The following is a 57,671-nucleotide window of genomic DNA, read 5'->3' as shown; positions in this document are numbered from 1 at the left end:
TGATTTAGATGAAATGGTATTTACGCTCTGCCCTATTGTTCAAGAAAAGCTACAAACAGAACTGATACATGTCTCTGAGCAGTTAAACAAACTACAAACTTCTCAAAGTTTATTACAATCTTTCTTGGCAAAAGGCAAAGCTGAAAGCACCAATACATAGTAGTTGATGCTCATGCTGCAACTATTCTTCTAGCTCATTTTCTAAAGCAGCCACGTTCTTTTTCTTAATACTTTCAATTTTTGCATTAAGCTTTAAAACATGTTGGTAAAGCTCGTTAAATTTTTTAACCTGAGCATTTTCATGAAAAAGGATCATATGATCTTTCTTTTGCCACGAATAGTTTTTTAGAAGTTTAAACATTTCCTCTGCATCATCTAAAATTTGTAGCTCAATCATAAAAATCGTATGGTCTTGATCAGCCTTTTGCTGAGTTCCCAATTTCATTTCAAGAAGTTGTCTCGTATCTGCATCAACAGATAATTCCTGAATTTTAGCGAGAAAGGTCTTATGTATTGATTCATATTCAGACTGATACTTATCTGAAGCTTGCCGAACATCAGCCAACATCTTTTCTGTTTCAGCATATTTTTGTTTTTTATCAAGGTCCAAACGGTCAACATTTAAAAAAGTATCCCACTTTGCAGCTTTTAGTTCTCTTAAATATTCATTGCGGGCATTTACGTTTTGAACCCAATAACTTAAAAGAAACTCTGAGACTTGCTTATAGTGTCCTCCAAGCCGTTTATCATGAATATCGAGTTGTACAGGTTTAGACCAATCTTGAGCCTGTTCATAAAGTTCACTCATTTTTTCATTCATCACGACATCGAACATTTCGCTACTGTCTTTAGCTTGTTGCTGTTTGATATGTTGATAGGAAAAAAAGACAATACCTGCAATCACCACCAGACCTGCAATTGCAATCAAAATTCGGCGCATACACACCTCCTATTTCCATTCTTATAGTTTTGCTCTTTATAGTTATAAAATAGAGCTCTTCCTTCTTTATATGTCATTTATTTCATAATACGCAACACTCTATTCGCTATTCAATGCTTTAAATCCTTGCACATCATCCCTATTATGATGGGTAATTAAAATTTATGAGATTCTCCCATGCGTGTTGATGTCTGGTCTGATGTAGTTTGTCCTTTCTGTTACATCGGCAAAAAACGCCTTGAACATGTCGCGGCTGAAGCTGGTATTGAACTTGATATTCATTGGCATAGTTTCGAATTAGATCCGAATGCACCAGCAACACATGACACTTCAAATACTGAGCGTTTAGCGAAAAAATATGGCCGTACCTATGAAGAGATGGAAGAAATGGAGCGCAACATTGCGGCCATGGCTGCCTCTGAAGGTATCGACTTCCAATGGCAAAAAGCCAACTCGGGCAATAGCTTTAACGCTCACCGTATTATTCATCTTGCCCAAAGTAAAGGTTTAGGTAACCAAGCAAAAGAAGCCTTTTTCCATGCTTATATGACTGAAGGTTTAGCGATTGGTGAACGTGAAGTCGTAGAGGAAATTGCTTCTCGTATTGGCCTTGATAATGCCGAAGTTGAATATGTACTCGATACGAATGAATTGGCTGACTTCGTTCGTCATGACGAAAAAATTGCACACGAGCAGCTCAATGTAACTGGCGTACCATTCTTTGTATTTGATCAAAGAATTGCGCTTGCAGGTGCACAGCCTCGTGAAGTGTTTTTACAAGTGTTAGAACAAGCACAGCTCAAAGCAAATGCTGAAGAAATCGAGCAAGATGACGCAGCTGTTTGTAATGATGAAACATGTGATATTCCACAAAATAAACAGTCTTAATTGTAAAGTGTGAACAAATCGTATGTTTTATCACCGTTTTAGCAATAGAGCGTTCTAAAAAAAGAACTATTCAATTGTTTAAAATGTGTTTATGATTGCGACTTAGAATATTCGCGCTGTAATGTTCTGTTTTTTATGTGTTTAATGATCGGAATTTGAAGTTTCCTTGATCTAAAATCCCCCTAGTTTGGGGGATTTTTTTTGCTTAAAAATTCTCGCTAATAGCTTAAACTTTTTAAGTTATTTCAAATATGTAAGAAAAGTTAAATTTACTTAACTTTTGTGTCGTCCTCTTGATTTTATTAGAAAAATCAACAAAAGTGACAATAACAACAAAACATAAAAGATAGATATGAAAACATTTCACGTTATTACGTATCGGCAGCTTTTCGCACTTGTAACTTTAGGATTTGGCTCAGTATGCATGGCTCATGCAGAAGTAAACTCTTCTTCAACTCAGCAAGTCAAAGGTTCGTCATCTGGAGTACAAACCGAAGAAAATAAAGATGAAAATCTTTTAGATCAAATCCCAAGGTGGATTGATGCTACCCCAACGATTTTTCCGGAGCAGTCCAATCAACCTATTGTTCCACCCACCGAGCAAACCGAAGATCAGACTTGGTTTGACCGTAAGCAAAAGAAAATTCGAAATTGGGCTGATCATACATCTGAAAAAATTGATAACTGGTTTGGTGAAGTCGACCCTCAAAAACCAGCTACTGCAACCATCCGTGTAATGGTTGATAACTATTGGAATGAATACGATAACTTTGAAATCAAACCCAGAATACGCGGGAAGATTAAACTCCCTACGCTAGAGAAACGCTTAAGCGTGGTGTTTGGTGATGACTCTTTAGATAACGAATTTAATAATAGTCCAGCCAATATTAACCAAAACCCAAATCAAGATTCAAATAAGAAACTTGATACTAAACGAACACGAGATGACAACAGCTCAATCGCATTACGTTGGTCAAATTTCTCTAAAAAACTGCCATTTGAAACAGATGCCGACTTAGGTATCCGTTCTGGAGACGACGTGTATGTTCGCTTAAAAGCATCGAGAAATTGGCAACTCCGTAATGACTTTAAGTTTTATGCCGAAGAAATTTATCGCTATGGCATTCATAGTGAAAATTATTTACGTACTAACCTAGAGCTTACCCATGCTCGTCCAAATCAACCGATTTTATCGAACCAGTTCAGCTTAACGTATGCCGATGATCAAGATGATGATTTAACATGGGAAAACCGAGTTTTCCGCGAACATAGTTTCTTTGCAAATAACCGTTTTAATTATGGTATTTATACAGGTGGCTATTACAACGACAACGATTTACGCTTAAACAGTTGGGGTCCATTTGTATCATGGCGTCAGCCGCTCTTTCGTGAATGGTTCTTTGTACAAGGCGACGTCAATTACTTTAATGACCACCGTGAAGACCGTAACCATTTTGTCAGCACATTCTTACGTTTAGAAGCACTGTTCTAATTGCTAAGAACCACCTTGGAGGCTGTCTCCAAGGTGGTGAAAAATAAAATACTTTTAAATAAAAATTTAAGCTTTTTCCCTTACAATACTGAGCTAACTTTTGATTCCTGATTTTCAGAAAAATGAATCAATTCTCTTCTTCTTCATTCGAATATAAATCTAAAGCCTTACTTTGTATTTATAGTTTAGGTATGTTGGTTTTAATTCCTCATACGCAAATTTTCTCTACTTCTTTCAAACATCAACGCTCTACAAGACGATCTCTACATTCATCCACCCTATTCATAAAAAGTAACAGTCACTCTCTATCTTTTTCACCTTCACCCTGTGAAGCAGAAACAAATAATGATTCAGATGCCGCACTTATTCAGGACCTGATGGCGGTGTTTGGAAATGATACGTTATGGAGCCGTGCAACACAGCCCAAGCACCCTTATAAAACCTTAGGTAAGAAAAAGAAGAAAGCTTCAACACCTCATATTTCAGTTAGTAATCCACTTACCGCAAGCTGGGATACAATTTCAACATGGATGCCTTTCGAAAATAATCTTGATTTAGGCTCAAATTCAGACAGTGATGTTTACGTACAATTTCTTGCCAAGAAAAAATGGAATTTAAGACATAACATAAGCATAGATACCGAACAGGTATTTCGCTACGGTTCAACCAGCCGAAACTATACTGAAACAACGCTAAACTTAACGCAGAAAATGCAAGACAACACCCTGTTCGCTAACAAATTTAATGTGAATAAGAGCGAAAATGAAGAATACAACTGGGGCAATTGGACTTTTCAACAATTTGAGTTTGTAAAAGATAATAGTCTGACTTACGGTATTTATAGTGGTGGCGTATATACCAAAAATGACATGCGGGTAAATAGTTGGGGCCCCTATCTGTCATGGCGTCAGCCTATATGGCGAGATTGGATTTTTATGCAAAATGATCTTAATTTTTTTAATCATATTGATGATGATCCTAAGCATCAATTGAGTGTCCAAATGAATCTAGAAGCTAATTTTTAACCAAAAATCATTAAGTTGTGGATAACTCTTTCTTTATCCACAAAAAAGCCCCTGACAGTTCAGAGGCTTTTTTTATATCAAAAAATTATTTCAACAATAGGCTATTAATACGCTTCACATAAGCTGCTGGGTCTTCTGGTAAACCACCTTCTGCAATCACAGCCTGATCAAAAATCACGTTTGCCAAATCATCAAATTGTTCTGAACCTTCAAGTTTTTTCACTAAGGGATGCTCAGGGTTAATTTCTAAAATTGGCTTGATTTCAGGTACAGCTTGCCCCGCTTGTTTCAGCATACGAATAAGTTGTGGTGATAATTCACCTTCACTTGTTACTAAGCACGCTGGAGAGTCTACCAAACGGGTGGTTACACGTACTTCTTTAGTTTTAGCCTTCAACGAGTCACTTAATTTCTCAACCACAGGCTTAAATTGTTCAGCTGCTTGCTCTAGTGCCTTTTTCTCTTCTGCATCTTGCAAGTCACCTAAATCAACAGCGCCTTTAGATACATTCTTTAATGGCGTACCGTCAAACTCATGAACAAAGTTCATTGCCCACTCATCAACACGCTCTGCCATTAATAATACTTCAATGCCTTTTTTCTTAAACAACTCTAGCTGTGGAGAGTTTTTAGCAGCAGCTAAGCTGTCAGCAGTAACGTAATAAATGGCTTTTTGGCCTTCTTTCATGCGCGCTTTATAGTCTGCAAAAGAAGTTACCACTTCATCATTTGTTGAAGTTGCATAACGTAATAATTTTAAAATACGTTCGCGGTTACCAAAGTCTTCACCCAAGCCTTCTTTAAGCACTGAACCAAACTCAGTGTAGAACGTCTTGAATTTTTCTTGGTCTTTTTCATCTTCTGATTTAGCCAAGCCATCAAGCAAAGTGAGTACACGGCGTGCGTTACCTTCACGAATTGTCTTAACGTCACGGCTTTCTTGCAACAACTCACGGCTCACATTAAGCGGTAAATCGGCGCTGTCCACGACACCTTGTACAAAGCGTAAATAGTTTGGAATTAAATTATCCGCATCATCCATAATGAATACGCGTTTTACATACAGCTTAATTCCCGCTTTTGCTTCACGTGTAAAAATGTCATGAGGTGCTTTACTTGGAATATAAAGTAACTGGGTATATTCCGTACTACCTTCTACACGGTTATGCGCCCAAGCCAGTGGTGCTTCGAAGTCATGCGTTAAGTTTTTATAGAACTCAACATATTGCTCTTCAGTCACTTCACTTTTGTTACGTGTCCATAAAGCGCTTGCAGAGTTAATTGCTTCCCATTCGTCAGTTTTGACCATTTGGCCACCTTTAGGCTCCTCACCTTCAGCGACTTCCTCTTCCTGCCAAACTTCTTTTTGCATTTCAATTGGCAAGCTAATGTGGTCAGAGTATTTATTAACGATCTGCTTAACTTTATAAGACTCTAAATAATCGAGCGCCTCATCACGTAAGTGAAGAATAATGTCAGTACCACGTGAAGCTTTATCAATTTGCTGAACTTCAAACTCGCCTGTACCGCCACTGATCCAACGCACCCCTTCAGAAGCATCTAAACCTGCGCGGCGTGATTCCACCGTAATTTTATCGGCAACAATAAAACCTGAGTAAAAACCAACACCAAACTGACCAATCAACTGAGCATCTGCTTTCTGGTCACCCGTCAATTTTGACATGAAGTCTTTAGTACCAGATTTTGCAATGGTACCTAAGTTATCAATTGCTTCTTGTTGGCTTAAACCAATACCGTTATCAGAAATCGTTAAGGTTTTATCTTCTTTATTTAAGCTGATTCGTACATGTAAGTCCGGATCATTTTCATAATATTCAGGATGATTAATTCCTTCAAAACGCAACTTATCACATGCATCAGATGCATTCGAAATAAGCTCACGCAAGAAAATTTCAGGGTTCGAATAGAGAGAATGCGTCACTAAATGTAAAAGCTGTGCTACTTCTGCTTGGAAACTATAATTTTGTGATGCTTGTTCACTCATAAATCACTCCTTAAATTTTGAAGTTTGTTTGTTCTCGAATGCTTTATGAATGGAGTACTTCTAGAATTTTTCAATCCTGAATATTAAAAAATTTTTCTTTAATTAAAATGGACCGTGACTTAATACTCTATCTTGTAAGATAGAATCCAACTGTTGTTGTCTCTGTTGATAAGCTTTGGAAATACAACTTACATTAGCTGCGCAAGCATTTCTTTTTTTCAACCACTGCTGCTGCGTATCTTTTTGATTATCACGACCACCCATTGGCAAAGCATGTAAAACAATTTGATAAGTCGTTGCCATTTTGACATCTGCATCATTTAAAGAACGGTTTTTACAGATACTGACTTCCGTCTTGGTTTTTGCTGCATCACAAGAGAAACTAGCTGCCTGCGCACTATGAGTAAAAGCCATACCACTTAAAAGTGCTAAGCCTATGGCGAATTTTCTATTCATGACGTTATTCCTTTAAAGATATATAAAAAATAGTTTAAAAATAAAGGTTGAACGAATATGTAGAAAACTGTCTGTTTTATGCTTTTTTTAGTGAGAACAATAAAATAAAAAACCTCACATAAAATCTATGTGAGGTGCCTGAGTCTAGGTTTGTTATTATATTTTTTCTATTTATTATTATGCTTAAAATTTATAGCTATAACCTAAAGTGTAAACAAACGGGTTAATATCCAAGTCGAATTTAGCACCATTTGTTAAAGTAACTTCTGGGCTAATATCCGCATAGCGAACATCTACAAATACACCCCAATTTTTCGCATCAGCAGGTTGGAAATTAAAACCAACTTGCCCAGCTACACCAAAATCTTCTTTTACTTTGTCAGCAACACCTTGTTCATCCCAAGGAATAAATGCTGTCGCCCCGATACCAATATACGGTGTAAAACGAGTCGAGTTTTTAAAATGATATTTCGCGGTAATTGTCGGTGGTAATTGTTTAATACGCGCTACTTTCTGACCATCTAATAAAACATCATGATTAACTGGCGTTGCTAATAATAATTCTGCCGAAAAAGGAGATTCGCCAAAAAAGTATTCAACTGATGGTGTAAATGCATATTCATTATCAGCCTTTACTACACCTAAAGCAGTTGTTGTATCTTCTGATGGAGCAATAACACTACCACCAAATTTTACTTGCCAATTACCAGCAAAAGTAAATGAAGACATCCCCATTAATGCAATAACCAACGCTTTTTTGAACACTTTAATATCTCCAACCTTATTTATATTTATAATAAACATTTATTTTAAATTGATGCAACACCCATTATAAAATTATTTTTATATTTATTTTTAAATAACTGTTTTAAATAAAATTATATATTAACCAACCATTTTAATTGGTTTTCATCCCAACCTAATTAATCAGAATTATTTTATATAACCAACCTTTTTAATATACTTTAAATTCCGAGTATTTTAATATAATTTATTTTAAATGCATGTTTTATTTATAACATAAAAAAACCTCCTTAATGCTTATCTTTAGATAATTATTAAGGAGGTTTTAATTCAATATATTATAAAAACTTATAAAACCATGGCTGCAATCCAACCAAAAACGAGTAGAGGAATATTAAAGTGGATAAATGTTGGAATCACAGTATCCCAAATATGGTCATGCTGCCCATCTACTCCTAAGCCAGCTGTAGGTCCTAAAGTTGAATCGGAAGCTGGAGAACCTGCATCACCTAAAGCCGCTGCTGTTCCAATCAGTGCAATCGTTGCTAATGGCGAGAAACCAAACTGTACACATAAAGGCACATAAATAACTGCTAAAACAGGAACACTTGAGAAAGATGAACCAATACCAATCGTGACAAATAAACCAATACAAAGCATTAAGAAAGCTGCAAGCGCACGATTATCCCCAATGATTTCAACCACACCTTTTACCAGTTGATTGATATCCCCAGTATGCGTCATGACTGAAGCGAAACCCGCAGCGGAAATCATAATAAAACCGACTAGAGCCATCATTCGCATGCCTTGTACAAAGACATCATCTGCATCTTGCCACTTAAAAATGCCAGCTGTAGACAAAACTGCAAAGCCTACTAAACCACCCAAAATCATTGAGCCAGAATAAAGCTGTGCAACTAAAGTGAGGCCTATCGCCAGTAAAGCCATGAAAATTGTTTTCTTAGCAATTACAGGGCCTTGCTCTGCTTCATGTTTAAGTTCTTCTGCATCGGCTTTTAGATCTGCTGTTTCATCTTGCGCTGTTGCACGCAGAGGTTTATCTAAATCAATGGTGGTTACAGGGGTAATGGTACGATCAGCATAAATTCTTGGCCTACGGTAACTAATAAACACCGCAACCAAAGTACCTAAAACCATTCCTAGAACTGGAATTGCCATGCCAATTGGCATCATACCTCGTTCTACATGTAAGCCATAAGCAGCACCAATTTTGTTGATATTTCCCATTAAGATTTGTTCAAGGAAAATCGCACCAAAGCCGACAGGTAGAAAAATATAGGTACCCACTAAACCTAAAGTCAAAACACAAGCTGCTGCGCGGCGATCTAGTTTTAAATGGTTCATGACTCGTAATAACGGCGGTACAAGTACAGGAATAAATGCAATATGAACAGGTATCAGGTTTTGAGAGAAAATGGCAGCAATCAGTAAAATACCTAAGAGTAAATATTTTACTTTGGTTTCACGGCTTTTCCCCGCTTCCATCCCCAAGAGACCAATAAGCTTATGAGCAAGCAGATCGGGTAAACCCGATTTAGAAAGGGCAAGTGCAAATGCGCCTAATACGGCATAAGCAAGTGCAACTTCGGCACCATCACCTAGACCTGCATTAAAAGCTTCAACCGTTTGAGAAAGGCTTAAACCCGCGACAAGACCACCAACAATGGCAGAGACCACTAATGTCAATACGACAGAAACGCGTGCTAGTGAGAGTAAAAACATCACAGCAATCGCCACAACAACAGCATTCATGAACAAATTCAGAACAAAACAAAAGGCGATATTCTATCAGATTCGCATCTACGAAGCCGAAAATATCGCCAAATTATCAGTTTTGTAAATTAAACAGGCACTTATTAACTTTGTGATTCGATGAACTGACGAATATGTCCTGCCACTTTTTCAGCCTGACTCAGAATCGCCCAATGGTTTGCTTCAAGCTCAACATACTCAAAGTTTTCAACCCATTTTGGCATTGCTTCCGTAATATATTCAGGACTCACAAAAGTATCGTATTTTAAAATTATTGCTTTGACTGGACATTGTGCATAACGCTGGCGAGGAGCTGTTAAGCGAGGAATAAAATTCGCACGGTATAAATTAATCCCATATTTACCGTCAGCAGAAATATTACTATTTAACGGTAAATTATCTTTTCGCTCTAAGTCTTTTAATATTTTGCCCCATTTTTCTGGACTAAAAAGAGACCATACTGTTGGAGCAATTAATGGTAAATGGAACGCACCGATATACCATGATTTCGTTAATATTTTTAAGATCTTTGCAGGATCTGTTTTAAACTTATCTCTTAAGAACAGTGCAGCATGATCTAAACAAGGACCAGAGATGGTCGTGTACGATAACAAGCGACCTTTAAATTTAGGTTCAGTTGCAGACTCCCAAGACTGAATTGAACCCCAATCATGTGCGGCCATATGGAACTGTCGGTTTGGGAGTACTTCATCGACGACTTCTTGTAAATCTAAAGATAAACGCTCTAAACGATAATCTCGTATTCGTTTAGGAATAGATGACAAGCCCGCTCCACGGACATCATAAGTAACAATATAAAAATCATTGATTAAATGCTCAATGACCGATTCCCATACTTCCTGATTATCAGGATAACCATGTACTAAAACTAATGGAGTATTTTTCTCATCGCCCCAAGCCTTGGCACAAAGCGTTTGTTGGTCACTTGTTGTTACTGTATAAATCTTTGGCTGCATAATCATTTCCTATTTTGTTTTTCAATCGATCATGTCGTTAATCGGATAAAGCATTGCCATCAATATAAAAAAGATGATACTTATCTAGTATGACCAGTGTTGCAATAAAAAAAATTGACTATTATGGCTATTTTAAAAAAACTTCAGAACATTCCTTCAATTTCTAAATTCTTATTTAACCACTACCCACCTTATCGTGGGGCAGGGATTTATATTGAAGTCATGAACTTAGAACTTTGTCATGTTCGGGTAAAAATGCCACTGACCTGGAAAAACCAAAATCTGGTAGGTACTCATTTTGGTGGAAGTCTTTATTCGATGGTTGATCCATTTTATATGCTGATTCTTATACATCACTTAGGGTCAAAATACATTGTCTGGGATAAAGCGGCTGAAATTAATTTTTTATCGCCTGGCCGAAGTACTGTTTATGCCGACATCCGAGTTGATTTAGCAGAAATTGAACAGATTCGAGAACTCGCCGAGAACTATACTCCGGTACTCAGAACATATCATTTAAATATTTTTGATGAATCGGGCGTGAGAATTGCTGAAGTACAAAAGACTCTCTACATTCGCCGTAAAAAAGCAAAAGCTTTTCAACAATAAAATAAGCGCTCTAAGGCGCTTATTTTATTTCAGTAAACTTTATTTCTTTTCTTCAATCGCAGCGCCAGCACCACCACCAATTGCGCCACCAATTGCAGCACCAGAGTCACCACCCAATATTGCTTTACCTACCACAGAACCGATACCAGCTCCGATCGCACTCTTGGTCGTGGTTTGCTTACTGCCGCCTTGGCTATTTGAACCTACACCAGCACCTGCTGCTGCACCGACACCCGCACCTATACCACCACCTACATGGTTACCAACTCCACCACCAACAGCACCGCCTAATGCAGCTGCGCCAATACGCTGGTCAGATGGACTCATATTCTGACAACCAGTGAACATAAATGCAGATAACATTAAAGTAGAAATTAAACCAATTGTTTTTTTCATGACCGTACTCACTCCTTTGTGCTTTTATCAAAGCATAATCTTCTTTTATGAGTAATTTGATCAGTTTGTGTTATCGCACTGTGGCAATCGATTGATATTTTGTAAAAGCCTTCTATGTAAAGTTAATTATTTAAATTTCAATCTACTAAGGAGACAAAAAAGAAGCTCTTATTTAATGAAGAGCTTCTTTTTTTTAAATATCTTAAAGGGTAATTTTAGTATTTCCCTTTTTTCTCTTCATAAGCCGCGCCTGCACTACCACCAAGCGCCCCTCCTGCAGCAGCGCCTGAATCACCACCAATGATTGCACCACCTAATACAGCACCCACACCGGCACCAATCGCACTATTACGTACAGTTTTACTACTAGACCCTTTTGCATTGGCTGCCACACCTGCGCCAAGCGCCGCGCCTAAGCCTGCACCAATATTACCGCCCACATGTTTACCTACAGCACCACCTGCACCACCGCCAATAGCGGCTGAACCAATACGTTTGCTTTCTGGACTTGCATTTTGGCAACCGACAAATAGAGTGGTTGACATCAAACCCACACCTGCAATCATCATCATTTTTTTCATTCGATTTACTCCAGTCTTCATAAGCAGGTAGCCTAATGGGTTTTTGTGGAGTCTTTATCCCGCTTAAGTAATAAAATAATGGCTCTTTAATGTGTTTATGTAATTACAACTTTTAATTGTTAAAAATGAATATAAATAAAAAAGGCACCCTGAGGTGCCTTTTTTTATTGCCAGTCTAAACTTAGAATTGCTCTGAGTTTAATGCTTGGCTGAATGCTTGGTCTACTTCGCTGAAGTCATTATGAAGTTCATGTTCTGCAGCTTCTGCTTCTTGACGACGACGCTCTAAGTGGTATGCAAGACCAGTACCAGCTGGAATCAAGCGACCCACAACAACGTTTTCTTTCAAGCCACGTAAATCATCTTCTTTACCTGTTACAGCAGCTTCAGTTAACACACGAGTTGTTTCCTGGAACGATGCAGCAGAGATGAACGAGTCAGTAGAAAGCGATGCTTTCGTAATACCCATCAATTGACGTTCAAACTTCGCAGGGAACTTGTTCTGAGCCAAGACAGCTTGGTTCTCTTGAACAACACGGATGTAATCCACTTGTTCGCCTTTAATGAAGCTTGTATCACCACCATCGATGATATCAACTTTACGCAACATTTGACGTACGATAACTTCAATGTGCTTGTCGTTGATTTTTACACCTTGGAGACGGTAAACGTCTTGAACTTCGTTCACGATGTAGTTAGTTAAAGCAACTTCACCTTTCAAGCGTAAGATGTCATGTGGGTTTTGTGGACCATCAGAAATGGTTTCACCACGGTTCACATGCTCACCTTCAAACACGTTGATTTGACGCCATTTTGGAATCAACTCTTCGTAAATTTCAGAACCGTCATCTGGAGTAATTACTAAACGGTTCTTACCTTTAGTCTCTTTACCAAAGCTTACGATACCAGACACTTCTGCCAAGATCGCATGTTCTTTCGGCTTACGTGCTTCGAACAAGTCAGCAACACGTGGAAGACCACCGGTAATATCACGAGTACGTGAAGATTCTTGTGGTACACGACCAATAACGTCACCCACACCAATTGTTTCGCCATCACGAACGGTAACAATCGTGTTTTGTGGTAAGAAGTAGAACTGTTCACCACCATCAGCCGTATCCAATACGATTGCTGGACGTAAATCTTTACCAGAAGCAGGACGTGCTGTTACAGGCAAGATTTCAACAGTTGTCATACCAGTTGCATCATCAGTTTTCGATGTTGCAGTTACACCATCAGCGATTTGGCTGAAACGTGCTTTACCAGCAACTTCTGTTACTAATGGATGTGTATGCGGATCCCAAGTTGCAACGATACCACCTGCCTCAACGACTTCACCATCTTTCAACAAGATGCTTGCACCGTAAGGAAGTTTATAACGCTCACGCTCACGGCCTAACTCATCGGCAATACCAATTTCACCTGAACGTGAAACTGAAACCAAGTGACCTTTCGCGTGTTGTACAGTTTTCACGTTGTGGAAACGTACAGTACCTTTGTTACGTACTTGAACACTGTTTGCAGCAGAAGTTCGGCTCGCAGCACCACCTACGTGGAACGTACGCATCGTTAACTGTGTACCTGGCTCACCAATTGATTGTGCAGCCATTACACCTACTGATTCACCTGGGTTCACCAAGTGACCACGTGCAAGGTCACGACCATAACAACGAGCACATACACCGAATGTAGATTCACACGCAATTACTGAACGTACTTTAACTTCATCGACACCAGCTTCTTCAAGCTGAGCTGCGATTTTCTCGTCAATTAACGTACCACGAGGTAATACAACTTCATCATCAGATGCACGACGTACATCTTCAGCAGTTACACGACCTAATACGCGGTCACGTAATGGCTCAATGACATCACCACCTTGAATGAATGGAGTCATTACCAAACCACCCGCTGTACCACAGTCAGGCTCGGTAATTACTAAATCTTGCGCTACATCTACAAGACGACGAGTCAAGTAACCAGAGTTCGCAGTTTTTAATGCTGTATCGGCCAAACCTTTACGCGCACCGTGTGTAGAAATAAAGTACTGAAGTACTGTCAAACCTTCACGGAAGTTCGCTTTAATCGGTGTCTCAATAATCGAGCCATCCGGTTTTGCCATCAAACCACGCATACCAGCAAGCTGACGAATCTGTGCCGCACTACCACGGGCACCAGAGTCAGACATCATATAGATGCTGTTGAATGATTTTTGCTTCTCGTCTTCACCTTGTTTGTTTTTAACAACAGTGTAAGACAAGTTATCCATCATCGCTTTCGCAACTTGGTCGTTTGTACGCGCCCAGATATCGACAACTTTGTTATAACGTTCACCAGCAGTTACGAAACCTTGTTCGAACTGTTGTTCGATTTCACGAACTTCTGTTTCCGCTTTATCAATAATTGTATGTTTCGTAGGTGGAATTAACATGTCTTCCATACCTACAGATACACCTGAACGAGTCGCTTGACGGAAGCCCAAGTACATTAACTGGTCAGCGAAGATAACAGTATCTTTCAAACCAAGTTTACGGTAGCAAGAGTTGATTAACTTAGAGATGTTCTTTTTAGTCATCTCAAGGTTGATCATGTCAAAACTTAAACCTTGTGGAACAACTTCCCAAAGTAAGCAACGACCTGGTGTTGTATCAACAATAATAGTTTGGTGTTCACGTTCACCATTTTCATTGATAACAGTTTGATGCACACGCACTTTAACACGCGCATGAATCGCAACTTGACCAGTTGCAAGTGCACGGTTTACTTCGTGAGTATCCGCAAACACCATGCCTTCACCTTTCGCATTTACTGCATCACGAGTGATGTAGTAAAGACCCAAGACAACGTCTTGAGAAGGAACGATGATTGGCTCACCGTTTGCTGGTGACAAGATGTTGTTCGTTGACATCATCAATGCACGAGCTTCTAACTGTGCTTCAAGTGTCAATGGAACGTGTACCGCCATTTGGTCACCGTCGAAGTCGGCGTTGAACGCAGCACAAACGAGTGGGTGAAGACGGATTGCCTTACCTTCAATAAGAATAGGTTCAAATGCTTGAAGACCTAAACGGTGAAGTGTTGGCGCACGGTTCAACATCACTGGATGTTGACGAATTACAGATGCAAGAACGTCCCAAACTTCCGGAGTCTCGCGCTCAACCATTTTCTTCGCAGCTTTAATGGTTGTTGCCTGACCTGAAGCTTGTAGTTTCGCGAAAATAAATGGTTTGAATAATTCAAGCGCCATTTTCTTCGGAAGACCACATTGGTGAAGACGTAAAGTAGGACCTACAGTAATTACCGAACGACCAGAGTAGTCAACACGCTTACCTAACAAGTTCTGACGGAAACGACCTTGTTTACCTTTGATCATGTCTGCCAAAGATTTTAATGGACGTTTGTTAGAACCAGTGATTGCGCGACCACGACGACCGTTATCAAGCAATGCATCTACAGACTCTTGTAACATACGTTTTTCGTTACGTACGATAATGTCTGGCGCTGCAAGGTCAAGAAGACGCTTCAAACGGTTGTTACGGTTAATCACACGACGATATAAATCGTTCAAGTCAGAAGTCGCGAAACGACCACCTTCAAGTGGAACTAATGGACGTAAATCTGGTGGAAGCACCGGAAGTACATTCATTACCATCCATTCTGGCTTGTTGTTCGAGTCTTTGAATGCTTCCATCAATTTCAAGCGTTTAGATGCTTTTTTCAACTTCGTTTCAGAAGTTGTTTGAGGAATTTCTTCACGTAAACGAGCAATTTCAGCTTCAAGGTCAATGTCTTTCAACAAGTCTTGAACTGCTTCCGCACCCATTTTCGCAACGAACTCGTCACCGTGCTCTTCTAAAGCTGTAAAGTATTCTTCATCGTTAAGAAGTTGATACTTTTCAAATGGTGTCATACCAGGATCAGTAACAACGTATGATTCGAAATACAATACACGTTCGATATCACGAAGTGTCATATCAAGTAATAAACCGATACGGCTAGGTAACGATTTTAAGAACCAGATATGCGCAACTGGAGAAGCAAGTTCAATGTGACCCATACGTTCACGACGAACTTTCGCTGTAGTTACTTCAACGCCACACTTTTCACAAATGACGCCTTTGTATTTCATACGCTTGTATTTACCACACAAGCATTCGTAATCTTTTACTGGACCAAAGATTTTGGCACAGAATAAACCGTCACGTTCTGGCTTGAACGTACGATAGTTGATTGTCTCAGGCTTTTTAACTTCACCATGAGACCATGACTTAATCATTTCTGGTGACGCAAGACCAATACGGATACGGTCGAACTCAACTGGCGCATGACCATCTGAATCCGTTTTCTTACGCATGATATCGAGCAAGTCTTTCAATTTTTTTCTCCGTGTGTCGGGAAGCCTCGCTTACCCGACTGGGTCACAAATATTGTTTTTTCCTAAAAAATCGTGAGTCTTACGACTTAGTCACCATTTTTCAGTTCAATGTTGATACCTAAAGAACGGATCTCTTTGGTCAATACGTTGAACGATTCAGGCATACCCGGATCCATATAATGGTTACCATCTACAATATTCTTATAGATGCGAGTACGTCCTTCAACGTCATCCGACTTCACTGTGAGCATTTCTTGAAGTGTATATGCTGCACCGTATGCTTCAAGTGCCCATACTTCCATCTCACCGAAACGCTGACCACCGAATTGTGCTTTACCACCAAGCGGCTGTTGTGTAACTAATGAGTAAGAACCAGTTGAACGTGCGTGCATCTTGTCATCAACCAAGTGGTTCAACTTCAACATGTACATGTAACCAACAGTTACTGGACGGTCAAACTGTTCACCTGTACGTCCGTCAAACAATACTGTTTGACCTGTACGTGAAATGTCAGCCAATTCAAGTAAATCTTTAATTTGACTTTCTTCAGCACCATCAAATACAGGAGTAGCTAAAGGAACACCAGCACGTAAGTTGCCTGAAAGTGCTAGGATTTCATCATCAGTCAAGCTATCAAGATCTTCTTGCTCGCCACCGACTTTGTTATAAATCTTGTCTAAGAATTCGCGTAGCTCTAAAACTGTACGCTGTTCTTTCAACATTTTTTCGATTTTGTCACCAAGCCCTTTAGCCGCCATACCCAAGTGAGTCTCAAGAATCTGACCCACGTTCATACGAGATGGTACGCCCAACGGGTTCAATACGATATCTACCGGTACACCGTTCGCATCGTGTGGCATGTCTTCAACAGGTAAGATGTTAGATACAACACCCTTGTTACCGTGACGACCAGCCATCTTATCACCAGGCTGAATACGACGTTTAACAGCTAAGTAAACCTTAACAACTTTCAATACGCCAGTTGTTAACTCATCACCTGTTGCAAGCTTACGTTTCTTCTCAGCGAATTTCTCATCGATTTCTGCGCTCTTCTCTTTCAAGAACACTTGAATTTGAGTTAAACGCTCAGCGATTGCTTCATCTGTCGGTTGAATTTCAAGTAAATCAACAAGCTCTAAACCAGACAATAAATCTTCAGAAAGTTTATCACCACGTTTAGTTGAACCACCGCCATTAGACTCTTGACCTTTAAGTAAACGAATTACACGCTCACGAGCCGCTTCTTCGAAGATTTTATATTCTTCTTTCAAGTCTTTACGGTAAGAATCAAGCTGTGCTTTTTCAATCGCTAATGCACGGTCATCTTTCTCTAAGCCATCACGAGTGAAGACTTGAACGTCGATAACAGTACCTTTAGTACCAGATGGAACACGTAAAGATGAATCTTTAACGTCAGCAGCTTTTTCACCAAAGATTGCGCGAAGCAATTTTTCTTCAGGAGTTAACTGAGTTTCGCCTTTAGGCGTTACTTTACCAACTAAGATGTCACCAGCAGTAACTTCAGCACCGATATAAACGATACCTGATTCATCAAGTTTAGAAAGCGCAGCTTCACCTACGTTAGGAATATCGGCAGTAATTTCTTCTGCACCTAACTTAGTATCACGTGCTACACATGACAATTCTTGAATATGAATAGAAGTTAAACGGTCTTCTTGAAGAACACGCTCAGATAATAAGATCGAGTCTTCGTAGTTGTAACCATTCCATGTCATGAACGCTACACGCATGTTTTGACCAAGCGCAAGTTCACCCATGTCTGTTGATGGACCGTCTGCCAAGATGTCACCACGAGCAACTTTGTCACCCAAATTCACGATAACATTTTGGTTAATACAAGTATTTTGGTTCGAACGTGTATATTTGATGAGGTTATAGATATCTACACCTGCCTCACCTGCAACCATTTCATCTTCGTTTACACGAATAACGATACGAGAAGCATCTACATATTCAATTGCACCACCACGGTTTGCGATTACACACACACCTGAGTCACGTGCTACGTTCGCTTCCATACCTGTACCGACAAGTGGCTTGTCAGCACGTAAAGTAGGAACAGCCTGACGTTGCATGTTCGAACCCATCAATGCACGGTTCGCGTCATCGTGTTCAAGGAATGGAATAAGTGATGCAGCAACAGATACAACCTGTTGTGCAGAAACGTCCATATGCGTCACTTTTTCAGGTGGCATACGTACGAATTCACCTTGATGACGAACAGAAACGAATTCTTCTGTTAAGTTGCCATCTTTATCTACAGCAGAGTCGGCCTGTGCAATAACAGTACCTACTTCTTCAATAGCAGATAAATATTCAACTGCATCAGTTACACGACCATCTACTACTCTACGGTATGGTGTTTCCAAGAAACCGAAGTCATTCGCTTTTGCATATACAGAAAGCGAGTTGATCAAACCAATGTTTGGACCTTCAGGAGTTTCAATTGGACAAACACGGCCATAGTGAGTTTGATGTACGTCACGTACTTCGAAGCCTGCACGCTCACGTGTTAAACCACCAGGACCAAGCGCAGATACACGACGCTTATGTGTAATCTCAGATAATGGGTTGTTTTGGTCCATGAACTGAGATAACTGGCTTGAACCAAAGAATTCTTTGATTGCAGCAGCAACTGGTTTAGCGTTAATCAAGTCTTGTGGAGACAAGTTATCTGTTTCTGCTTGGCTTAAACGTTCTTTAACAGCACGCTCAACACGAACCAAACCAACACGGAATTGGTTTTCTGTCATTTCACCAACAGAACGTACACGACGGTTACCCAAGTGGTCGATATCGTCCACTTCACCTTTACCATTACGGATTTCAACCAATGTACGTAATACATCGATAATATCTTCGTGCGATAAAATACCTTCAACTTCACGTGACTTCTGGTCAGTACCAACTTCGTAAGGACGACCTAAACGACGGTTGAACTTCATACGACCTACTGGAGATAAGTCATAACGCTCAGAAGAGAAGAACAAGTTGTTGAATAAGTTTTCAGCAGCTTCTTTTGTTGGCGGCTCGCCCGGACGCATTACTTTGTAGATTTCTACTAATGCTTCTTCACGTCCCGCTGTTGTGTCTGCACGTAATGTATCAGCAACAAAAGAACCACGGTCGATGTCGTTCGTGAACAGGATGTTAAATTGCTTAACACCGCCTTCTGCCAACTTCACCATTACTTCATGGCTTAACAACGTATTCGCAGCAATCACTTCACCATCACGTAAAGTAATGTCTTCAGCAGTAATACGCTCATATAAGTATTCGTCAGGAACTGAAAGTTTAGTTAAACCTGCAGCTTCCATTTGACGTACGTGACGCGCATTAATACGTTTACCTTGCTCAACAATGACTTTACCTTCATTGTCAGCAATATCAAATTGAGCCATTTCACCACGTAAGCGTTCAGGAACAAGGTCAATTTGATAACTGCCCATGTCAAGATACACAGGTACTTTTTCGTAGAACAAATTCAAGATTTGTTCATTGTTATAACCTAGTGCACGTAACACAACAGTAGCAAGTAATTTACGACGACGGTCAATACGTACGTAAACAAGGTCTTTTGCATCAAATTCAAAGTCTAACCATGAACCACGGTAAGGAATGATACGTGCTGAATACAACACTTTACCACTTGAGTGAGTCTTACCTTTGTCATGGTCAAAGAACACGCCTGGTGAACGGTGTAATTGAGATACGATTACACGCTCAGTACCATTGATAACAAAGGTACCATTTTCAGTCATCAGTGGGATTTCACCCATATAGACTTCTTGTTCACGTACGTCTTTAATTGATTTAGTTTCGCGATCTTTAATAATCAAACGAATTTTAACGCGCATTGGTGCCGCATAAGTCGAACCACGAAGAATACATTCGCGTACATCGAACTCAGGTTTACCAAGGCTATACTCAACAAATTCTAAAGCAGCATTGCCAGAATAACTTTCGATAGGAAAAACTGAACGAAATGCGGCTTGGAGACCGATATCTTCGCGGTTTTTTGGAGTTTTGCCATCTTGCAAGAATGTTCTGTACGAATCGACCTGGATCGATAATAAGTACGGTGCATCCATTACTTGGGGCAATTTACCAAAATTCTTACGGATCCGTTTCTTTTCGGTATATGAGTATGCCATCTGGAGTCCTCGGAAAGTAAACTAAGCCCGCCTGCAGAACGGGCTCAGAAGGAATTACGCAGGCCGATATGGCCACCACTGTTTACAAATGCTGCAATTTTTAGTGGTATAAAAACGCTTAACAATATTTTTAAAAATGAAAAATATTGGTAAACATTTGAAATTTCTTGTTTTATTTAGATTTTTCTAAAAATCAAACAAAACTAACAAAAATCGAGCCGATTATTGTAACGCAAAAAGGCTGATGACCCAAGAGCCATCAGCCATTTTATGGAGCCGATTTAAAAACCGACTCCTTTTACAATTACTTAAGTGTAACTGTAGCACCAGCTTCTTCAAGTTTCTTCTTAAGTTCTTCGCCTTCTTCTTTAGAAACGCCTTCTTTAAGAACTTGAGGAGCACCTTCAACTAGGTCTTTAGCTTCTTTAAGACCAAGGCCAGTTGCTTCACGAACTGCTTTAATTACAGCTACTTTGTTAGCACCGAAAGAAGTCAACTCAACGTTGAATTCAGTTTGTTCTTCAGCAGCAGCAGCAGCGCCACCAGCTGGAGCAGCAACAGCAACAGCTGCAGCTGAAACGTTGAATTTCTCTTCGAAAGCAGAAATTAATTCAACAAGTTCAAGAACAGTTTTTTCAGCAACTGCGTTTAAGATTTCTTCGTTAGTTAAAGCCATGAGAATAACTCCAAATGGATATTGAATGGTGTGTAAAATTGATTAAGCAGCTTCTGACTCGTTTTTCTCTTTGAGCGCTGTAATGAGGCGACCCAATTTCGAAATAGGAGCTTGAAGAACAGAGGCAAGCATAGTAAGCGCTTTCTCTTGGTTTGGAAGATTAGCAATAACACTAACATCAGCACCTTGATAAACTTTGCCGTCAAATGCAGCAGCTTTTAATTCAAATGCTTTGTTAGTTTTTGCAAATTCTTCAAACAAGCGTGCAGCTGCACCCATGTCATCTTCAGAAGTTGAAAAACCTAGAATTGTTGGACCAACAAGGTTGTCGTTCAAGATATCAAATTGAGTACCTTGGAATGCGCGCTTAGCCAAAGTGTTACGTACGATACGTGTAGTTACACCTAACTTACGAGCTTCAACACGAAGTGTTGTTAATTGCTCTACGCTTAAACCTTGATAGTCAGCAACAACGGCTGCAAACGCTTTAGAAGCAACTTCACTTACTTCTGAAACGATCTGTTTTTTGTCTTCGATAAGAAGAGCCATTGTAAAACCTCCTAAGGTGATTTATGCACCCAATGGGCACACTCCCAATTCGTAAGCCTTTCGACTTACACGCGGAGGAGGAACAAATCACACCACCGCGTCTACGCAGGCTGGGTTATTAAGAAAAGCCGCTATTCGAAAATAACGCCTTCTCGCCTGAGGTCTTTGACGCTGATAAATTCTCATTCATCAATTCAAAGTCCGCCTGATAAGCAAGAGTCAAAGCGTTGCTTTGACTGCGCAAAAATAGAAACTTATTTCTATTTTTGCTACCTGCTCAATCAGGACTTTAAAATTCTGTACAGAACTAAGTTAAAACTTAGTTAGAAACGTTGTTTACATCAACAGTAAGACCAGGACCCATAGTTGAGCTCAAAGTGATCTTTTTGATGTATACACCTTTAGAAGTTGCAGGTTTTAACTTTTTCAAGTCAGCAACTAAAGTTTCAACGTTTTGACGGATTGCAGCAGCATCAAAGCCAACTTGACCAATCGCAGCATGGATAATACCCGCTTTGTCTACACGGTAACGAGCCTGACCAGATTTTGCGTTTTTAACAGCATTCGCAACATCAGGAGTTACAGTACCTACTTTAGGGTTTGGCATTAAACCACGTGGACCAAGAATTGTACCGAGCTTACCAACAACACGCATAGCGTCTGGAGCAGCGATTACAACATCAAAGTCAAGGTTTCCACCTTGGATGCTTTCAGCAAGGTCATCAAAACCTACAACATCAGCACCAGCTTCTTTAGCAGCTTCTGCTTGAGCACCTTGAGCAAATACAGCTACACGTACAGTTTTACCAGTACCTGCAGGTAATGTAGTAGCACCACGAACAACCTGATCAGATTTACGTGGATCTACGCCAAGGTTTACAGAGATGTCTAAAGATTCTTTGAACTTTGCAGCAGGTAAGCTGTTAAGAACCTGTACTGCTTCTTCCAAAGTGTAAACTTTGTTTGCTTCTACAGCAGCAGCAATGGCTTTTTGACGTTTAGTTAACTTTGCCATGTCTTATAGCTCCACTTCCAAGCCCATAGAACGTGCAGAACCAGCGATGGTACGAACACGCGCGTCTAAATCAGCACCAGTTAAGTCTGGTTCTTTAGTAGTCGCGATTTCTTCTAATTGAGCACGAGTCAACTTACCAACTTTAGTTTTGTTAGGTACAGATGAACCCTTTTGGATACCAGCAGCTTTCTTAAGAAGAATAGAAGCTGGAGGAGTTTTCATGATGAATGTGAACGACTTGTCGTTGTACACAGTAATCACTACAGGAATTGGAAGACCTGGTTCAACTTTTTGTGTAGCAGCATTGAATTCTTTACAGAATGCCATGATGTTTACACCGCGTTGACCTAGTGCAGGACCAATTGGTGGAGATGGATTTGCTTTACCAGCTGGAACTTGCAGCTTGATATAGCCGTCAATCTTCTTAGCCATTTTAAAATACCTCTGGGTACAGGCGCCGTTAGGCTCCCCAATTTCTACGTAACAATACTGTTACAACAACAATGCCCGATAAAATCGGGCGCTTTTCAACCAATTAAGATTAAATCGTTTTTTCGACTTGGCGAAATTCGAGTTCAACCTGAGTTGGTCGATTAAACACGTTAATCGTCAACGTTAAACGTGACTTGTCGTATTGAACCTCTTCCACCACACCTTTAAAGTCTGTGAATGGACCGTCAATAACGAGTAATTCTTCACCTGGTTCAAACATCGTCTTAGGACGTGGAGCTTCACCAGTATTACGTACACGCGCAAGAATCGCATCTGCTTCACGTTGAGTGATTGGCGCTGGTTTTTCAGGTGTACCACCGATAAAACCTAATACTTTTGGACATTCTTTAACAATGTGCCAAGTATCATCATTCATTTCCATTTCAACTAACACATAGCCAGGAAAGAATTTACGCTCAGATTTACGTTTCTTACCATCCTTCATTTCTACCACTTCTTCGGTAGGAACTAGGACATCACCAAAGCTATCGGCAACAGCGCTACGCTGGATTCGTTCTGTAAGTGAACGCATCACTTGTTTTTCATAACCAGAGTAGGCATGAATAATGTACCAACGTTTCATAGCTCTTTTACCCGATAATCAACTTAATTAACCAACCCAAACCATAGTCAAAGCACCATAATACTAACGATGCAACAACTACAACCAATAGAACCTGCCACGATGTAGTGACTGTTTCTTGTTTTGTTGGCCAAGTTACTCGACGCAATTCGACTCGTGCATCTTTCAGCAAACGAACGAAGCCTTTACCTTGATGGGTGGCGTATAATAAACCTAATGCCACAACGATACAAGCAAAAATTACCCCAACGCGCACCCATACATTATTTGCAGGGGCCCAATACGCTGGTAAATGCTGATTCACCATGGTAGCCGAGAGCAATAATGCAATTGCTATCACCCATAGAACGATATCTAAAGGCGAACCAGTACGAACAACTTCAGCAGAATTATTTCTTTGAGGAATTGGCGCGTCGCTCAATGCGTCACGCGATTTATCATTCGACATTTTTGTACTCGTCGTAGAACTCGCGACTTATTATATGAACAACTAAGCCAGCATCAAGCTTTTTATTTCAAAATATGGCAGGTCAGGAGGGACTCGAACCCCCAACATTCGGTTTTGGAGACCGACGCTCTACCAATTGAACTACTGACCTATAAAGCAAGTTGAGAGCCAAAGCTCTCAACTTGAGACGTAATTCGTCACTATATTATGCTTATGCAGTTACTTTCGCAACAACACCAGCACCTACAGTACGACCACCTTCACGGATCGCAAAACGTAGACCTGGGTCCATTGCGATTGGGTGGATTAATTCTACTGACATTTCAACGTTGTCACCAGGCATTACCATTTCAACGCCTTCTTTCAACTGGATCGCACCAGTTACGTCAGTTGTACGGAAATAGAACTGTGGACGGTAACCATTTAAGAATGGAGTGTGACGACCACCTTCTTCTTTAGAAAGTACGTATACTTCTGCGTCGAATTTAGTGTGCGGCTTGATTGTACCTGGTTTAGCAAGTACTTGACCACGTTGTACGTCTTCACGCTTAGTACCACGAAGTAATACACCACAGTTCTCGCCTGCACGGCCTTCGTCAAGAAGTTTACGGAACATTTCTACGCCAGTTACAGTTGTTTTAACTGTATCTTTAATACCAACGATCTCTACTTCTTCACCAACTTTAACGATACCAGATTCTACACGGCCTGTTACTACTGTACCACGACCAGAGATTGAGAATACGTCTTCGATTGGCATTAAGAATGCTTTGTCGATAGCACGTTCTGGTTCTGGGATGTAAGAGTCAAGAGCTGCTACAAGAGCAAGAACTGATTCTTCACCGTAAGGACCTGCTTCACCGTTAAGAGCAGCAAGAGCTGAACCACGGATTACTGGAGTGTCATCACCTGGGAAGTCGTAAGTAGAAAGAAGTTCACGAACTTCCATTTCTACTAATTCAAGTAATTCTTCGTCGTCAACAAGGTCGCATTTGTTTAAGAATACGATGATGTAAGGTACACCAACCTGACGAGAAAGAAGGATGTGTTCACGAGTTTGCGGCATTGGACCGTCAGTCGCAGCACATACAAGGATCGCGCCGTCCATCTGAGCAGCACCAGTGATCATGTTTTTAACGTAATCGGCGTGGCCCGGGCAGTCAACGTGTGCGTAGTGACGAATTGGAGAATCGTATTCTACGTGTGAAGTATTAATTGTAATACCACGTGCTTTTTCTTCAGGTGCTGAGTCGATTTGTGAGTAATCTTTCGCTTCACCGCCGTAAGTTTTTGCACAAATAGTTGCAATCGCAGCAGTTAAAGTTGTTTTACCATGGTCAACGTGACCGATTGTACCCACGTTTACGTGTGGTTTATTACGTTCAAACTTGGCTTTAGCCATGATGATCTTCCTCGTTTACGTCGAACCAACTACAAATGGCACTGAGCTAACTCAGCTTATCGACATATCGCCTAAAAAACAGACACCCAATACTTGAAAAGCAGACTATATAGCCTGCTTTTTGAAAACTTTGTGGAAATCCACTCAAACTTTAATATCTGGAGCTCTTATCGAGATTTGAACTCGAGACCTCTCCCTTACCAAGGGAGTGCTCTACCACTGAGCTATAAGAGCGACTATCCTTCGATGGAGCGGGAGACGAGGATCGAACTCGCGACATGCAGCTTGGAAGGCTGCCGCTCTACCAACTGAGCTACTCCCGCAACGTTGGTAATAACCACTTCATTCGAAGTTTAGGATGGTGGTGAGAGAAGGATTCGAACCTTCGAAGCTTTCGCAACAGAGTTACAGTCTGCCCCCTTTGGCCGCTCGGGAATCTCACCAATATCGCACTTATCTACAGTGCTGTTCTTTACTCATTCAACTTAACACTTTAAAATGGTGCCGGCACACGGATTCGAACTGTGGACCTACTGATTACAAGTCAGTTGCTCTACCAACTGAGCTATGCCGGCGTTTCTTAGTGTTTCGTACGTTTCGTATCGGAACGGTGTGCAGTTTAGCAAAACTTCCAAACGATGCAAGCGGTTTTTTTAAAAAAACCGCTAAAAACTCATAAAATCAATCCGTTTGATGATAATTCAACCGCTTTGATCACTGCGCGAGCTTTTATTTGGGTTTCATTCCACTCAGATTCTGGATTTGAGTCGGCAACGAGCCCTGCTCCAGCTTGCACATACACTTTTTTATCACGGATAACGCAAGTACGGATTGCAATCGACATATCCATTTCACCATGCCAACCTAAATATCCTACTGCTCCACCAAAGACACCTCGTTTCACAGGCTCTACTTCATCAATAATTTCCATTGCACGAATTTTTGGGGCGCCCGATAACGTTCCTGCTGGAAATGTCGCTTTAAACACGTCAAGCGCGTCGATATCATCACGCACTTCGCCTTGTACATTTGAAACAATATGCATGACATGTGAATAGCGCTCAATCACCATTTGATCCGTTACTTGGACCTTACCTATTTTTGATACGCGTCCCACATCATTTCGACCAAGATCAATCAACATTAAATGTTCAGCAATCTCTTTTTCGTCAGAAAGCAAATCTTTTTCCAGAGCAATATCTTCTTCTTTAGTTTTACCGCGTGGTCTGGTTCCCGCTAAAGGCCGAACTGTAGCAATGCCATTTTCTAAACGAGATAAAATTTCTGGTGAAGAACCAACAATATGAAATGGTTTCTTATCAGTAATCGTTTGCCCTTGAACTAAAAATAGATAAGGCGAAGGATTTAAATGACGTAATGCACGGTAAACCTGTAAAGCTTCACCATCAAAATCAGAAACCATGCGCTGCCCTGGAACAACTTGCATCACATCACCAGCACGGATGTATTCTTTAACTTTTTCTACTGTCTCTAAGAATTTTGCTTTACCAGTAATAGATTCAAAATGAGGAGGTGTATGTGGCTTCGCTTGTAAACTGACTGGTGTAGCCAACAGTTGTTCTAATTGATCTAATTTTTGCTGTGCATCAGCATAGGCGTTACTCTGCTCTGCATCCGCATGAACAATTAAAAACAAGGTATCTTTAAGATTATCAAAAACGATAACTGTTTTTGAAAGCATCAACCATAAATCTGGAAGTGTAATTGGATCGGCTGTAGGAACATTCTTTAAACGTGGTTCGATATAGCGAACTGCGTCATAGCCCAAATATCCTACCAATCCGCCAGTAAAGGTTGGCAAATCCGGTAAGAGCTCGGCTGGAGGTACTTTAAATTGTTTTTGGAATTCACGAATGTATTGAAACGGGTCTAGACAATCTTGTTGTGTAATTGACCCATCAGCATGCTGTATAGATAAGACACCAGCATTGCAGGAAAAAACTGTCGATTCACCCAATCCGATCATAGAGTAGCGCGCCCAATTCTCTCCACCCTCAACCGACTCAAATAAATAAGCTTGTGTTTGGTCTTTAAAGCGGGCAAAAACTGATAATGGGGTTTCTGTATCTGCCAAGCGTTGGCGATAAACTGGAATAGTGTTGTAGCCAGCAGCCTTAAGTTGCTCGAATTGCGCTAATGTTGTCATGAATCTTCTCTAATATGGTTTCGATTTAAAAGTGTGTTTTTCTAGATTCGGTTTAGACACGCCATCGAAAAACCATACGCTTATTCATTCTTATCTCCATTTTCTTCATTAAACAATTAACTCAGCAAGACTATCAACAACTTGCTGAGGTTGGCAATCATAGATATTTTCTCCATGATTATAGCCATAGCTAACCACAATACAATCAATTCCGGCACGGCGTGCAGCTTCAATATCATTACTTGAATCACCAATCATTAACGATTGTGAAGCCGATGTTTTTAGGCTTTCCATGCAATGTAATAATGGCAGTGGGTGTGGTTTTCTTTCAGGTAAGCTATCTCCCCCAAGTACAACTTGGAAATAAGGAGAAAGCTCTAATGCATCTAGTAACCCTTGAGCAAGTTTGACAGGCTTATTGGTCACACATGCCATTTTTATATTCAAAGTTTGGCAATGTTTTAAAAATTCAGGTACGCCAGGGTAAATTTGAGTATTCACACAAAGCTCTGCACCATATATGTCTAGAAACTTTTGCAATAAAACTTTATGTTGTTCGGCATCTAGTTTCCCAAACAAATGAAGCAAGACACTTTCACATAGTTTTGAGGCGCCCTTGCCTACCCATTCACGTATTTGTGCTTCTGTTACTAATGGCCAACCGAGTGTTTGCAGACTTAAATTCATAGACCGATATAAATCGGCAGCGGAATCCACCAAGGTTCCATCCAGATCAAATAAAATTAAATCGCGCTTACTTAGTTGTGCAACAGACATTTTCTTCTACTCAAAATTAAAAAGGCATGCGTTTAGCATGCCTTGATTGTAAAAGCACCAACAAATTATTTAAAGAATAACCATGCCAATACAGCCAAAATCACTAAAATAATAATAGTGATTAAACCAACTGAAGCATTCTTCTGCTGCTCTTTTTCTTCAGCAACACGAGAAACAGGCTCATCAAAAGTAACAGGTGATGGTTGTTTTACATTGACATCCACACCCTCTGGAATAGGTGCAGGCTTTGGTATAGAAACATTCTGCGGCATACCATCGCGGCGAACTTCTGTTTCTGCAGCACGCTCTGCAAGGCTTGGCATTCCTAGATCACTTAAGTCTTGTGTTGGTGCAGCAGTTTGTACTGGCTCTGCTTCGATTTCAGGTAAATCAATATTTTCTTGAGCAGGTGCTAAAACTGAGAATTTGAAACTCGCAAATTGAACAATATCGCCATCATGTAGCTGCTTTTCTTGCTCAATACGAATATCGTTTACAAACGTACCATTCGATGAATTAAGGTCTTGCACCCATAGCAATTGGTCCTTTAAAAGCAATGCTGCATGGCGACGAGAAATTTCAGCGGCCTGTAATAGCAAATCGGCATCTTGGTGACGTCCCACCAACATATCACGATCAACACTAATTTCTTGACCAGTAAATTCACCAGTAATTGCTTGTAGTTTCCAAGTCATGCCTATGTCCTATTCATTTTTTATCAATCATAACATGCTACTACGGCGCTGTGCTTGGACGCAGTGTCGTTGTTGTTACTGTATTTTTAGTTCGATTCACTTCTGGATCAGGTAATTGCAAGGTTTGCTTTTGAACTGCTGGCTCTACTGCTACGGGGGTTATTACTGTCGTACTTTTCCCACCTGAAGGAACCTGTTGATAATTTTTTGATTGAGGAGCAATACCTGGAGGTGTCATTTTTTGATTGTAAACATCATCGACCTGCTCAGGTAGTTTTGCAAAATTACCGTTCTTATCCATAGCTAATTGCAGGCTATACAGCTGGTTATAGCGCTGCTGAGTCAAACGACGTACATCATTTGCGTCACCAACAATCGTCGGGTGAATAAAGACGAGAAGATTACGTTTTACATTACTTCTGCTATCTGATCGGAACAATCGTCCAACATAAGGGATACTGCTTAATCCAGGTATGCCTTGTCTTGAAAGTGATGTGTCATCTGATACCAAACCACCAAGCACTACAGTTTGTCCATGTTCAGCTAAAACAGCCGTTTTAATAGCACGCTTACTCGTCACCAAGTCAGCTGCTTGTCCACGACTATCTTGAACAGCAGAGACTTCTTGCTCTACCTCCAGACGAACCGTACCGCCTTCACCGATATGTGGAACAACTTTTAATGTCACACCAACATCTTTGCGTTCAACAGTTGTATAGGGATTGATACCTGTACTATTGGTAGTGACCGACCCAGTGACAAATGGAACGTTCTGACCTACAACAATATAAGCCTCTTCATTATCCATCGTCACGATAGATGGTGTAGAAAGTAAGTTTGATTTTGTATTGGCTTTGAGAGCCTGAATTAATGCACCATAGGCCTTACGAGAGTTATCAAAATTACCCAATCCTAAAGTTGCACCATTACCTTTATTAGCTCCATTAGCGATAGCAGATGCAGCTCCAGCCGAACCACCCGATAAATAACCAGCAGCGATAGAAGATAAACTCGCCCCTACATTACTAAAGCTAAGTAAACCAATCCCACTAGATAAATCACCGAGTGCCCATTGAATTCCAAGTTGATCTGCATCATCTCCAGATACTTCAATAATTGCGGCCTCAATAAGCACTTGTTGACGACGAACGTCTAGTTGTTGAATCGCTGATTCAATTTCACGCATTAATTGTGGATCAGCCTTAACAACCAATGAGTTTTGAGCACTATCTGCAATGATGCTTACACCATTTTGGCTAAAGCTAGAGATATTGTTCTGATTATTATTGTTTGAATTACCATTTAGGTTAATTGATGGAGTAGATATTGAACTGCCATTTGAACCTGATGTGTTTGAACCAGAGTTCTGGTTATTCCCAATCAAATTATTCATCGAATTCGATGAGTTAGATGAATTCTTATTGTTACTGGATGAAGATACTGCCTGACCAGTAACTAAACCTTGCAAAATTTCTGACAGGCTTTTAGCACTTGCGTATTTCAAACGGAAAACTTTTAATCCACCTAAACGGTCAGCAGAAGGTACATCCAGCATTTCAATCATGTGGCGAATGCGCTTACGTGTTCCTGGATCGCCTTTGACTAAAATACGATTCGTTCGATTATCGGCAATAATACGAATACGAGCACCACTGAAATCTTTCGATGCTCCTGTTGCACTCATCGCTTCAAGTTGAGTGATAATTTCTTCTGCTTGGCTCGACTGAAGGTTGATGGCTTCAATATCGTTCTGCCCAGTTCCGTCTAAGTTACGGATAATATTTTCAAGCTGATAGATATTTGCCGCGCGGTCCGAAACAATTAGTGCATTAGTCCCTGCAATCGCAGCCATATGCGCAAATTGAGGCATTAAAGGGCGCAGTGCTGGAATTAAGTCATTTGGATTGGTATTTTCAAGCCAAATCACTCGTGTAACGATTTGATCACCGCGAACCTTATTTCGAGAATCGTAAGGAATTCCTGAGTTTTTAACATTGCTATCTGGCACAAGCTTAATCGTATTACCAGAAGGAATCGCAACAACCCCATTTACATTTAAAACCCCAAGAAATAGGTCATAAACCTCATCTTTATTTAATGGTTTATTCGAAATGACTGTGACATTACCACGCACTCTTGGATCTACAGCGAAGTTCTTTCCTGTAATGTCTGCAACTTCATTAATAAAGGCAGTTAAGTCAGCATCACGTAAATTGATCTTCCATGTTTGGGCATAGGCACTGCTACTCACTGTCGCAATCAATGGGGCTGCTGCAAGTAATGCCCAAAGTGGACGTTGATGATTCAATAAAGCCATAACTCGCGATATTTCCTAACTCTTATGGTGACGTGTTATCACTAAAAATTTTGTTGTATGGTCATCACTTGATCACCACGTTTTATTTCTATTTTTACTTGCCCTGCTCGACGAGCTTGTTCAAGTAATTGCACATCCGTTTGCCCTTGCCCAACCGTTTGACCATTTAAAGAGACAATTCGATCGCCAGGCCTTAAACCTAACTTATTTCTAAGCGCAGTCGGTGTACGTTCTGTAACTTCATAACCTTCACTTGAGTTGCCACTGACCCCCATATCTTTGAGGTACTGCTCTCGGTTACCTTGCATCTGCTGAATCGCTTGCCCCAGGGCCTGTTGAGTCGTATTTACAGGTGCCGTAGGTTGAGACGGTGTAGCAGCAGGTTGTTGTTGTGAAGCATCTGGCGTCATAGGTTGATATAAACCATTTGGCAAACCTTTAAACTCAAGTTCGCGAGTACTGCCATTTCCTTGACGTAATACCACATGATCCCAATAAACTTCTGCCAGTTGGTAAGAAGTAGAACCAATAGTTTCACCAACTCGATAACGCTCAGCAGTATTATCAATTTTAATAACAGCTGAAGAAAAGCGGTTTGGATAACCCACCATCACGCCTTGTAATTCTAGATTCACATTTTCCTGAGCCGCATTGGCAGAAGGTTCATTAAAAAGTGAAAAAGTACTAATGTTTGGTATTTGTGGCTGCTGGGAACCGAGTTCTACCCGATCAAACTGCATCATTTGTGGAGGAACAATCACCAACCAAAAAAATGAAGCCAATTTCCAACACAACCATAAAATTAAAATGGCTAAGACGACTACACTGAGTCGATCTAATTTTTGCCATTGTAATTGCTGTAATTTATCAAGCCATGCTTTCATTAGTTACCACCTTGTAATAATGGTTGGCGAGAACTAATGACAAAAGTATCTAAACCAGCTTTTCCGTCATAAGATGGAACATTAAGCAATAAACGCTGTGTGAGTTGAACATCCAGCATCATATTGGCATCAAGTAAAAGATTCGCCATTTTTTGATTTCGCTGATCACGGATGTCAACTTGTAGCTGTCCCTTGTGATCAGCCAACTGCCCACTTAAAGAAGGCATATTCATACGATCTTGACGATCACCAATATTATAAACTAGTGCTCCGCCACCCCAATGCAATTGTCCATCAACCGCTGCAAAGCCCTGCTCTTTTTTATAATTAAATTGGATATCTTTAAGTTGAATACTATTTACAGGCCATTGCCAGTTCACAATCTGCTTCAGTGTTTCTGGAGCAACTTGACCATTCATATTTCTTACAATTACTTTTTTGCCAAAACCATATGCCATGATTCCTGCTAATTGCGTATTACCACTATGAATATCAACATCTGCAGCAAAGCGTAATAAAAGTAAATCTAGCGGTCTGGTTTTCCAATGGATGGTTCCTCGTAAAGCACCACGATGCCAGTCAGCTTGCCCCTGCCAGATATTGCCACTTACATTATGGACAGTTTGATTATTCTTTGAAAATTTAGAGATAAGCCAAGTCGCCGGAATCTGTAAAATAATAAAAATTAAAAATGCAATGAGGGCAAAAAACCACCACTTCCATTGCTTAGACTTTTTCTTCATTCAGCCTTACCAACATGCAAATTATCGTCCTTATATGAGAGTTCCTCTCTAGTCTGACATTATGCATACTTTTTCAACATCGCCAATTCACTTCATATAAAAAAACCAAGCAATCAGGCTTGGCGTCTTCTTAAAGACTATAAGTTGTACGTATGACAAAATCATGAAAATTGACGATTGATCTTACTAAATGCAAATTTAGTCGCAACAATGTATTTATTTAGGAAATTAAACACTTTATTAAATACTTTATTTTTAAAATAAAAGTTTTAATTCTTTTTAAAATAAAAAAGCCAAGCTAAATCGCTTGGCTTTTTAAGAGGCAATACAATTAGATTAAGAAATCTTCAAGTTTTGCACCTTTTTCAATTTCAGCAACTAACCAACGTGGTTGTTTACCGCGACCAGTCCAAGTCTCTTCAGAGTTGTTTTTGTTACGGTAGCGTGGCTCTACAGATTTACGTGTTGTTTTCTTACGTTTTTGAGCACCAAACTCAAGAAGTTGTTCAACACTAAAACCTACATTTTCTGCAATCTCGATAATTTGATTATAAGCATCTTCGATTGCTTGATCTTTTTTGCTTGCAATTAAAGCTTCTGCTTCTTCTTGTAAGCGTTTTAACTCTTCAACAGATAATTCACTAATATCCGGTTTCATTAATAAATACTCCAGTCTTACAGACAATTCAAATAATACAGACAAAATTTAAAAACATTAAATCATAACCAATAGTATTTATAATCTATTCAATAAGCAATAGTTTGAAAGACAAGTTCGTCAGAATAATGCTATAAATTTACTTTTTAATTACATTAATAATTATAATTGAAATATATTTTCTTAATATTTATTTAAGCTAAATGTATTAAGTCATGTCCTACTGATTTTTCTAATTCAATAATTTTACTTTTTACTTCATTTGGTATTTCACATTTTAATCCTGTCATTTTATCTATACAGACCATTACAGCTTCACCTGTAGCAACGATTTGCTGCTGTGCCTCGCTCCATAATATATAAGCCATACGGAATGCGCTATTGCGCATCTCCTCTACGCGAACCCCTACTTTTAATACATCTGGATAAAACACGGGTTTTAAATATTTGCACTGACTTGAAGCAACAACAGTATATATATTTGGGGTCAATATATTTACATTTTCCATATATAAAATACGTGAGCTTTCAATATATCTATAATACTGTACATTATTGACATGACCAAAAGCATCCATATCTCCCCATGCTACTTTCTGGTCGTATATTACAGGGTAGACAGACAGTTCTTTCATTTTTACCTCAAATTTTAAATTTTAAAAAATTCGCATCATTTTCAAAGATTAGGTTTAACTGTTTGATTAACTCATCATCTTCTTTTAAGGTTGATTTAATACGTAAATAGCTCATTAAAATATTATCTGGGTATAAACTTAATAATATTTCTGCTTCAGCTTGACGCTCAGTTGCCATGTAAACATGCCATTTTGCAAATGTTAAAACCGGCAAACTCATATATTGAGATTCAAATTGATTAATCTTTTCCTCAACATCCGCATAGTCAGGAACCTGCTTAAGCAATTGTTGCTGGAACCACAAATAAAACACTTCTGGATCAAATTGCTCTTTGAGAAGATGCAAAGTTAATGTTTCATGCTGAATACTCATTTCCGGCATACGCGCCAAGAGTTTTAGCCATAGTAATTTACTGCTATAAGGTCGGGTTTGAATTTCAGACTCTAAATCTAGATAGCGCTGTTGCAGTGCATGTAAGTCATCAACTGAAGCTTGATCGAACTGTTGAAGAAGTTGCTGTAACCATAAATCACGATGCTCAGCGTCTAATAATCCATATTTCATCGAACGCAAATATAACCATGGTTGCTGTAAAGCAAGCTGTCCCCATAACGCAGTTAATCGCTGTTGATATGCTGTTTCGATCTCTTCAAGCCACGGCGATAATTGATGCTGATATAAAAACTCAAGATGAGTTAACGCGCGCTCAGCTTCATTTTGGGCTAAAAATATTTCAATACGCTGTAATTCTGCCAATTCAAAAGCCATAGGTGGAGACTGATCTAAAGCATCTAATGCTTTTTGATAATCTCCACTTAAAACCAAGAACTTGGCATCAATAATATTTTTTAAAAGTCCTGACTGGGTAAAAACTCGTTCGATAAAGACACGTTGGTCTTCGGCAGCTTCTAATAGCCAGACGATACCTAATTGCTCATAAGGATGAAGATTTTTAAACTGAAAAATATTTTCTCTTTTTCTTTGTTCACGAGAAGAATAACGTTTAATCCACAGCCATATTAACTGAGCAATAAAACTCATCACGACAAAAGCAAGGACTAATCCCCACACATTTGTTTGCAATTGCAATTGGCGCCAGTAGATATAGACATAACCCATACCGTAGCCATAGCTCAATAAAGCTAAGGCCGCAAAAAGTACCAAGCTAATGACAAGATAGACCCATAGGAGATGTTTCATATGTCCTCCTTATGAGCCAAGTAGGCCAAGAGTCGATAGTTTAGGAACAGGCACGATAGATAAGTGAGACACTTTAGCAATACGATTTTTCAACTGCTGACTGGTCGCATCTGGCATTTCATTTAATTTCTGCATTACTGATTGCAGCTCATTTTGATACTCTGCCATTTTTCCTTGATTTAATGCCTGCTCAGCAATTAATAATCTTAATTGCACTTCTTTCAGCACCACACTTCGATTCATTAAATTAATAGATGGCGTTTCTACTTTTTCAATGCGGAACCACTTCTTCCACCAAGATACTGACTCGGATTGGTCCATCTCAAGTTTAGGCCGAGCTAATGCTTGCTGAATATTTTTATCAATAGTTTGTAGTAAATCATCAATCAATTGATGACGCTGGTTTTGAGCAATTACGTATTGTTGTATGGCCTGTTTATCCTGTTCAATTGCCTGATTTAAGCTGTGTTGCAATGCTGGGGCAATTTCATATTGGGGCAAGGATTGTTGTAGCTGAGTTAAATGATCTACCGCATAAATAAATTGCTGTTGATCAATCGCAAACTGAATTAAATCTAATTTTTGCTTAATGACTACCGTTGGCGTAATACCAGAATGAATAATCTCATTATTTGTTGAAGGTGCTGTTTGAACATCACTACTCGGCTGGGACTGTATTTGTCTTTTTAAAGCCACCAATTGATCATTCAAATTGGCATATTGTTGTTCCGATTGCAGTAAACTTTGCTGAAGCTCTGGAACAGTACGAGAAATTTGCCACATATCGTAACTGAGCTTAGCCAACCAAGCGATGCTCAGCAAAATGATGATAGAAACAAGTTTTCTCATACAAATCCTTATAATGCCTGAATGTGATGAATCATCCCCGAAGGCGATAAATTTTCAAGTTGAATAATGTGAAAATGAGCCTGTTGCTGATCGCGATATTTTTTAACAAGTTGAAAAAGACGTGGTCCTAAAACCAAATATACACAATCAGGTTGTACATTATTTTTTAAACAAAGCTCTAACCAATATTTCCAGCTTGCCTCACTTGTAATTAAGACAAGCCATTTTTCTAAATTATAATTTGAATTCTGTGTCAGATGTTTGAATGTTGAATATGAAACTTCTGGGCACTGCCGATGATATAAAACAAAATTTAAAATCTGAATCCCTTGCTGCTGCAAAGTATCCATCATAAATTGGCGTCCGCCTTCTCCCCTCCAAAAAGCCACGCTACCCGTTTGCGGCATATTATAGAGAATAGGTAAAGTGAGCATGCCTTCGGAAGTTTCCACATCTGGAACATGCGCGTCAATTCCATATTCATGGAGACGATTCGCCGTGGCTTGTCCGACCGCAATCCATTGAATATGTTTTAAGTCATCTAGCTTTAAACCAATTTGCGTTAAGTACTGCATACCTACTTCAACAGCAGTAGGACTCACAACTACTATAGCTTGTGCCCCGACTAGCTGTTGATAGAGTTGAAAGAGTGATTCTGAAAAAGGCTGAGCAACCAGCTCTAAAAGCGGTAAAGACTCGACCTGATATCCCTTATTTTGCAAAGCTTCCGTTAATTCAGCTGCACGTGAGTCAGGTCGAGTATTAATAAACAACATGGCTTTAGTAAAGAGCCTTTAATAAATCGCCCGCACCTTGTTCAAGTAAGTTTCGAGCAAGGTTCTCACCTAACTGCTGAGCATTGTGAGTTTCATCTGTCATTTCAGCACGTAATAATGTTTGCCCATCAGGACTTCCGACGCGACCTTCAATATGAATTTTGCCATCTTGTAAGGTTGCATAACCTGCAATCGGTACCTGACAACCACCTTCAAGATAGGCATTAAATGCACGCTCAGCACGTACACACACATCAGTCTCTGGATGTAAAAGAGGTTGTATTAAAGCTAGTACTTCTTGGTCATCTGCACGGCATTCCAAACCAAGAGCACCCTGCCCAACAGCAGGTAAGCTTACATTTGGCTCGATACAATGACGAATACGTTGTTCCAACCCTAAACGTTTCAAACCAGCGCTCGCCAAAATAATCGCATCGTATTGACCATCATCTAGCTTAGATAGACGAGTTCCAACATTGCCGCGCAAATCAATAATTTGTAGATCTGGACGTTGTTTTAAAATTTGTGATTTACGACGTAAGCTTGAGGTGCCAACTTTTGCCCCTTGAGGTAGATCAGCAAATTTTTCAAAAGTATTTGAAACAAAAGCATCTAATGGGTCTTCACGTTCGCAAATAACTGCCAAAGTTAAACCTTCTGGTAGTGCCATTGGCACATCTTTCATTGAATGTACAGCGAGGTCCGCACGACCATCTAAAAGAGCAGCTTCCAACTCTTTAACGAACAAGCCTTTACCACCAATTTTTGCTAAAGGTGTATCTAAAATTTTATCGCCCTGCGTGACAAACTTGACCAGCTCTACCGTTAAATCCGGGTGAAGCTCCTGTAAACGGGCACGAATATGTTCTGCCTGCCAAAGAGCAAGTGGGCTTTGTCGTGTAGCAATTTTCAAGGTTTTCATAAATTCAAGCATGGGCTGGTCAAACAATACACCCTAAACTTAACTTGATCCCTTAAAATTGCAAGTAAAATCTCACCAGCAGAAATAAGACAGCTGCAAGTTAAAGCTGATGTATCCGCTCTCTAAGCGTAGATAAATGGCGACGGCTAACGGAAAGTCTTTCATCAAGACCTCGTAATCGAACCTGATACTGGCCTGAGCTGACAAGCTCTAAACCGTCCAAATAAGCAATTGAAACCAAAGCGTTTCGATGAATACGGATAAATTGATCTGCAAATTCAGTTTCAAGTTCTTTCAGTGTTTCATCAATTAATACACTGCCATTTTTATGACGTATCGTGACATATTTCTGATCTGCCAAAAAGTAATAGATATTTTCAACAGGAATCAGTTCAACCCCACGATAGGTTTTAGCAGCAATTTGATGTCTTTGTGTTTTTAAATCCTGTAAAAGTTCAGGATTCGGCAAAGCATTAAGCTGTGCTTGAGTAAGTTGGGTTAACTGCTTAAAAACTTGCTCAAGTTCTACTGGATCAATTGGTTTAAGAAGATAGGCTTGTGCTTGTGACTTAAATGCCTCCAAAGCATGCTGATCATAGGCTGTGCAAAATACAATAGCAGGTCGAGGGTTAAGCTGACTTAGCTGCTCCGCACAGACGAGACCATTCATACCCGGCATTTGGATATCAAGTAAAATCACATCCGGTTGATGAAGCCGTGCCTGTTCCAAGGCATCTTGGCCATGATGAGCTGTTGCGACAACCTCATGTCCCATCTTTGAAACTAAACGTGACAATCGTTCCACTGCAAGTGGCTCGTCATCACAAATTAGCACCTTCATTCATCCTCCTTGTCACCGTTAACTTGGTCCATTTTTTTATGGTTAACTCTGACTGACTTATTATTTTGATTGGTATTGATAGCTCATAATAGTGGTATATAAAGTTTCACCCTTATACACCTGGAACCTAACTGAATTCCCATAATACGCCTTCAAGCGCTGCTTAACATTTTCAAGAGCGATTCCATGCCCTTTCCGTGATTTTATTGTATCGTCTGTATAAGGGTTGGTAATGACTATACTGACCTGATTTTGCAATATTTCAACCAATACCCCAATGGTCGCTTTACCCATCATTGGTTCCACCCCATGAAAAATACTATTCTCTAACAAAGGTTGTAATGTCAATAAAGGAATCGTGACCTGCTTTAATTGCAAAGGATCAAGCTCCACTTTCCACTCGACTTGTAAACGCTCACCTAAACGTATTTGTTCAATCATTAAATATTGTTTACTGAGCTCAATTTCTTCATGCAAGCTTACCAATTTTAATTCTTGAAAACTCGCTCTAAATAAACGCGACAGACTAATCAGCATACTTTCTGCTTTATCTGGGTCTATCGTAATTAAACTCACCACATTATTTAAACTATTAAATAAAAAATGAGGATGAATACGTGCCTGCATAGCCTGAATACGGGCATTTAACTCTGCATATTGTTGATGTAACCATTGTTCCCGAACATATAAATAGCGCAGACAAAATGCACCAAGTAATATTCCATAACTTAAATATAAAGGGACATTGGTAAAATAAATGCTCCAGTCCTGCGCTATAACAGTTGTTCTTTTCAAAATTCCAAATTGAAAAAAATTGCTTATTAGGGTGGTCACCACCACAATCGCTTGCAGCATAACAAAGCCAATTGCCAAAGCATATTTTTGCTGAAGCTGACTAAAAAAATTTTGAAAATATTCAACTAAGGCAAAAAAAGACAAAATCACCCAGTTAATAAAAATCATATATTGTAAAAGGCGTGACCCGCTTAAAGCATGCCAAGACTGCGCTTCAGCCAATGCTAAAACCAGTGCCAAAACATTACTTGCGATAATTAATTCTAATAAATGTTGCCAACGATCAATTTTCGTAAAAAAATAGGAGGAATTTTGATTTCGATATGCTGTAGAAAACAACTTTGTTTGTTGAGCTTCGGCAAGTGATATACTCTTTTTTATTTTACTGAGCCACCATGACCACATCTTCAAATCCCCCTAATTCAGCAGCCCCAAACCAAACCTCTGGTATGTGGGGTGGTCGTTTTTCTGAAGCGACAGACGCTTTTGTAGCAGAATTTACTGCCTCTGTTCAGTTTGACCAACGTTTTTATAAGCAAGACATCGCTGGTTCGATTGCGCATGCTACCATGCTTGCGAAAGTTGGCGTACTGACAGAAGCAGAACGAGACGACATTATTGAAGGTTTAAGCACCATTCGCGCAGAAATTGAAGCTGGAAACTTTGAATGGCGTATCGATCTTGAAGATGTTCACATGAACATTGAATCACGTTTGACTCAGCGTATTGGCATTACAGGTAAAAAACTTCACACTGGTCGTAGTCGTAATGACCAAGTTGCAACTGATATCCGTCTTTATCTACGCGACGAAATTGATGATATTTTAGGCTTATTAGAGCGTTTACAAAAAGGTTTGTTGGGCTTGGCTGCCAAAAATGTAAATACCATTATGCCGGGCTTCACTCATTTACAAACAGCTCAACCAGTAACTTTTGGCCATCACTTATTGGCATGGTTTGAAATGTTGGTTCGCGATACTGAACGTCTTCAAGACTGCCGTAAGCGTGTTAACCGTATGCCACTTGGTTCTGCGGCTCTTGCAGGTACTACTTACCCAATTGATCGTGCTTACACAGCAGAATTACTTGGTTTCGAAGCGGTATCTGAAAACTCTCTCGATGCTGTATCTGACCGTGATTTTGCTATTGAATTTAATGCAGCCGCATCTTTAATCATGATGCATTTATCACGTATGTCTGAAGAACTTATTCTTTGGACTTCTGCACAGTTTAAATTTGTGAACATTCCTGACCGTTTTTGTACTGGCTCGTCAATCATGCCACAGAAGAAAAACCCAGATGTTCCAGAACTCATCCGTGGTAAATCTGGCCGTGTATTTGGTGACTTAATTAGCTTGCTTACGCTCATGAAAGGTCAACCATTGGCATACAACAAAGACAACCAAGAAGACAAAGAACCTTTATTTGATGCAATCGATACGGTTCGTGGTTCACTCATGGCATTTGCAGATATGATTCCTGCATTGGTTCCAAATATTGAAATCATGCGTGAAGCTGCTCTTCGTGGATTCTCAACTGCAACTGACCTTGCTGACTATTTAGTGAAAAAAGGCGTTGCGTTCCGTGATGCGCATGAAATTGTGGGTAAAGCTGTTGCATTAGGTGTGGCTGAAGAAAAAGATCTATCTGAGTTAACACTTGAGCAATTACAGCAATTCTCTGACCTAATTACAGCAGATGTATTTGATAAAGCTTTGACACTAGAAGCTTCGGTAAATGCACGTGATCATATTGGCGGAACTTCACCAAAACAGGTTGAAGCTGCAATTGCTCGTGCCCATACACGTCTAGAACAGTTATACGCTTAAGGATACAAAATGAGTCGACAAGTATTTTGCCGTAAATATCAAAAGGAAATGGAAGGATTAGACTTTGCTCCGTTTCCTGGTGCCAAGGGCCAAGAATTTTTTGAAAATGTTTCTAAGCAAGCATGGCAAGAGTGGCTACAACACCAAACTACGCTGATTAATGAAAAGCGTTTAAACGTGTTTGATCCAGAAGCGAAAAAATTCCTTGAAGAACAACGTGAGAAGTTCTTCAATAATGATGAAAGCGTTGAAAAAGCAGAAGGTTGGAAACCTGAATAATTAGCTTGCTCTAACCTTATCGTCATTCAAAAGGCAGGTCTATATACATAGACCTGCCTTTTTTTACGTGAAACTTACACAAACATATAAAGCCTTACATAGAGCGCACAGGACTCTACATGACATGAATTGGCTGCAACCTTATTATTAATTCATAGCAAGTGAGACATGATCCCTGTCGTGTTTTCTCTTAATGCACTTGATTTTCTGTCCTGAACTTCCCCCCAAAGTTCGGGACATTTTTTTATCTATTATTTTTAAACAAATAAAAAAAGCCTTGTTTTCAAACAAGGCCTTTAGATATTTCAGCTCAAGTATTACTTTTCGTGGACTTTAGCTTCAATTTCTTCAATTTTGGTATGGCGCGCATCAAAACCTTTCGCCATATAAATTACTTGTTCAGCAATGTTACGTGCATGGTCACCAATACGCTCTAAAGAACGTAAAACCCACATCACGTTAATCACGCGAGCAATATGACGCGGGTCTTCAATCATATAGGTCATTAAAGTGCGTGTTGCTGACTGATATTCGCGATCAATATCCGCATCAGCTAAAAGTACACGTAAAGCTTGATCTGCATCTAAACGTGCAAAAGCATCAAGTGCATCGTGAATCATGACACGTACTTGGTTACCAATATGACGGGTTTCCATGTAACCGCGAGGTGATCCACCCTCTTCACAGAGGTTTTGTGCAATACGGGCAATTTTTGCAGCCTCATCCCCAATACGTTCAAGGTCGGTATTGGCTTTGCTCATTGCAATCACCATACGCAAGTCAATTGCGGCTGGATGACGACGCGCCAAAATCAGTGTCAGACCTTCATCAATATCACGTTCATATTGATTGACTGCATTATCTTTAAATTGAACATCAATTGCTAAGTTTGCATCTGTATCAAGTAAAGAATGAATTGCATTGGCAACCTGTTGTTCGACCAAGCCACCCATGGTCATAAACTTTGTGTTCACATCTTGCAAATCTTCATTAAATTGAGAAGAAATATGATGGCTTAACACCGGATTACTCGGACTCAAGGGAAGCCTCCAACATGATGGCGCAGGGATAAAATGATTGAGCATTAAAACACATCAATCATTAAATTTTTATGACAAAATTAAATTTCAGATAAAAGCATTTTTTATTACTGATACGTTAACCAGCTGTTTAATTCGACCAGATCTTTTTCACCTAACTGACCTACAGCAGCTTTTAAACGCAGTACATTTAATAAATAGTCATATTGAGCATTAAGATAATCCTGTTTTGCAGAAAAAGCATTACGCTGCGCCAATAAAACATCGACCATACTTTTTAAGCCTTCGTTATAACTTGCTTTTGAAGCTTGAGAAACAAGTGCTGATGAGTCCATTGCCGCCTTTCTTGCTTCAAGTTTTGCTCGATCGGTATCTACCTGCATAAAAGCACTTTTTACATCAACATTGGCACGGCGAATGGCTGCATCGAGTTGGGCTTGTGCTTTATTTAACTCTACACTGGCTTTTTTAATAGAGGTTCGGGTCTGTCCTCCATTAAATAAATTCCAATTCATCTCTACGCCCACCTGGTCAAACTTCCCGTCAGTCGAAATAAGAGTTTCTGGGGTTTGTTTGGTATAACCATAACTCGCAACTGCGTCTATCTGTGGATAAAGTGCAGCTTTTTCCACACGACGTTGATCTTCAGCATATCGTCGTTGTAAACGTGCTTGCTGAATCTTTAAATTTTGTTGTTGGGCTAAACTTAACCAATCATCAAGCTGGGCTGGATAAGGTTTTTGAAAAGTAAAATCACTTCGCAGTACGGCAAGCTTATCCTGATAAGGGCCAATATATTCAGATAGTTGCTCTTGAGCTAATAAAATCTGTACATTGGTCGCAATACGGTTGGCTCTGGCACTTTGATATTGGGCATTTGCTTCACTGACATCGCTACGCGCTACCAAACCTTCTTTAAGCTTGGCATTCATCATATTGAGCTGTTCAAGCAAAGCTTTTTCTTCTTGTAAATATGCAGCAGTAAGTGCTTGCTGACGAAGTACATTAAAATAAGCTTCGGCCACGTTTAAAACATGATCTTGTTTTTGCAGTCTTAAAGTGATTTCACTGAGTGCAACTGAGGTTTTAACCTGCTTATAACCTTCCCATGCATCCATACGAAAAAGAGGCTGACGAGCAGATAAAGTTGCTTGTTTGGTGGTCGAGGTATTACTCACCAAAGCATCTGACAACCCTTCTTGATCAACACCCGGAAAATTTGAACGTTTTACGGTTTGGCTATTACGATTAATTTTTCCAGACAAGGTAACTGTAGGTAGTAAAGCACCCGTTGCTAAACCTAAATTGAGCTGATCTGCTTCAAATTGTTGTTGATTCGCTTGCCATGTCGGATCATTTTGTTTCGCGCGCTCATAAGTTTCAACTAAATCCAGAGCAAAACTCGACGAGGTAAAACTCCATAAACCCGCCACAAGCATTAATTTTATTTTCATTGTTTAAATCAACGATAAAACTTGGCTTTAAGACTAAGAAAAATTCGAATCAAACTCAAGCCATTAAAAGTTTTAGTTTTTTTAAGTGTTCCGAGTTTTTGATAATATTAAAATACAAATAAAAATCAAAAACATGCCGATCCAACCTAACCATGAAACATGCTCACCTACCAACACAATTGCAAAAATCGCAGCAACTAAAGGTTCAAATAAAGTTAAGGTGGTCGCTTTGCTCGCATTAACCGTTTTTAATCCGAAGCCAAAAAGTAAATAACCCAAAAACATAGGAATCAGCATCATATAGCCAGCTACAAGTAAATTGGTTGAGCTTTCTAATAACCCTCCACCTGTAACCAACAAGGTAGGAAGCAAAATAATTGCTCCACCACCCATAATCATGCCCATTGCAGCCTTAGAGGCAACACCGCGATCTATTAATCTTTTTGCAGCCCATGAATAAAGCGAATAAGTTGTAGCTGCGACAAGACCAAGAAAAATACCGAAGTATTTATTCCATTGATTTGTACTATCTTGAACTGCATGACTTTCACCCATCGACAACATCGTTACGCCAAGTACACCGCAAATAAAACTTAGAAACCAGATGGCAGACAAAGCTTTGCGATCAAAGAATCGCTCTAAAATTGCTGCGATTAGTGGAGCAGAACCAATTGAAACCACAGTACCAATCGTAATGCCGGCATAATGCATTGAGGAATAAAAAGCCAAAGGGTAAATACCAACCGCCACTACCCCCAAAAGCAGTATTAAAAGATTTTCCCTTATAAATTGTCGGTTTTCACGTATCGCTCGAGATGCAACTAAAGCTTGTAAAAGACCTCCTCCACCCATCGCTGCGGCACCAATAGCAAGTGGGCCAAGTGTCGGTGCAAATGCGGCCGCAGTACCTGTTGTTCCCCACAAAACAGAGGCAACTAAAATCGCAATTGTGCCGCCATAACTACTATTTTTAATGAAGCTAATCATGTGGGCATTCTCGATCTAAAATATCTTCTGCCATTTGCTTTGCTAATAGAAGTTGACGACTGTTACCTTCTAAGCCTGCTCTTGCCATAGAGCCTTCTAAAAGAAATGAAAGCTGCGTAGCCACATAGTTAACACGCTGTGAGTCTGGTATTAATTTTTTTAAATGCTCGGCAACAATAGCCTCAACTTGTTCTTTATGCTGCCTTACAGCATTTCTTCCTGAACTATTTGTGGGAAACTCTGCGGCAGCATTTAAAAGCCCACATCCTCGAAAGCCCTTCTCATAGGCAAATTCCGCATGGTCTTGATAGGCATCAAATACCGCTAAAATAGCTTCTTTAGCTGTTTTTGTTATTGCTAAACGGTTTTGATAAAGGTCTAGCCACTCTTGATGTCGCGCAGCAATATAGGCATCGACCAATTCACCTTTTGAAGCAAAATTATTATAAAGCGACATTTTGGCTACATCTGCTTTAGTCGTAACTGAGTTAATGCCAGTTGCAGTAATGCCATCGTTATAAAACAAAGTTGAAGCGGCATCGAGAATTTTCTGTCTTGCTGTTTTATCATTCATAGCTTTTAATTAAGTAGACCGATCTACCTAATAATAAAGATTTCTAACAATGATGCAATCTTTTTCCGAGTTATAATTTGAGCAATGTTTACTTTGATAAAAATATAAAGATGAAAAAAGTTCTAATGATGAGTATGTGCAGTGCACTACTTTTAGCTGGTTGCAATAAAACATCAGAGCAAGATCAAACTGTATCTAAAGAGCAAAAATCAACTGAGCAAAAGGCCACTCAAAAACAAGACAGTAGCTGCTTACAAATTATGGTAGCTATGTACACGATTAATCAAAATAGTAAAATAGAGGACCTAAATCAAATTAACGAAAAACTCAAAACCTGTGTCCCATTATTAAAAAATGATGAACAACTGAAGCTGATTAATGCTTCAACCGCCATGTATCAGCGTTTTCTAAAACAAGAATATAATGAAAAAACAGCAAAAGCGTTTGAAGCTTTTGGCTATGCCATTTTAGAAAAAGAACCATTAGATGCGAAAAAAACAATGAAAACCAAGAAAAAGTTATTCGATCAGCTTAGTACTCGTGATCAATATCTGATTCAACATGAAGGCCAAGCCTATATTGAACTACTTTATCAAGGTGAAGGTATGTTTACTTATCGCCGTCAGCCGAACTATTTAGTTGATGTTTTTGCTAAAGCCCTACCCACTGACCAAAAAGAGTTCTTAACGCGTATGGCAAAAGACAATAAAGACATTTTCTATGACGATGGTGCTTTGGCTATTTCATGGAAAGAGCTCACCGAACGTGCATTGTTTTGGGAAAAATTTATTCAAAAATATCCAAAGAGTTATTTTATTAGTGATGCAAAATTATTATTTAATGAGTACCGATATTTTATTTTCTTTGGTCTAGATAATACGCCTGTGTCCGATGAGTTTGCTCCAAACACATGGATTGATAAAGATGCGCTTCAACAAATCCGTTTCTTATCTACACAAAACCAATCTAGTTTAGCAAAACCCGCCCAACAATTTTTGAAGTTTATTGCCACTCCTGTAGATGAGCGTAATACTCAATTTAAGACAGATTTAACTGATGAAAATGGGCAAAAGAAATCAACCTATCAGATTGTGCATGAACAGCTTGAGCAGTTATTAAAATTAGAGTCACCATGGAATACTCAAAGCTACCGTGACTGCCACATGGATGCAGTTTGTATAGATACAAATTGACAATGCCAGCCAACCTAAAACATGTTAGTCTTTAAATCGCTTGACGGAGCGCGAGTAATAGCTCGCTGAGATTGTGTAAATTCCGTGTTGTCGCAACACAAGTTTGATCACAAGTACCGTTGAACCTGATCAGGTTAAGACCTGCGTAGGAATCAAGCCATCTGAAAACTTACAGCCTTAAATTTATCTTATAAAGATAAATCCGCCATCGTTTTTGGTCGTGCTTGATTCGTTGATGTTATTCATAAGGATCATGTGATGAACCAGTTAACGAATCTTTCTTCTGCTGAAATTTCAGCACAACATGAACAAGATGCAAAAGATTTAACTCGCATCTTACCCGCTTCAAAAAAAGTTTATATTGAAGGCTCTCGTCCTGATATTCAGGTTCCAATGCGAGAAATTTCTTTAACCGATACCCCTACTGGTCTTGGCGGTGAACATAACCCTCCTGTTATGGTTTATGACACTTCAGGTGTTTATACCGACCCGAATGTTCAAATCGATTTAAATAAAGGTTTACCTTCAGTTCGCCAAAAATGGATTGAAGAACGTAACGATACTGACGTACTTGCGGGTTTAACTTCAAAGTTTGGTCAAGAACGTTTAAAAGATATTCGTACCGCTGACATTCGTTTTGCTCACATTCAAAACCCGCGCCGTGCTAAAGCTGGTAAAAATGTCACGCAAATGCACTATGCCAAGCAAGGTATTATCACGCCTGAAATGGAATATATTGCGATTCGTGAGAATCAGCGCCAACGCGAAGCTGTAGATATGCGTCAGCACCCAGGTCAAAACTTTGGTGCAAAAAATTTAAAAGAAATTACGCCTGAATTTGTTCGCCAAGAAGTTGCTGAAGGCCGCGCTATTATTCCTGCCAACATTAACCACCCCGAACTTGAGCCAATGATTATTGGCCGCAATTTCTTGGTTAAGATTAATGCCAATATTGGTAACTCAGCGCTTGGCTCTTCAATTGATGAAGAAGTTGCGAAAATGACATGGGCAACCCGTTGGGGTGCCGACACCATTATGGATTTGTCGACAGGTAAAAACATTCATGAAACACGTGAATGGATTATTCGTAACTCACCTGTTCCAATCGGTACCGTACCTATTTATCAAGCGCTTGAAAAAGTGGATGGTGTTGCAGAAGACCTAACATGGGAAATCTTTAAAGACACGCTGATTGAACAAGCCGAACAAGGCGTTGACTACTTCACGATTCACGCAGGTGTATTGCTTCGCTATGTGCCACTTACAGCAAACCGCTTAACAGGTATTGTGTCTCGTGGTGGTTCAATCATGGCGCAGTGGTGTTTAGCGCATCATGAAGAAAACTTCTTATACACTCATTTCGACGAAATTTGTGAAATCATGAAAGCCTATGACGTGTCATTTAGTTTAGGTGATGGCTTACGTCCGGGTTGTATTCAAGATGCAAATGACGAAGCGCAGTTCAGCGAACTTAAAACACTAGGTGAACTGACTCACCGCGCATGGGAACATGATGTTCAGGTCATGATCGAAGGTCCGGGCCACGTACCAATGCACATGATTAAAGAGAACATGGACTTGCAGTTAGAAGTGTGTAAAGAAGCACCATTCTATACGCTTGGACCTTTAACGACTGATATCGCTCCGGGTTACGATCACATCACTTCTGCTATTGGTGCAGCTATGATTGGTTGGTATGGCACAGCAATGCTTTGCTATGTAACACCTAAAGAACATTTAGGTTTGCCAAACAAGAAAGATGTGAAAGACGGAATTATTACCTACAAGATCGCAGCACATGCAGCCGACCTTGCTAAAGGCCATCCGGGTGCACAGGTGCGTGATAATGCCTTGTCTAAAGCCCGTTTTGAATTCCGTTGGGACGACCAGTTCAACCTAAGTTTAGATCCAGATACAGCGCGCAGCATGCACGACGAGACTTTACCAAAAGAAGCGCATAAATCTGCACACTTCTGCTCAATGTGTGGTCCGAAATTCTGTTCAATGAAAATCACTCAGAATGTCCGCGACTATGCCAACAATCTCACCAATAGCGATTCAGAGGTTGAAGAAGGCCTCAAAGCGATGAAAGAGGTTTATCAAGAGCAAGGACAAAAACTGTATCATAAAGTGTAAATATTCAAAAAAAACACTTGCCTAGCCATGATTCTCGGTTAGGATGAAATAAATAGATTTCGTCCTGATCGAATCATGAGTATTGTCGAGCGTCCAAGTTATACATCTAAAGATGTCGAAGTAACATCACGTGAATCTCTGTTCCGTGGTTTTATTCAAGTTGAAAAAGTCAGCCTTCGACATCGTCTATTTAATCAATCTGAATATACTCCTGTATTGCAGCGCGAACTTGTGCATCGGCCTGAAGCGGCTGGAGTACTACTCTACAATGATCAAAAACAACAATTTGCCCTGATTGAACAGTTTCGTGTTGGTGCTTTAGATGACTCTCAATCGCCGTGGCAACTCGAAATTATCGCGGGTGTGTTAGATGGCAATGAGTCACCAGAAAGTTGCATTCGACGCGAAAGCCTTGAAGAATCAGGTTGTGAAGTTCAGGATTTAGAACATCTATTTAGTTTTTATCCATCAGCAGGCGCATGTTCAGAGCTATTTCATCTGTATGTTGCCCAAACCAATTTACCCGCTGAAGGCGGTATTTTTGGCGTAGATGATGAGGGTGAAAATATTCAGCTGCATTTGTTTAGTTATAGTGAAATTCAAACACTACTCGACAGCGGACGTTTAAGAAATGCCCCTGTTATTATGGCATTACAATGGCTGGCTCAACACAGCAAAACGATAATAAATCCGAAGAGGTAGGACGGTGACTTTTCAAGTCTCAACACTTTCACAAAAAAATCATGTCATCATACAAATTACCGATACACATTTATTGGAGTATCCACAGCTAGAATTTGTGGGGATGAATCCTGAAGAAAGTTTCCATGCCATTATTCAACAGATATTAAAACAACATCCCGAAGCCGATGCGATTATTCATACTGGAGACCTCGCACAAGCACCAACACCTGTTACTTACAAACGTTACCTCAACTTTATGCAAACCTTGGGCCTGCCATTTTTCCAGACTCTCGGCAATCATGACAATGTTGACCACTTTCCATTGCATAACGAAAACCATCAGCAACCTGTGGTGGTCGGTTTAGGCAACTGGCGAGTGATTATGCTCAATAGCGCGGTAAAGGGAAAAGTGGATGGTCATTTGTCTTCGGAGCAATTAGAAAATTTAGCAAATCTACTTGAGGAATTTGCAGATCATCCAGTTTTACTGGCTTGTCATCACCATCCATTTGCCATGAAATCAAAATGGATTGATCACCATAAGCTTCAAAACTCGAATGTTCTTCTTGATACGTTAAGCCCATTTAAAAATGTAAAAGCTTTAGTTTGCGGACACGTCCATCAAGACTCTCTGAATATTTGGCAAGGCATCGAATTTTTCTCGACACCTTCCACAAGTGTACAGTTTAAGCCGTTTAGTAATGATTTTGCACTCGATCAAAATGCCCCGGGTTATCGTTACATTCGTCTGAATAACGATGGTAGTTTTGAAACAAAAGTGTTTCGACTTGAAAATTTTAAAACCCGTATAAATACTGATATTTCAGGCTATTAGCCCTATTTTTTATATGCTTATATAGAATTATGACTAGTGCAAACACGTTTTGAAAATATTTACGGGTCGGAATGACTATCATCTTGCAGGAAAAATCTATATGATGACGACCCGATGGAAAAATCCATCGATGGTTTTCTATAAAAACACTTGCATATCACCATATTTTTTGCGTATAGATAATACGTGTATGATGAGGAATGCCCTATTATGGCGAATGACAACCACAACCAAGTTTTGGATGAACATACAGAAGTTGTAGTAGAAGGTGATAAAGCTTCTGCAAAACGTGCACGTAAAGTGAAACCTAAAACTTCTGACGTAGGCACAACTGCAAGTTTATTTGGTATTGCACCTTATCAACCTAAGAAAAATGAAGAGTACATGTCTGAAGGACAGCTCGAGCATTTCCGACAAATTCTGCAAGCATGGAAAGCTGAATTAATGTCTGAAGTTGATCGTACTTTAAATACGATGCAAGACGAATCAACTGCATTGCCAGACGTAAATGACCGTGCTACCCAAGAAGAAGAATTTGCAATTGAATTACGTACACGTGACCGTGAGCGTAAGTTAATTCGTAAAATTGAACAATCTATGGAAGCGATTAAAAACGAAGACTACGGTTTCTGTGAAACTTGTGGTATCGAAATCGGTTTACGTCGTTTAGAAGCACGTCCAACTGCAACGTTATGTATTGACTGCAAAACTTTGGCAGAAATTAAAGAGAAGCAAAATAACGGTTAATTGTGACTGTTGAGAATTCTCTAGCCGAGTACAACTCGGCTCTTGCGCAGCAGTTAAATCGCCTGCCAGAAAAGCATAGCTTTTCTCTTGCGCAGCGGCGGAACAATGTTCCGCTTAATCGCTGCTCATACTCAGGTCGGTTTGCGCCCTCGCCAACCGGCCCTTTACATTTCGGATCACTCATTACGGCTGTTACCAGCTATTGTGATGCCAGAGCTCATCAAGGGCGATGGATAGTTCGTGTTGAAGACACCGACATTCCCCGTATCTACCCCGGTAGTGAAGACCATATACTCGCATCACTTGAAGCTTTTCAGTTCGATCCAGATGCCGAGATCATTTTTCAAAAAGACCGCCTAGACATTTATGAAAGCGTATTAGACCAACTTAAAAAAGAGGGTCTCGTTTATGCTTGTCAGTGTACCCGTAAAATGCTCGGTTCAAATGCAATCTATGCAGGTACCTGCCGTGATCTGAATCTTGATTTTCACGGTCAAGCGATTCGGGTAAAAGTTCAAGATCAGCAAATTTGTTTCGATGACCGCCTACAAGGACATCATTGCTCCAATCTGCAATACGACCTTGGGGACTTTGTTCTTAAACGCCGCGATGGCATTATTAACTACCAACTTGCTGTAGTTGTAGATGATTATCTACAAGGTATTACTCACGTTGTTCGTGGCGCAGACCTCTTAGATAACACCGAACGTCAAATCTGGCTGGGTCAGCTCCTCGGTTATCCTAAACTCAGCTATATGCACCTCCCACTCGCCATGAATGATCAAGGGCAAAAGCTTTCTAAACAAAATCTTGCTCAAGCACTCGATTTAACTAAAGCTCCTCAATTACTACAACAAGCCATACAAGCACTAGGCCAACCAAACGTTGATTTAGACCGCCCCGAAGTGATGCTCAAGCAAGCCGTAGCACAGTGGAATGTAGATTTAATTCCTCACGGGCAAGAGCTTGGCGGAATATATCTATAAATAAAAAAGCCCGATTTGATATCGGGCTTTTTATAACAACTGAAATACTTTAGAAGTTTGATTCTTCTCTTTCAGGGTTCACTTCTTGAGTTGATGCATCAATCTTTAAGATCAAGCTAATCATAGCTGCACACATCATTAAAGATGTACCACCATAACTAATAAATGGCAGAGTTAAACCTTTGGTTGGCATTAAGCCCATGTTCATACCCGCATTTACCAAAATCTGGAGTAAGAAAATAATACTAATGCCATAAGCCAAATAGCCTGCGCGAAGATAATGATGTTTCAAAGCACGGTGACCAATTTTGATACAACAAGCCAACATCAAGAAAGACAAACCAATGACAATCGAAATACCAAAGAAGCCAAACTCTTCACCTAACACGGCCAACATAAAGTCAGTATGCGCTTCAGGTAAATAAGATAGCTTTTGAACACTATGCCCCAAACCTGTTCCAAACCATTCACCACGACCAAATGCCATGAGTGCGTTTGATAACTGATAACCCACACCTAATGGGTCTGCCCAAGGGTCAGTAAATGAAATCAAACGCTGGAAACGGTAAGGCTCAAACAAGATCAAAAACACAATACCGGTGACAATCGCACCAAGCATAATCAAGAACTGTGTTGGCGGCGCACCTGCTAAAAAGAACACCCCAACCATCATCATGACGATAACGATCGTAGCACCCAAGTCAGGTTCGGCAATAATCAAACCGACCGTAATTGCCATCACACCACTTAAACGCAGTAAACCTTTCCAGTGCGTACGAACCTCTTTAGCACGGCGTACCACGTAGTCTGCTGTAAAGATTGCCATCATGACCTTGGCAACTTCTGTAGGCTGCAAGGTAAAACCACCGATTTTAATCCAACGAGTAGAACCATTGACTTCCGAACCTACCGCCAAAGCAGCAAGTAACAGAACCATGGTTAACAACCACAGCGGAAAAGTATTTTTAAACCATGTATTGAGTGAGATTCGGTAGGTCAAATACGCCACTACCCCAGCAACTGCAATAGAAATTGCATGGCGGATGACATAATGAAACGGATTCTCATGCATATATTCTGCATAAGGCATCGAAGCAGATGCTACCATCACCGAACCGATACATAACAATGCAACGACACAGAAAATCAAGACATTACGTGGCGTCACTTCCGTTGGCCATTTCGGCAATATCCGTTCATACCAATGATTGATTTTCTGGATTGTGGTCTGAGCTAAGCCTGCCATACTACATTCCTAATCATATTTTCTTTAAACCAACGAATTGACGCAGGCAACAAACTGCTGACCACGGTCATTATAACTTTTAAACATATCAAAACTTGCACATGCTGGTGATAGCAATACCACATCTTCAGCTTGTGTTTCACGTTGACACAGCTCTACAGCTTCTTTAAGCGTTGCTGCATGTAAAATTTTAGTTGCACCTTGAATGGCTTGTTCGATGACCGGAGCATCTTCACCAATCAATACCACAACTTTGGCATACTTTTCGATAGAAGAACGTAAAGGAGCAAAGTCTTGGCCCTTACCCTGTCCACCCAAAATTAGGGCAACCTTACCTTTCTTCACTTCGATCGCAGCACCTAAGCCATCAATTGCTGCAAGGGTCGCACCAACATTGGTTCCTTTAGAGTCATTGTAATAACGTACATCATGTACGGTCTTTACATACTCACAGCGATGCTCTAAACCTTTAAAATGTTTTAAAGTTTCAAGCATAGACTCCATAGGTAAGCCAATTGCTTCACCTAATGCTAAACACGCTAAAGCATTGGCTACGTTGTGCATACCTTGAATATATAAGTCTGAACTTTTAATTAAACGCTGCAAGCCACGAGCAAGCCAAAGTGTACCGTCAGCATCTCTTAAAACGCCGTACTGATTTAAGTCAGGTGCATTTAGACCAAAGCTTTGCATTGGGGTTGTATCAGGTACAAGAGGACGGCTCAAAGCATCATCACGGTTAAATACAATTTTCTTCGCACCTTGGAAAATACGGTGTTTTGCTTGGTGATAACCTAACATGTTGCCGTGACGATCCAAGTGATCTTCACTCATGTTCAATACCACAGCCACCTCAGCATTTAAGTGAGATGTGGTTTCTAACTGGAAACTTGATAACTCAAGTACCAATAACTCTGGTTGATCTTTTAATAAATCTAGAGCTGGGCGTCCAAGGTTGCCACCAACTGCAACTTTCTTACCGGCATCTTTCGCCATTAAGCCCATTAGAGTAGTAACCGTACTCTTCGCATTTGAACCCGTAATCGCAACAATCGGTACATCAGTTGCACGGCGAAGTAGCTGAATATCCCCTACTACAGAAATACCCTGAGCAATGGCAGCTTGAATTTCTGGTAATTGTGGTGCAAGGCCCGGGCTTAAAACAATTTCTTCTGCTTGTAGTAATAATTCTTGATCGAGTTGACCAAAACTAGTCTTCACATCTGCAGGAATTTGATCATGTCCAGGAGGTGTGGGGCGAGAATCCGTTACTGCAACTTGGTAGCCTTGTTCATGCAGGAAATTTACAGCAGAAACACCTGATATACCCAAGCCTGCTACAACTTTTAACCCACCACGTTGTATTAACATTTTTGCCCCACAATTTATCAATCGACAGAATGGCAAAAATGTTAGCACTTTGCTGTTTTGAATACTTTTTCAGTTTGACTTTTATTCTACTTTTTTTGTGTCAGTGCGTAAAAAAGCCATCATTCGATGGCTTTTTATACAGAAAAATTAACGCCACTTCACCGTTTGTACCGGAGCGGACTTTTGCGCAGGAGTATCATCCGTAGAACAACCACAATTGCCGCCACAACCTGCAGCCTGTTTAGGCTTCAGCCATGTCGCCAAACGCTGCCAGCCCAACCGTTGACACTGGGTTGATAGGGCAAGAAATACTGAAGCAGATGTTTGAGGAAATACCTTTTTAAAGACAACAATGGCACTCCACAACACCAATACAGCAACAATAAGGTAATCAAACATAAGCGCCTCCTATTAACCCCAAATGCGTGATGCAATTTGATAGGTTAAAAATGACATGAGATAAGCTAAACCAAATAGATAAGCCGTCATGACTGCCACATGTTTCCATGAGCCTGTCTCACGGCGTACCGTAGCCAAAGTTGCTAAACAATGCGGTGCATAAACAAACCAGACCAATAGAGACAAGCCTGTAGCCAGTGACCAGCCTGTGCCATTTGCACTAATCAAATGGGCAAGCCCCTGTGCAACAGCATTATCATCAGCACCAGACAACGCATATACCGTACCTAATGCTGCGACTACAACTTCACGAGCAGCCATCGCAGGAATTAATGCCACCACGATTTGCCAGTTAAAGCCAAGTGGTGCAAACAAAGGCTGAATCAAGTGCCCCGCCATACCCGCGAAGCTATAATCAATTGCCGGTAGCGTTGCACCTTCTGGCGCCTGAGGAAAAGTACACAAGAACCAAAGAATAATGGTTAATGCAACAATAATCCCACCAACACGACGCAAGAAAATCTTTGCGCGTTCCATCAACCCAATAGCAATACTTTTTGGGTCAGGAAAACGATAACTTGGCAACTCCATTAACAAGGCATGCTGTGATTTGTCTTTACGCAAGAACTTCATCACAAAGGCAACACAAAGCGCACTTAAGATACCCGCCATGTATAAACCAAACAGCACCAAACCTTGTAAATTGAAGATTCCTAAAACAGTTTGACTTGGAATAAATGCACCGATTAACAAGGCATAGACAGGCAAACGTGCCGAACATGTCATGAGAGGTGCAACCATGATCGTAGTAAAACGGTCACGTGAATCACTAATACTTCGGGTTGCCATAATACCGGGAATCGCACAGGCAAAACTCGACAATAATGGAATAAAAGAACGGCCACTCAAGCCAGCTTTAAACATTAATTTATCGAGCAAGAACGCAGCACGCGGTAAATAACCTGATTCTTCGAGCACCAAAATAAAGAAGAAAAGAATCAAAATTTGTGGCAAGAATGCCAATACTGTGCCCGCTCCCGCCAGAACACCATCTACCACTAAACTGCGTAGCACAGGCTGATGAATAGCTCCATTTAACCATTCACCTAACCATGGGATTACGCCATCTTCAATTGCAGCTTTAAAAGGTTCCGCCCAAGCGAATACCGCCTGAAACACAATAAACATCATCACTGCCAAGCTGAGTAAACCCAACACAGGATGTAAGAAAATTCGATCTAGAAAATCAGTACGCTTATCATCATGATCAACAAAATTGACCACATCTTTAAAAATCATTTCGATTTTTTGATGATGTCCACCACTTAAACCACTTAGCTCTGTATGCGGTACGGTATATTTTTCTTGGTCAAGCGCATGCAATAAGTTTTCAATGCCTGAGTTACGTACGGCAACTGTTTCAACAACTGGAACACCTAAACGCTCAGAGAGTTTCTGTGTATTGATCTGGATACCACGACGACGCGCTTCATCCATCATGTTCAACACAACCAGAATTGGGCGTCCTAATTCAATAATTTCAAGCACCAAACCCAAGTGCAGTTTTAAGTTGGTCGCATCGACAATACATAAAAAAGCATCTTGCTGCCCTTCTTCGGCAATTTTGCCTTGGCAGACATCACGGGTAATTTCTTCATCTGGACTGGTTGCCTGCAAACTATAGGTACCTGGCAAATCCAGTACACGAACTGCACGGCCTGAAGGTAACTGAAAGTTACCGACTTTACGCTCTACAGTTACGCCCGCATAGTTAGCAACTTTTTGTCTTGTTCCAGTTAAATGGTTAAACAGAGAAGTTTTACCGCAGTTCGGGTTTCCCACAAGGGCAATACGTAGCGCATCACTCATGCGGGTACTCCTTCTAACTGAATCTCGATTTTTTCCGCTTCCGCCTTACGTAAAGCGAAACGAGTAAAGCCAATTTGGATTAAGATCGGATCACCACCAAAAATGCCCTTGGTAATCACTTCCACTCGAGTACCTGGTACAAAGCCCAAGCTTTCCAAACGAATTGCGACCAAATCTTGCT

General features: G+C 40.1%; 53 protein-coding genes, 5 tRNA genes and 1 riboswitch (2 of these 59 cut by a window edge). Of the genes, 13 read left to right on the top strand and 45 right to left on the bottom strand.

Annotation, left to right across the window (positions count from 1 at the left end; all coding sequences use genetic code 11):
• Positions 1 to 160, top strand: the 3' end of a protein-coding gene (locus ACIF8R_RS08670; protein ID WP_396480257.1) for a MerR family transcriptional regulator. Its footprint begins 206 nt before the window's first position; the window shows 160 of its 366 coding nt (coding positions 207–366); the start codon falls outside the window, past its left edge; the stop codon is at positions 158 to 160.
• A gap of 21 nt (positions 161 to 181) precedes the next feature.
• Here ACIF8R_RS08670 and ACIF8R_RS08665 read toward each other — a convergent pair whose 3' ends face one another.
• Positions 182 to 940, bottom strand: a complete 759-nt coding sequence (locus ACIF8R_RS08665) for a hypothetical protein (protein ID WP_396480255.1) — start codon at positions 938 to 940, stop codon at positions 182 to 184.
• A gap of 177 nt (positions 941 to 1,117) precedes the next feature.
• On the opposite strand from ACIF8R_RS08665, the gene ACIF8R_RS08660 reads away from it, so the two are divergent.
• The 3 genes from ACIF8R_RS08660 (at position 1,118) to ACIF8R_RS08650 (ending at position 4,345) form a co-directional block, all read left to right on the top strand.
• On the top strand, positions 1,118 to 1,828 hold the full coding sequence (locus ACIF8R_RS08660) for a DsbA family oxidoreductase (RefSeq protein WP_209045755.1): 711 nt from the start codon (positions 1,118 to 1,120) through the stop codon (positions 1,826 to 1,828).
• Between the two features lie 352 nt (positions 1,829 to 2,180).
• Entirely contained in the window at positions 2,181 to 3,320 is a 1,140-nt protein-coding gene (locus ACIF8R_RS08655; RefSeq protein ID WP_396480253.1) for a hypothetical protein, read from the top strand.
• Between the two features lie 122 nt (positions 3,321 to 3,442).
• Positions 3,443 to 4,345 (top strand): selenocysteine synthase, encoded by a 903-nt coding sequence (locus tag ACIF8R_RS08650; RefSeq protein ID WP_396480251.1) that lies wholly within the window; start codon positions 3,443 to 3,445, stop codon positions 4,343 to 4,345.
• A gap of 85 nt (positions 4,346 to 4,430) precedes the next feature.
• On the opposite strand, the gene htpG is transcribed toward ACIF8R_RS08650, so the two are convergent.
• The 5 genes from htpG to ACIF8R_RS08625 form a co-directional block, all read right to left on the bottom strand.
• On the bottom strand, positions 4,431 to 6,350 hold the full coding sequence (gene htpG, locus ACIF8R_RS08645) for a molecular chaperone HtpG (RefSeq protein ID WP_396480249.1): 1,920 nt from the start codon (positions 6,348 to 6,350) through the stop codon (positions 4,431 to 4,433).
• A gap of 102 nt (positions 6,351 to 6,452) precedes the next feature.
• Positions 6,453 to 6,806: a lysozyme inhibitor LprI family protein gene (locus ACIF8R_RS08640; RefSeq protein WP_396480247.1), complete on the bottom strand. Its 354-nt coding sequence runs from the start codon at positions 6,804 to 6,806 to the stop codon at positions 6,453 to 6,455.
• Between the two features lie 183 nt (positions 6,807 to 6,989).
• A complete protein-coding gene (locus ACIF8R_RS08635; RefSeq protein ID WP_263612774.1) occupies positions 6,990 to 7,571 on the bottom strand; it encodes an OmpW family outer membrane protein in 582 nt (193 codons plus the stop codon).
• Between the two features lie 327 nt (positions 7,572 to 7,898).
• Positions 7,899 to 9,323 carry a Na+/H+ antiporter family protein gene (locus ACIF8R_RS08630; RefSeq protein WP_396480245.1) on the bottom strand — a complete coding sequence of 475 codons (1,425 nt, stop codon included), beginning with the start codon at positions 9,321 to 9,323 and terminating at the stop codon, positions 7,899 to 7,901.
• Positions 9,324 to 9,427: 104 nt separating this feature from the next.
• Complete coding sequence (locus ACIF8R_RS08625; RefSeq protein WP_396480243.1) at positions 9,428 to 10,306, bottom strand: alpha/beta fold hydrolase; 879 nt, start codon at positions 10,304 to 10,306, stop codon at positions 9,428 to 9,430.
• Between the two features lie 117 nt (positions 10,307 to 10,423).
• On the opposite strand from ACIF8R_RS08625, the gene ACIF8R_RS08620 reads away from it, so the two are divergent.
• Positions 10,424 to 10,909 (top strand): DUF4442 domain-containing protein, encoded by a 486-nt coding sequence (locus ACIF8R_RS08620; protein ID WP_396480241.1) that lies wholly within the window; start codon positions 10,424 to 10,426, stop codon positions 10,907 to 10,909.
• A 39-nt stretch (positions 10,910 to 10,948) separates the two neighbouring features.
• Here the strand turns inward: ACIF8R_RS08620 and ACIF8R_RS08615 are convergent, their stop codons facing one another.
• The 30 genes from ACIF8R_RS08615 to ACIF8R_RS08470 all read right to left on the bottom strand — a co-directional run bounded on the left by ACIF8R_RS08615 (position 10,949) and on the right by ACIF8R_RS08470 (position 40,266).
• Positions 10,949 to 11,305 carry a DNA transfer protein p32 gene (locus ACIF8R_RS08615; protein ID WP_311087016.1) on the bottom strand — a complete coding sequence of 119 codons (357 nt, stop codon included), beginning with the start codon at positions 11,303 to 11,305 and terminating at the stop codon, positions 10,949 to 10,951.
• A gap of 215 nt (positions 11,306 to 11,520) precedes the next feature.
• On the bottom strand, positions 11,521 to 11,886 hold the full coding sequence (locus tag ACIF8R_RS08610) for a DNA transfer protein p32 (RefSeq protein WP_162281026.1): 366 nt from the start codon (positions 11,884 to 11,886) through the stop codon (positions 11,521 to 11,523).
• Between the two features lie 181 nt (positions 11,887 to 12,067).
• Positions 12,068 to 16,261: a DNA-directed RNA polymerase subunit beta' gene (rpoC, locus tag ACIF8R_RS08605; RefSeq protein WP_311087017.1), complete on the bottom strand. Its 4,194-nt coding sequence runs from the start codon at positions 16,259 to 16,261 to the stop codon at positions 12,068 to 12,070.
• Positions 16,262 to 16,347: 86 nt separating this feature from the next.
• Positions 16,348 to 20,436, bottom strand: a complete 4,089-nt coding sequence (gene rpoB / locus ACIF8R_RS08600; protein WP_263612767.1) for a DNA-directed RNA polymerase subunit beta — start codon at positions 20,434 to 20,436, stop codon at positions 16,348 to 16,350.
• A gap of 304 nt (positions 20,437 to 20,740) precedes the next feature.
• Positions 20,741 to 21,112 carry a 50S ribosomal protein L7/L12 gene (rplL, locus tag ACIF8R_RS08595; RefSeq protein WP_174728237.1) on the bottom strand — a complete coding sequence of 124 codons (372 nt, stop codon included), beginning with the start codon at positions 21,110 to 21,112 and terminating at the stop codon, positions 20,741 to 20,743.
• A gap of 42 nt (positions 21,113 to 21,154) precedes the next feature.
• Positions 21,155 to 21,661, bottom strand: a complete 507-nt coding sequence (gene rplJ / locus ACIF8R_RS08590; RefSeq protein WP_002157004.1) for a 50S ribosomal protein L10 — start codon at positions 21,659 to 21,661, stop codon at positions 21,155 to 21,157.
• Positions 21,662 to 21,980: 319 nt separating this feature from the next.
• Positions 21,981 to 22,676 (bottom strand): 50S ribosomal protein L1, encoded by a 696-nt coding sequence (gene rplA, locus ACIF8R_RS08585; protein ID WP_002156922.1) that lies wholly within the window; start codon positions 22,674 to 22,676, stop codon positions 21,981 to 21,983.
• A gap of 3 nt (positions 22,677 to 22,679) precedes the next feature.
• Complete coding sequence (gene rplK, locus ACIF8R_RS08580; RefSeq protein WP_001074682.1) at positions 22,680 to 23,108, bottom strand: 50S ribosomal protein L11; 429 nt, start codon at positions 23,106 to 23,108, stop codon at positions 22,680 to 22,682.
• Positions 23,109 to 23,217: 109 nt separating this feature from the next.
• Entirely contained in the window at positions 23,218 to 23,751 is a 534-nt protein-coding gene (gene nusG, locus ACIF8R_RS08575) for a transcription termination/antitermination protein NusG (protein ID WP_002115092.1), read from the bottom strand.
• A 7-nt stretch (positions 23,752 to 23,758) separates the two neighbouring features.
• Complete coding sequence (gene secE, locus ACIF8R_RS08570) at positions 23,759 to 24,199, bottom strand: preprotein translocase subunit SecE (RefSeq protein ID WP_002157045.1); 441 nt, start codon at positions 24,197 to 24,199, stop codon at positions 23,759 to 23,761.
• A gap of 75 nt (positions 24,200 to 24,274) precedes the next feature.
• Positions 24,275 to 24,350, bottom strand: a tRNA-Trp gene (locus ACIF8R_RS08565).
• Positions 24,351 to 24,410: 60 nt separating this feature from the next.
• Complete coding sequence (tuf, locus tag ACIF8R_RS08560; RefSeq protein ID WP_002157016.1) at positions 24,411 to 25,601, bottom strand: elongation factor Tu; 1,191 nt, start codon at positions 25,599 to 25,601, stop codon at positions 24,411 to 24,413.
• A gap of 159 nt (positions 25,602 to 25,760) precedes the next feature.
• Positions 25,761 to 25,835 (bottom strand) — tRNA-Thr (locus tag ACIF8R_RS08555).
• A gap of 13 nt (positions 25,836 to 25,848) precedes the next feature.
• Positions 25,849 to 25,924, bottom strand: a tRNA-Gly gene (locus ACIF8R_RS08550).
• A 36-nt stretch (positions 25,925 to 25,960) separates the two neighbouring features.
• Positions 25,961 to 26,044: transfer RNA gene (locus ACIF8R_RS08545), tRNA-Tyr, on the bottom strand.
• 56 nt (positions 26,045 to 26,100) lie between these two features.
• Positions 26,101 to 26,176, bottom strand: a tRNA-Thr gene (locus ACIF8R_RS08540).
• Between the two features lie 98 nt (positions 26,177 to 26,274).
• Complete coding sequence (trpE, locus tag ACIF8R_RS08535; RefSeq protein ID WP_031952251.1) at positions 26,275 to 27,768, bottom strand: anthranilate synthase component I; 1,494 nt, start codon at positions 27,766 to 27,768, stop codon at positions 26,275 to 26,277.
• 108 nt (positions 27,769 to 27,876) lie between these two features.
• Complete coding sequence (locus ACIF8R_RS08530; protein ID WP_263612765.1) at positions 27,877 to 28,545, bottom strand: phosphoglycolate phosphatase; 669 nt, start codon at positions 28,543 to 28,545, stop codon at positions 27,877 to 27,879.
• A gap of 65 nt (positions 28,546 to 28,610) precedes the next feature.
• Positions 28,611 to 29,240 (bottom strand): FHA domain-containing protein, encoded by a 630-nt coding sequence (locus ACIF8R_RS08525; protein WP_016805439.1) that lies wholly within the window; start codon positions 29,238 to 29,240, stop codon positions 28,611 to 28,613.
• 40 nt (positions 29,241 to 29,280) lie between these two features.
• Entirely contained in the window at positions 29,281 to 31,557 is a 2,277-nt protein-coding gene (gene gspD, locus ACIF8R_RS08520) for a type II secretion system secretin GspD (protein ID WP_396480237.1), read from the bottom strand.
• Between the two features lie 41 nt (positions 31,558 to 31,598).
• On the bottom strand, positions 31,599 to 32,441 hold the full coding sequence (locus tag ACIF8R_RS08515) for a type II secretion system protein N (RefSeq protein ID WP_396480235.1): 843 nt from the start codon (positions 32,439 to 32,441) through the stop codon (positions 31,599 to 31,601).
• Entirely contained in the window at positions 32,441 to 33,184 is a 744-nt protein-coding gene (gspN, locus tag ACIF8R_RS08510) for a type II secretion system protein N (RefSeq protein ID WP_396480233.1), read from the bottom strand. Before gspN ends, ACIF8R_RS08515 begins: the two co-directional genes overlap by 1 nt.
• Before the next feature lie 331 nt (positions 33,185 to 33,515).
• Positions 33,516 to 33,842 (bottom strand): H-NS family nucleoid-associated regulatory protein, encoded by a 327-nt coding sequence (locus ACIF8R_RS08505; protein ID WP_002053185.1) that lies wholly within the window; start codon positions 33,840 to 33,842, stop codon positions 33,516 to 33,518.
• Positions 33,843 to 34,036: 194 nt separating this feature from the next.
• A complete protein-coding gene (locus ACIF8R_RS08500) occupies positions 34,037 to 34,477 on the bottom strand; it encodes a thioesterase family protein (protein ID WP_263612760.1) in 441 nt (146 codons plus the stop codon).
• 7 nt (positions 34,478 to 34,484) lie between these two features.
• Positions 34,485 to 35,678: a heme biosynthesis protein HemY gene (locus ACIF8R_RS08495; protein ID WP_396480231.1), complete on the bottom strand. Its 1,194-nt coding sequence runs from the start codon at positions 35,676 to 35,678 to the stop codon at positions 34,485 to 34,487.
• Positions 35,679 to 35,687: 9 nt separating this feature from the next.
• Entirely contained in the window at positions 35,688 to 36,527 is an 840-nt protein-coding gene (locus tag ACIF8R_RS08490; protein WP_311070200.1) for a hypothetical protein, read from the bottom strand.
• A gap of 8 nt (positions 36,528 to 36,535) precedes the next feature.
• Positions 36,536 to 37,303 (bottom strand): uroporphyrinogen-III synthase, encoded by a 768-nt coding sequence (locus ACIF8R_RS08485; RefSeq protein ID WP_396480228.1) that lies wholly within the window; start codon positions 37,301 to 37,303, stop codon positions 36,536 to 36,538.
• A 4-nt stretch (positions 37,304 to 37,307) separates the two neighbouring features.
• Positions 37,308 to 38,225, bottom strand: a complete 918-nt coding sequence (gene hemC / locus ACIF8R_RS08480) for a hydroxymethylbilane synthase (protein WP_396480226.1) — start codon at positions 38,223 to 38,225, stop codon at positions 37,308 to 37,310.
• Positions 38,226 to 38,325: 100 nt separating this feature from the next.
• Entirely contained in the window at positions 38,326 to 39,066 is a 741-nt protein-coding gene (locus tag ACIF8R_RS08475) for a LytTR family DNA-binding domain-containing protein (protein WP_151983946.1), read from the bottom strand.
• 60 nt (positions 39,067 to 39,126) lie between these two features.
• The gene (locus ACIF8R_RS08470) at positions 39,127 to 40,266 is read right to left on the bottom strand and encodes a sensor histidine kinase (protein ID WP_263612755.1); all 1,140 of its coding nucleotides are present in this window, start codon (positions 40,264 to 40,266) and stop codon (positions 39,127 to 39,129) included.
• On the opposite strand from ACIF8R_RS08470, the gene argH reads away from it, so the two are divergent.
• Both argH and ACIF8R_RS08460 read left to right on the top strand, forming a co-directional pair.
• Entirely contained in the window at positions 40,257 to 41,690 is a 1,434-nt protein-coding gene (gene argH, locus ACIF8R_RS08465; protein ID WP_087605894.1) for an argininosuccinate lyase, read from the top strand. The genes ACIF8R_RS08470 and argH overlap by 10 nt on opposite strands.
• A gap of 9 nt (positions 41,691 to 41,699) precedes the next feature.
• Positions 41,700 to 41,969 carry an oxidative damage protection protein gene (locus ACIF8R_RS08460; RefSeq protein WP_002053140.1) on the top strand — a complete coding sequence of 90 codons (270 nt, stop codon included), beginning with the start codon at positions 41,700 to 41,702 and terminating at the stop codon, positions 41,967 to 41,969.
• A gap of 317 nt (positions 41,970 to 42,286) precedes the next feature.
• Here ACIF8R_RS08460 and phoU read toward each other — a convergent pair whose 3' ends face one another.
• The 4 genes from phoU to ACIF8R_RS08440 form a co-directional block, all read right to left on the bottom strand.
• Positions 42,287 to 43,009: a phosphate signaling complex protein PhoU gene (gene phoU, locus ACIF8R_RS08455; RefSeq protein WP_000075183.1), complete on the bottom strand. Its 723-nt coding sequence runs from the start codon at positions 43,007 to 43,009 to the stop codon at positions 42,287 to 42,289.
• 107 nt (positions 43,010 to 43,116) lie between these two features.
• The gene (locus tag ACIF8R_RS08450; RefSeq protein WP_263614936.1) at positions 43,117 to 44,448 is read right to left on the bottom strand and encodes a TolC family outer membrane protein; all 1,332 of its coding nucleotides are present in this window, start codon (positions 44,446 to 44,448) and stop codon (positions 43,117 to 43,119) included.
• A 96-nt stretch (positions 44,449 to 44,544) separates the two neighbouring features.
• Positions 44,545 to 45,450, bottom strand: coding sequence for a DMT family transporter (locus ACIF8R_RS08445; protein ID WP_396480223.1), 906 nt, complete (start codon positions 45,448 to 45,450; stop codon positions 44,545 to 44,547).
• The gene (locus ACIF8R_RS08440) at positions 45,443 to 46,024 is read right to left on the bottom strand and encodes a TetR/AcrR family transcriptional regulator (protein WP_396480221.1); all 582 of its coding nucleotides are present in this window, start codon (positions 46,022 to 46,024) and stop codon (positions 45,443 to 45,445) included. Before ACIF8R_RS08440 ends, ACIF8R_RS08445 begins: the two co-directional genes overlap by 8 nt.
• Positions 46,025 to 46,134: 110 nt before the next feature.
• Here ACIF8R_RS08440 and ACIF8R_RS08435 point away from each other — a divergent pair, with 110 nt between their 5' ends.
• From ACIF8R_RS08435 to gluQRS, 6 genes are all read left to right on the top strand, one after another.
• Positions 46,135 to 47,217: a hypothetical protein gene (locus tag ACIF8R_RS08435; protein ID WP_396480219.1), complete on the top strand. Its 1,083-nt coding sequence runs from the start codon at positions 46,135 to 46,137 to the stop codon at positions 47,215 to 47,217.
• A gap of 34 nt (positions 47,218 to 47,251) precedes the next feature.
• Positions 47,252 to 47,386: riboswitch (TPP riboswitch) on the top strand.
• 89 nt (positions 47,387 to 47,475) lie between these two features.
• The gene (gene thiC, locus ACIF8R_RS08430) at positions 47,476 to 49,353 is read left to right on the top strand and encodes a phosphomethylpyrimidine synthase ThiC (protein WP_151762841.1); all 1,878 of its coding nucleotides are present in this window, start codon (positions 47,476 to 47,478) and stop codon (positions 49,351 to 49,353) included.
• A 75-nt stretch (positions 49,354 to 49,428) separates the two neighbouring features.
• Positions 49,429 to 50,055: an NUDIX domain-containing protein gene (locus ACIF8R_RS08425; protein ID WP_396480217.1), complete on the top strand. Its 627-nt coding sequence runs from the start codon at positions 49,429 to 49,431 to the stop codon at positions 50,053 to 50,055.
• Positions 50,056 to 50,059: 4 nt separating this feature from the next.
• Positions 50,060 to 50,872, top strand: a complete 813-nt coding sequence (gene cpdA / locus ACIF8R_RS08420) for a 3',5'-cyclic-AMP phosphodiesterase (RefSeq protein ID WP_396480215.1) — start codon at positions 50,060 to 50,062, stop codon at positions 50,870 to 50,872.
• A 210-nt stretch (positions 50,873 to 51,082) separates the two neighbouring features.
• Complete coding sequence (gene dksA / locus ACIF8R_RS08415) at positions 51,083 to 51,619, top strand: RNA polymerase-binding protein DksA (RefSeq protein ID WP_263612749.1); 537 nt, start codon at positions 51,083 to 51,085, stop codon at positions 51,617 to 51,619.
• Between the two features lie 2 nt (positions 51,620 to 51,621).
• Positions 51,622 to 52,605, top strand: coding sequence for a tRNA glutamyl-Q(34) synthetase GluQRS (gene gluQRS / locus ACIF8R_RS08410; RefSeq protein WP_396480213.1), 984 nt, complete (start codon positions 51,622 to 51,624; stop codon positions 52,603 to 52,605).
• A 49-nt stretch (positions 52,606 to 52,654) separates the two neighbouring features.
• Here gluQRS and ftsW read toward each other — a convergent pair whose 3' ends face one another.
• The 5 genes from ftsW to ACIF8R_RS08385 form a co-directional block, all read right to left on the bottom strand.
• On the bottom strand, positions 52,655 to 53,851 hold the full coding sequence (gene ftsW, locus ACIF8R_RS08405; protein ID WP_191012483.1) for a putative lipid II flippase FtsW: 1,197 nt from the start codon (positions 53,849 to 53,851) through the stop codon (positions 52,655 to 52,657).
• Between the two features lie 24 nt (positions 53,852 to 53,875).
• Entirely contained in the window at positions 53,876 to 55,222 is a 1,347-nt protein-coding gene (murD, locus tag ACIF8R_RS08400) for a UDP-N-acetylmuramoyl-L-alanine--D-glutamate ligase (RefSeq protein WP_396480211.1), read from the bottom strand.
• Positions 55,223 to 55,369: 147 nt separating this feature from the next.
• Complete coding sequence (locus ACIF8R_RS08395) at positions 55,370 to 55,621, bottom strand: DUF6587 family protein (RefSeq protein WP_311070211.1); 252 nt, start codon at positions 55,619 to 55,621, stop codon at positions 55,370 to 55,372.
• 12 nt (positions 55,622 to 55,633) lie between these two features.
• Entirely contained in the window at positions 55,634 to 57,490 is a 1,857-nt protein-coding gene (locus ACIF8R_RS08390; protein WP_311086982.1) for a ferrous iron transporter B, read from the bottom strand.
• Positions 57,487 to 57,671, bottom strand: partial view of a FeoA family protein gene (locus tag ACIF8R_RS08385; RefSeq protein WP_002053176.1) — the 3' portion only. Its footprint extends 76 nt past the window's final position; 185 of the gene's 261 nt are visible here — the last part of the coding sequence; its start codon lies beyond the right edge, outside the window — the gene reads right to left on this strand; it ends in the stop codon at positions 57,487 to 57,489. Before ACIF8R_RS08385 ends, ACIF8R_RS08390 begins: the two co-directional genes overlap by 4 nt.

Source organism: Acinetobacter sp. ABJ_C4_1 (genome assembly GCF_044538495.1).
Taxonomy (GTDB): Bacteria; Pseudomonadota; Gammaproteobacteria; order Pseudomonadales; family Moraxellaceae; genus Acinetobacter; species Acinetobacter nosocomialis_A.
The sequence above is the reverse complement of the archived record's forward strand: the minus strand, read 5'-3'. Positions and strand labels throughout refer to the sequence as shown.

What these genes read in the sequence shown, in the direction of transcription:
- tuf (WP_002157016.1), bottom strand. Translation starts at nt 25,601, where the DNA reads ATGGCTAAAGCCAAGTTTGAACGTAATAAACCACACGTAAACGTGGGT.
- ACIF8R_RS08470 (WP_263612755.1), bottom strand. Translation starts at nt 40,266, where the DNA reads ATGTGGTCATGGTGGCTCAGTAAAATAAAAAAGAGTATATCACTTGCC.
- trpE (WP_031952251.1), bottom strand. Translation starts at nt 27,768, where the DNA reads ATGACAACATTAGCGCAATTCGAGCAACTTAAGGCTGCTGGCTACAAC.
- ACIF8R_RS08440 (WP_396480221.1), bottom strand. Translation starts at nt 46,024, where the DNA reads ATGAATGATAAAACAGCAAGACAGAAAATTCTCGATGCCGCTTCAACT.
- ACIF8R_RS08530 (WP_263612765.1), bottom strand. Translation starts at nt 28,545, where the DNA reads ATGTCTGTTGCACAACTAAGTAAGCGCGATTTAATTTTATTTGATCTG.
- ACIF8R_RS08625 (WP_396480243.1), bottom strand. Translation starts at nt 10,306, where the DNA reads ATGATTATGCAGCCAAAGATTTATACAGTAACAACAAGTGACCAACAA.
- gspN (WP_396480233.1), bottom strand. Translation starts at nt 33,184, where the DNA reads ATGAAGAAAAAGTCTAAGCAATGGAAGTGGTGGTTTTTTGCCCTCATT.
- dksA (WP_263612749.1), top strand. Translation starts at nt 51,083, where the DNA reads ATGGCGAATGACAACCACAACCAAGTTTTGGATGAACATACAGAAGTT.
- secE (WP_002157045.1), bottom strand. Translation starts at nt 24,199, where the DNA reads ATGTCGAATGATAAATCGCGTGACGCATTGAGCGACGCGCCAATTCCT.
- ACIF8R_RS08505 (WP_002053185.1), bottom strand. Translation starts at nt 33,842, where the DNA reads ATGAAACCGGATATTAGTGAATTATCTGTTGAAGAGTTAAAACGCTTA.
- ACIF8R_RS08650 (WP_396480251.1), top strand. Translation starts at nt 3,443, where the DNA reads ATGAATCAATTCTCTTCTTCTTCATTCGAATATAAATCTAAAGCCTTA.
- rplK (WP_001074682.1), bottom strand. Translation starts at nt 23,108, where the DNA reads ATGGCTAAGAAGATTGACGGCTATATCAAGCTGCAAGTTCCAGCTGGT.
- rplL (WP_174728237.1), bottom strand. Translation starts at nt 21,112, where the DNA reads ATGGCTTTAACTAACGAAGAAATCTTAAACGCAGTTGCTGAAAAAACT.
- murD (WP_396480211.1), bottom strand. Translation starts at nt 55,222, where the DNA reads ATGTTAATACAACGTGGTGGGTTAAAAGTTGTAGCAGGCTTGGGTATA.
- ACIF8R_RS08460 (WP_002053140.1), top strand. Translation starts at nt 41,700, where the DNA reads ATGAGTCGACAAGTATTTTGCCGTAAATATCAAAAGGAAATGGAAGGA.
- ACIF8R_RS08525 (WP_016805439.1), bottom strand. Translation starts at nt 29,240, where the DNA reads ATGACTTGGAAACTACAAGCAATTACTGGTGAATTTACTGGTCAAGAA.
- ACIF8R_RS08395 (WP_311070211.1), bottom strand. Translation starts at nt 55,621, where the DNA reads ATGTTTGATTACCTTATTGTTGCTGTATTGGTGTTGTGGAGTGCCATT.
- ACIF8R_RS08495 (WP_396480231.1), bottom strand. Translation starts at nt 35,678, where the DNA reads ATGAAACATCTCCTATGGGTCTATCTTGTCATTAGCTTGGTACTTTTT.
- ACIF8R_RS08475 (WP_151983946.1), bottom strand. Translation starts at nt 39,066, where the DNA reads ATGAAGGTGCTAATTTGTGATGACGAGCCACTTGCAGTGGAACGATTG.
- ACIF8R_RS08425 (WP_396480217.1), top strand. Translation starts at nt 49,429, where the DNA reads ATGAGTATTGTCGAGCGTCCAAGTTATACATCTAAAGATGTCGAAGTA.
- gspD (WP_396480237.1), bottom strand. Translation starts at nt 31,557, where the DNA reads ATGGCTTTATTGAATCATCAACGTCCACTTTGGGCATTACTTGCAGCA.
- ACIF8R_RS08450 (WP_263614936.1), bottom strand. Translation starts at nt 44,448, where the DNA reads ATGCTTGTGGCGGGTTTATGGAGTTTTACCTCGTCGAGTTTTGCTCTG.
- ACIF8R_RS08615 (WP_311087016.1), bottom strand. Translation starts at nt 11,305, where the DNA reads ATGAAAAAAACAATTGGTTTAATTTCTACTTTAATGTTATCTGCATTT.
- ACIF8R_RS08390 (WP_311086982.1), bottom strand. Translation starts at nt 57,490, where the DNA reads ATGAGTGATGCGCTACGTATTGCCCTTGTGGGAAACCCGAACTGCGGT.
- hemC (WP_396480226.1), bottom strand. Translation starts at nt 38,225, where the DNA reads ATGAAAACCTTGAAAATTGCTACACGACAAAGCCCACTTGCTCTTTGG.
- thiC (WP_151762841.1), top strand. Translation starts at nt 47,476, where the DNA reads ATGAACCAGTTAACGAATCTTTCTTCTGCTGAAATTTCAGCACAACAT.
- ACIF8R_RS08500 (WP_263612760.1), bottom strand. Translation starts at nt 34,477, where the DNA reads ATGAAAGAACTGTCTGTCTACCCTGTAATATACGACCAGAAAGTAGCA.
- rplA (WP_002156922.1), bottom strand. Translation starts at nt 22,676, where the DNA reads ATGGCAAAGTTAACTAAACGTCAAAAAGCCATTGCTGCTGCTGTAGAA.
- ACIF8R_RS08610 (WP_162281026.1), bottom strand. Translation starts at nt 11,886, where the DNA reads ATGAAAAAAATGATGATGATTGCAGGTGTGGGTTTGATGTCAACCACT.
- ACIF8R_RS08665 (WP_396480255.1), bottom strand. Translation starts at nt 940, where the DNA reads ATGCGCCGAATTTTGATTGCAATTGCAGGTCTGGTGGTGATTGCAGGT.
- ACIF8R_RS08660 (WP_209045755.1), top strand. Translation starts at nt 1,118, where the DNA reads ATGCGTGTTGATGTCTGGTCTGATGTAGTTTGTCCTTTCTGTTACATC.
- ACIF8R_RS08485 (WP_396480228.1), bottom strand. Translation starts at nt 37,303, where the DNA reads ATGTTGTTTATTAATACTCGACCTGACTCACGTGCAGCTGAATTAACG.
- ACIF8R_RS08515 (WP_396480235.1), bottom strand. Translation starts at nt 32,441, where the DNA reads ATGAAAGCATGGCTTGATAAATTACAGCAATTACAATGGCAAAAATTA.
- ACIF8R_RS08490 (WP_311070200.1), bottom strand. Translation starts at nt 36,527, where the DNA reads ATGAGAAAACTTGTTTCTATCATCATTTTGCTGAGCATCGCTTGGTTG.
- ftsW (WP_191012483.1), bottom strand. Translation starts at nt 53,851, where the DNA reads ATGGCAGGCTTAGCTCAGACCACAATCCAGAAAATCAATCATTGGTAT.
- ACIF8R_RS08445 (WP_396480223.1), bottom strand. Translation starts at nt 45,450, where the DNA reads ATGATTAGCTTCATTAAAAATAGTAGTTATGGCGGCACAATTGCGATT.
- argH (WP_087605894.1), top strand. Translation starts at nt 40,257, where the DNA reads ATGACCACATCTTCAAATCCCCCTAATTCAGCAGCCCCAAACCAAACC.
- ACIF8R_RS08630 (WP_396480245.1), bottom strand. Translation starts at nt 9,323, where the DNA reads ATGAATGCTGTTGTTGTGGCGATTGCTGTGATGTTTTTACTCTCACTA.
- rpoB (WP_263612767.1), bottom strand. Translation starts at nt 20,436, where the DNA reads ATGGCATACTCATATACCGAAAAGAAACGGATCCGTAAGAATTTTGGT.
- nusG (WP_002115092.1), bottom strand. Translation starts at nt 23,751, where the DNA reads ATGAAACGTTGGTACATTATTCATGCCTACTCTGGTTATGAAAAACAA.
- ACIF8R_RS08640 (WP_396480247.1), bottom strand. Translation starts at nt 6,806, where the DNA reads ATGAATAGAAAATTCGCCATAGGCTTAGCACTTTTAAGTGGTATGGCT.
- rplJ (WP_002157004.1), bottom strand. Translation starts at nt 21,661, where the DNA reads ATGGCTCTTCTTATCGAAGACAAAAAACAGATCGTTTCAGAAGTAAGT.
- ACIF8R_RS08620 (WP_396480241.1), top strand. Translation starts at nt 10,424, where the DNA reads ATGGCTATTTTAAAAAAACTTCAGAACATTCCTTCAATTTCTAAATTC.
- ACIF8R_RS08435 (WP_396480219.1), top strand. Translation starts at nt 46,135, where the DNA reads ATGAAAAAAGTTCTAATGATGAGTATGTGCAGTGCACTACTTTTAGCT.
- ACIF8R_RS08655 (WP_396480253.1), top strand. Translation starts at nt 2,181, where the DNA reads ATGAAAACATTTCACGTTATTACGTATCGGCAGCTTTTCGCACTTGTA.
- htpG (WP_396480249.1), bottom strand. Translation starts at nt 6,350, where the DNA reads ATGAGTGAACAAGCATCACAAAATTATAGTTTCCAAGCAGAAGTAGCA.